Source organism: Streptomyces sp. NPDC048436 (assembly GCF_043200355.1).
Taxonomy (GTDB): Bacteria; Actinomycetota; Actinomycetes; order Streptomycetales; family Streptomycetaceae; genus Streptomyces.
The window spans coordinates 1-57,671 of the sequence record NZ_JBICXP010000003.1; the positions used below are offsets into that span (position 1 = coordinate 1).

The following is a 57,671-nucleotide window of genomic DNA, read 5'->3' on the forward strand; positions in this document are numbered from 1 at the left end:
GCGGTGTGGGCGGCGAGGGTGCCGGTGCCGCCGGTGATCAGGACGGTGCCGTTGGGGTCCCAGGGTGTGGATGTGTTTTGAGTGGGGGTGGGTTCTCTTCTGAGTCGGGGGATGTGGAGGGTGCCTTGTCGGATGGTGAGGTGGGGTTCGTTGGTGGTGAGGGTGTGGGGGAGTGTGGTGAGGGTGTCGGGGTGGGTGTCGAGGTCGATGAGGGTGATGCGGTGGGGGTGTTCTGTTTGGGCGGTGCGGATGAGGCCGGTGAGGGTGGCGTGGGTGAGGTCGGGGTTTTCGTCGGGGTGGATGGTGGTGGCGTGGTGGGTGGTGAGGATGAGGTGGGTGGTGGTGTAGCGGTCGTCGGCGAGCCAGTCCTGGAGGAAGGTCAGGGTGCGGGCGAGGGTGTCGTGGATTTCGGCGGGGGGTGCGGTGGTGGTGCTGGGGCTGGGCAGGGCGGCGATGACGGCGTCGGGCGCTGGTGTGGTGTTGTCGTCGAGGGTGTGGCTCAGTGCGGTCAGGTCGCGGTGGTGGCCCTGGGGCGGTACCAGTGCCGAGATCGACGTGTCGTTCCGGCCGAGGCCCAACGGGTCAGTGAGCAACACCGTGTTGGAAGGCAACGCGGCCGTCGTCCTCGGAGCAGGTAGAGGCTCCCAGTGCAGTGGCAGCAGCGCGGGCCCGTCCGGTTCCGTGACCCGCTCGGTCTGTGGGCGGGGGCTCAGCCAGTACGACTCGCGCTGGAAGGGGTAAGTGGGCAGGCGCAGTGGTGCGGAGGAGGAGCTGCCGTGGCTTTTCGCCGCGTTCTGGTCCTGCTCGTACCGACTGCGGGCGGCAGCGGGCCAGTCAATGGTGTGATGGTGGGTGTGCAGCTGGCCGAGCGCGGACTGGAAGGCCTGACCCGCGGGGCGGTTCCGGTGCAGGGTGCCCGTGACCAGCGGCGGCGTGGCCGTGTCGTCCTCGGCGCCGGGGTGGGTGTCCACCGTGGCCTGAAGCGCGGGCGTGAGGACCGGGTGCGGACTCACCTCGACGAACGTGCTGCACCCCGCGTCCAGGAGGCCCCGAACGGTGGCTTCGAGTTGGACGGTGTGGCGAAGATTGCGGCACCAGTACGACGCGGTCAGCTCCCGGGTGTCCAGGAGGGCCCCCGTGACAGTGGAGTGGAAGGGAATGGAGGCGGGGCGAGGAGTGAGGGGAGCGAGGGCGTCGAGCAACTCGTCCGTCAGGGCGTCGATGTGATGCGAGTGGGAGGCGTAACTCACCGCGATCTTGCGTGCGTCGACCCCGTCCGCCGCGCACCGGGCAAGGAGCTCGTCCAACGCTGATGTGTCCCCGGCGACCACCGTGGCTCCGGGCCCGTTGACCGCGGAAATGGTCAGCCGCCCCTGCCAGGCCGCGAGCAGCTCCGCGGCGGCTTCGGATCCGAGCGGCAGCGATGCCATGCCCCCGCTGCCCTCCAGGGAGGTCAGCGCCCGGCTGCGTAGTGCGACGACGCGCGCGGCGTCCTGCAGAGAGAGCGCACCGGCTATGTGCGCTGCGGCGATCTCCCCCTGGGAGTGGCCGAGCACCGCATCGGGTTCGATGCCGGCGTCCTGCCAGTGGCGGGCCAGTGCCACCAGGACGGCGAACAGGACGGGCTGCACCACGTCCACCCGGTCGAGGCCCGGCGCGCCCGCACGCTCCTCGAGTACGTCGGTCAGTGACCAGTCCACGTACGGTGACAACGCCTCTTCGCAGGCGAGGACAGATTTCCTGAACGCCGGTGAGGAGACCAGCAGTTCACGCGCCATGCCGGGATACTGGGAACCCTGGCCGGGGAAGACGAACGCGGTCCCGCCGCTCTCCGGGCCTGAATCGGCCGCCACCCCTTGGACCAGCGCGGGATGCGGCCGCTGCGCCTCCAATGCGTCCAGAGCCAGAAGGGCTTCCTCGCGGGAATCCGTGGTGAGCACCGCGCGGTGGGTGAACACGCTGCGGGTGGTTGCCAGCGCGTATGCCACATCCGGCAGCGGAAGGTCCGCCTGCTCCTTCAGGTGGCTGCGCAGCCGGGTCGCCTGAGCGCGGAGAGCGGCCGCTGACTTCGCCGAGAGCGTCAACGGCAGACCGGCCTGCCCGAACCGCCGGGCCTCCGCGGAAGGCCCGGCCTCACAAGCCTCCCCCGCGGCCACCTCCCCCGCGGCAGCCTCCTCCCCAGCGACCTTCTCCCCAGCAGCCTCCTCCCCAGCAATCTCCCCGCCCGGCGCCTCCCGGAGAATCACATGGGCGTTGGTTCCGCTCACCCCGAACGACGACACCGCGGCGTTGCGTGGCCTCTCCCTGGTGGGCCAGGGCACTGTCTCGGTGAGCAGGCTGATGTGGCCCGAAGCCCAGTCGATGCGAGGGGAGGGCTGGTCGGCGTGCAGGGTGGGGGGCAGTTCGCCGTGGTTGAGGGCCTGGACCATCTTGATGATGCCGCCGATGCCTGCGGCGGCTTGCGCGTGCCCGATATTGGACTTCAACGACCCCAGGTGCAGGGGCTGTTCGGCAGAGTGGTGCTGCCCGTACGTGTTGAGGAGAGCGTGAGCCTCGATGGGATCACCCAGCGTCGTACCCGTACCGTGTGCCTCGACGACATCCACCTGATCAGGCGTCAGGCGGGCGTTGGCCAAAGCCTGTTGGACCACCCGCTCCTGAGCCGGACCGTTCGGCGCCGTGAGGCCGTTGCTGGCACCGTCCTGGTTGACGGCCGAACCAGGGATGACGGCGAGGACGCGGCGGCCCTGTGCCTGGGCGTCGCTGAGGCGCTGCAGGACGATGACCCCCGCGCCCTCCGCCCAGCCGGTCCCGTCCGCCCCGGCGCCGAAAGCCCTGCATCGGCCGTCCGGCGAGAGGCCGCGCTGGCGGCTGAACTCGATGAAGATCTCCGGAGTCGCCATGACGGAGGCCCCGCCGGCCAGCGCCATGTCGCACTCGCCGTTCCGCAGGGCCTGGCAGGCCAGGTGCACCGCCACAAGCGACGACGAACAGGCGGTGTCCACGCTCAGCGCAGGACCGTGCAGGCCCAGCGTGAAGGCGATACGGCCCGACGCGACCGCCGGAGTCGTGCCGGTCAGCAGATAGCCTTCCAGCTCCGGTGTGTACGCCGCTCCGTAGTGGTTGGGGGACAGGCCGGTGAAGACGCCGGTCTGTGAACCGGCGAGGGTGGTGGGGTCGATGCCCGCGTCTTCCAGGGATTCCCAGGCCGTCTCCAGGAGCAGGCGTTGCTGGGGGTCGATGGCCTTGGCCTCGCGCGGCGAGATGTTGAAGAAACCGGCGTCGAACTGATCCGCGTCGTAGAGGAAACCTCCCCGGCGCACCGTGGAGGTTCCCGGCCGGTCGGTATCGGCGTCCGTGTCGAAGAGGCGTGCCAGGTCCCAGCCGCGGTCGGTGGGGAAAGGACCGATGGCGTCCCCGCCCTGGGACACCAGCGCCCAGAGTTCGGCGGGCGAGCTGACATCGCCGGGGAAACGGCAGCCCATACCGACGATGGCGACCGGCTCATGCGTCCGCTCCACCAATTCCCGCAGCTGCCCGCGGGTTTGGTGGAGCTCACCGCTGACACGCTTGAGGAAGTAGCGCAGCTTCTCCGGGTCTTCTCCCACGTTCGCCTCCTCGAAATGCCGGGTCGATCACGCTTCACGGCAGGCGGAGGCAGGAATGTGGAGTCTGCTGGCCACTACCCCCGTCGGCACCGTCAGATTGCTTGGGGCTCTGATGGATTGTCACCGCCGAGATTGCTCACTGGACGCGGTCCGTGAGCCGTCGCCGGAGCCCTATGCGGCCTGCTCAGGCGAGAGGTCGAGGGGGTCCATGTCCATCAGGGCCGACAGGATGGGGGGCATGCTCCAGTCGGAGGGGCGGAGCGCCACGTTGATGTGGATGTCCATGTTCTGGGTGACATGGATGGGGCCCACCATGCCGACAAGCCGCGTCGTCGCGTCGTACGGCGGGACAGCCGCGAGACCGGGGGCGGACGTCACGCCCTGGTCGAGCCCACGCGCGGGGGACAGCGCGTGCAGGTACCACTCGCCGTCCGGGACGCCTGAGAGATGGAACCGGCCGGGGGCGCGGACCGAGGTCGCGGTGACCGGACGGCCTTGCAGTATCGGGCTGTTGAAGAGGCCGACGAACGCGGCGGGCAGCGGGGCCCCTTCGACGGTGATCAGTCCGTGGATGGTGCTGGACTGCCGGGGCCGCGACGGCGCATGATCTTCCGCGGCTGCCCGCTCCCGCGGGGTCCGCCGGACCGGAAGGAGCGCCGTGGGGGTGCTGGTGGATCCCGAAGTCCCGGGGAGGCCGAAGGCCTTGGGGGTGCCAGCCGTGTCCGGCTGGCCGGTACACCGCTCGTACGCCAGGTGTCGGTACCTGGTCGGGGAGACCCCCACGGATTCGCTGAAGCGGCGCGAGAAGGTCCCCGTGCTGCTGTAGCCGACCTGCGCGGATATGTCCGCGACGTTGAGCGATGTGGTGCGCAGCAGCCGCTTGGCCTCGTGCAGGCGGACGGCGCTGAGGAAACGTCCGGGGGTGACGCCCGTCACGCGAGTGAACACGCGGAGGAAGTGGAACTTGCTGACCATGGCTGAGCGGGCGATGTCGTCGAGTGTCAGCGGCTCGTGGTAGCTGCGGTACATGGTGGTGATCGATCGGCGTACCAGGTGTTCCATCAAAGCCTCCGGGGTGGCGTGGCGAACCAGGGGCGGGGCGAGTCTGTGCCGCATGAGGGCGCGCAGACGTGAGGGAGCTGTACTGATGGCATGCGGGCATGGGCGCCGGGCGGGCGGCGCCGGAGTGCGGAGGATGGCGGCGGGTGGGAGCGAAGTCTCCCGTTCAGGTCACCGGGACGGCGCTCGGTGCGTCATTCGTCGTGACGGCGGGGGTCGCAACGCACCGGACGCGCCACGGGCGTTCGCGATGGGCCGAGTCCTGATTCCGTTCCCGGGCAAGCTCGCCCCTTCTGCTTCGGTACGCGGTCAAAGAGCGGGGTGCGGCCGCGAAACCCCATGCCCAACTGAGGAAAACACGTACGAAGGCATGGCGCGGCGCGCTGGCGCAGCGTCTTCGAGCGGCCGAGGTTCTGCCGTCGAGACGCTTGTCTGCTGGCTGATAATCGATCATGCAGGGCGAACGGGCCGCTGTCTTCTTCATGCTTGCTGAATCAACGAGCCGAACGAGGTGAGCAACCTCGGCGATGACGGAAGGCCACGTCCGGGGCAACGCTCGATACCGGTACGGCCTTGGGGTATGGAGGTGGACGGTGGCGAACGGGGGGCCAATGCGGCTGGAACTGCTGGGTAACGTCGGGGCGTGGCGGCACGGGCAGAAGGTGGCGGTCGGGCCGCCGAAGCAACGGGCGGTTCTCGGGTTCCTCGCGGGGCACCTCAACCGGGCCGTCAGCGTCGAGGAGACACTGGAGGCCGTCTGGGGCAGTGAGCCGCCGCGGACCGCGGACAGCGCGCTGCACACCTATGTCGCCGGGCTGCGCCGCGCCCTCGACCTTCCGCGTGAGGACCTCGGTGACGGCTGTGCGCTGATGTCGACGGGAGGCGGCTATACGCTGCGGATGAACCCCGACGATGTTGACGCGCGTAGCTTTGAGCACCGTCACGCCGAGGCGCGCAGGCTGCACGCCGACGGTGAGCGCAAGGCCGCCCTCGACCTGCTGGAGTCGGCCCTGGGCCTGTGGCACGGTTCGGCGTACACCGCCGTGCCCGGCCCCTTCGCGGGTGTGGAGCGGACCCGGCTGCAGGAGTTGCGCTTCACGGCGGTCGAGGAGTGGGCCTGCGAAATGCTGACGACGGACCGGCACGCGGAGACGGTCGCGCCGTTGCGCGACCTGGCCGCCCGGGAACCGCTGCGTGAGCGGCTGAGGGGGCTGCTCATGATGTCGCTGGAGTCCTGCGGCCGGCGCGCTGAGGCGCTCGCCGTGTACCGCGAGAGCCGCGAAACGCTCCGCCGGGAACTCGGCGTCGAGCCCGGACCCGAGCTGCGGCTCCTGCACGACCGCATCCGCGACGACCGGCCCGCGCCGAACGGTCCGAAGGCCTGCCGCATCCCGGGTCAGCGCACCCCGCGCCCCGCCCAACTGCCGCCCACCGCTCGCGGATTCATCGGTCGCTCGCCCCAACTGCGGGACCTCGCGGACTTCCTGGCCGAGGAACCGGCCGGGCCGGCCGCGGCCCCGCGGATCGCCGTGATCGACGGTGCGCCCGGGGTCGGCAAGAGCGCGCTCGCTCTCCATCTGGCCCATGAGACGGTGCACTGCTTTCCGGATGGCCAGCTCTTCGTGGACCTGTGCGGAAGCAGCCTGCGACGCGGCCCCCTGCGTGCCTTCGAGGCGCTCGGCCTCGTGCTGCGCAGCCTGGGTGTCCGGGAACCGGACCTTCCCGTCGGACTGCCCGACCGTACCCGGCTCTTCCGTGAACTGCTGTCCGGCAAACGCACCTTGCTGTTCCTGGACGACGCCCGTGACCTGTCGGAACTGGCCCCGCTGCTGGCCGCCGGGCCGTCTGCCGTCCTGGTCACCAGCCGATGGCGACAGGCCGGCCGACTGCCGCGGGGCCGAGTGCACCGGATCGAGCTGCCCGCCCTCACATCGGAAGAGGCGGCGGAACTGCTGTCCTACCTGGCGGGCGCCCAGCGCATCGCGGGGGCAGGCCACGAGGCCGCCCGGCTCGCCCGGCTGTGCGGACGCCTGCCCCTGGCGTTGCGGATCACCGCGGAGGTGCTTGCCGAGAACCCCGGCCTCACGGTCACGGAACTGGCGGACGTCGTGGAGAACGGCCGGCTCGACGAGCTCACCGTCCTCGGGGTGGCCCTGGCGAGCCTGCAGATGTTCAAGACGCCCCCTCGCGGGCTGCCCCGCCGGTCCGCGCGGCTGCATGTACGCAGCGAGCAATCAGGCAACGAGAGAGATGCGCGCCCCGCCCGGCTCGGGCAAGAGTTGGCGAGAGTACGGACGGCCCGTGCCCCCTCGGCACAGTGAAGCGGACGAACGGGGAAAGCCCATGGTGGAGTTGACCACGACGGCGAACGCGTGGGTGCGGCGGTTCCATCCGTCCCCTGCCGCCAGCCGGCGCCTCGCGTGCTTCGCGCACGCCGGGGGCGCCGCGAGCACCTTCCATCAGCTGTCGGCGCGCCTCGCCCCGGTTGTCGAAGGACTCTCCATGCAGTATCCGGGCCGTCACGACCGGCGCGCCGAGCCGTTCCTCACGGACGTCGCGTCCATGGCCGACATGGCCTACCAGGCGTTGCGGCCCTGGGCGCGGCCGGGAGGCGCGCCCGCTCCGGCCCTGTTCGGACACAGCATGGGCGCGATCGTCGCCTTCGAGGTGGCGCTGCGGATGGAGGCCGCGGGCACGGCCCCCGCGCACCTCTTCGTCTCCGGACGCAGAGCGCCTTCCACGTACCGCGACGAGCGCGTTCATCTACGGGACGACGCGGGCCTGGTGGAGGAGATCCTGGCGCTGGGAGGCACAGAGCCAGAGGCGCTCGCCGACGCGTCCTTGCTCCAGCTGATCCTGCCGCCCGTCCGCAACGACTACACGGCCATCGAGACGTACCGCTGCCCGCCCGGCGTTGCCCTGACGCGCACGCCGATCACCGCGCTGGTGGGGGACACCGATCCCAAGGTCACGCCGGAAGAGGCGCGGGCCTGGGCCGGTCACACCTCCGCCGGGTTCGAGCTCCACGTCCTCGAGGGCGCCGGGCACTTCTATCTCGCCGAGCGTCAGGACGAGGTGGTGTCCACGGTGACACGGTCCCTTGGCGTGTCGTCGGTGTTCGCCGCGGGCTGAGCGCCGGCGCGGATGACCTCGGAGCGGCGCACCCCATCCGACTTGTGCAGTTCGTCCCCTGGAGGCTTCGGTGAGTGTAGTACCCCCGATCATGGCCGGCGCACCGCGAAGAGCCGGCCCTTTGGGCCGCCGCACCCCGGAGGACAGGCCGGGGGCCGCCGTCACACTCGACGGCTTGTTCAGCAGGGCCGCCGCCCGCAGACCGGACGCCACAGCAGTGGAGGACGGCTGGTGCAGCGTCACCTATGACGGGGCGGAGAAGCGCTCGGACCAGCTCGCGTCCGCGTTGCTGCGCTACGGCGTTCAGCTCGGCGACCCCGTCATCGTGCACACATCGGATCATGTGCAGGCGCTGGTGGCCCAGTTGGCGGTCCTGAAGGCGGGCGGGGTGTGCACGCCGGTGTCCAGTGACGCCGACCCCCGCTTGATCGCACGGACCGCCGGGGTGAGCGGCGCGCAGCTGGTGCTGTGCAGCGCCGCGAACCGGGCGAGCTGGCGGCTCCCCGCACTCGTACTGGACGACAGCGGGACGATGGCGCGCCTCTCCGCACTGCGCGTCGACCGCTCGTTGCCCCGTTCGGGGCCGACCGACGCGGCGTACCTGCTCGTCGAACAGGATCAGGCCGGTCGCGTGGCCGGCCACCTCATCGACCACAAGGCTTGGCTCCTGGCGCTGGCGGACCGCACCCGCAGGGCAGGACGCGCGGAGCGGGGCGTGCTCTGTTGTCAGGGGCCGGGCGGATCTTCGACGCTCACCGCGCTGTGGTGGGCGGTATCGGGCGGCGGCACGCTCTACCGCAGGCAGCCGATCGGCGGTGGAGGTGACCCCGCCGCTCTCGCTCTGCCGCGGGACGGCGCACGGTTCGACGCCGCGGTGTTCGGCCCCACGGCGTACGCGCAGGCGCTGGCCGGGATCGAGCGGAGGCCGTCGCCGCGCCTGAGGAAGGTGGTCCTCATCGGGGAACCGTGTTCGCGTGAACTCGTCGAGCGACACTTCCGGCTGCTGCCGCACACACCGCTGCTCGCGGAGTTCTCCCCCTTGGGCAGTGCTCTTCCCTGGGCGGTGGCCGAGCACTTGGCCGACTCCGGCCTTGCGTCGCAGGAGGGCCTGGTCGTGGGTAAGGCCTCGCCGCACGTACGGATCACCATTCGTGACGCCGACGGCCAACCGGTGCCCGCGGGGGGCACCGGTGAGATCTGGGCGGCGGGCGCGGCGCTGCCGTTCGACCACGTCGGCGTGTCCGGCGCGTTCGGCGCCCCGGTCCGTCGTGCTTCGTTCGCGGTCTCCGGCCACCTGGGCCGCTGGAACGAGGACGGACTCCTGGAGGTCACGGGACGTCACGCCGCCGTGCCGTCGGAGCCCGTCGTCGCGGGAGACCTCCGTACATGACCTGCCGCGCCCCTCACATCAGGGCTGCCTCAGCCCCTCGACGGGCTGCGGACGGGTCAGGCGACCCGTCCGGTGCAGACCGTGCAGGGCCGCCGCGCTGCCGAGGCCGAGGCCGAGCAGCGCGAGCCAGGGCAGGGCGGACATCCCGGCCGCGCGAGCCGCGTCCAGACTGACGCCGGTGAGCAGGTTGCCGATGGTGATGCCGATGCCGCAGACCGTGTTGTAGAGGCCGTAGTGGGTGGCGACGAGGCGGTCGTCCGCGAGCCGGACGACGGTGTCCATCTCGAAGGGGTACGCGATCATCGTGCCCACTGCCAGCAACAGCGCGGCCAGGAGCGGCGGCAGCGCGGCGAGCGACCAGCGCCCGACGCCGCCCGCGGCGGGCACGGGCAGGGCGCTCGCCACGACGAGCGGCACGAACGCGCCGCCCATGAAGAGCAGGCCGCGCACCAACGCCTGGCCGGGTGTGAGGTGCTGCTTGCACCAGGTGGTGATCCGGGTCTGCCCGAGGATCGTGGCGAGGCCGGACGCGGCGAAGAGCAGGGCCACGGCGACGGTCCCGGCCTCTCCCGCGCCGCCGATCCGTCGCACCTCCAGGGGAAGGGCCAGATAGACCTGGAAGGACAGCACGTACGCGCCGGTCATCGCGGCGGCGAAGAGCAGGAAAGCCCGATTGGCGAGGACCGTGCGCCACTGGCCGATGACGCCCGCGGAAGAGGCCGGCTGTCCACGGCGGGTGGGCAGCGCACGGATCTGCACGATGCTCAGCAGCCCGAAGACGGCCGCTGACACCAGGCAGGTGAGCCGGAAGTCGATGCCGGTCAGGAGCATGCCGACGAGCGGGCCGAGCAGGATGCCCGCCTGGTAGAAGATGTTGAACAGGGCGAAGGCCTCCACGCGGCGTTCCCCCGCGTCGGCCGCCAGATAGGCGCGCACCGCCGGATTGAAGAGGGCGCCGGCGAAACCGGTGGCCGCCGATGCCGCGAGCAGCGCCGCCACGGAGTCCACGAGGCCGAGCGTGGCGAAGCCCGCTGTGCGCAGCAGGCACCCGGCGACGATCAGGGGCTTGTACCCGAAGCGGTCGGCGAGGGTGCCGCCGATGAGGAACATGCCCTGCTGGCTGAAGTTCCTGACGCCGAGGACCAGGCCCACGGCCCAGCCCGCGAGGCCGAGCGTCCCGGACAGGTGCTGGGCCAGGTACGGCATCAGCATGTAGAAGCCGAGGTTGATCGTGAACTGGTTGGCGAGCAGGAGTTGCACGCTGCGGTCGTAGCCGCGCACCTGCTCGAGGGTCTTCCTCATCGGGCCGCTCCTCCCTCGCGGACGTCGACCGCGGCGGACAGCGGATCGGTGATGGTCGTGCAGCGAGTCCAGCGGGTGATCTCCCTCTCGTCGGACCTGGCGACGACGTGGGGATCGGGTGCGGGCGTCACGTCCAGGAGACCGTGCGCGGCGCAGTACGCGTCGTCGTAGACCGTGTCCAGATAGCGTTGCGGTCCGTCCGGGAAGACGGCCGCCACCTTGGCCGTGGCGGGCAGAGTACGGGCCAGCCAGCCGGCAACGAGAGCGACCGCGCCGACGCTCCAGCCCCCGGTCGCGTAGTGCAGGGCGGCCAGCTGCCGGCAGGCCCAGACCGCTTCCCCGGGTGCCACCCAGTGGACCTCGGAGAACTCCTCGTACGCGACATTGCGCGGATGGATGCTGGAGCCGAGGCCGCGCATCAGACGAGGACGGGCGGGCTGGCCGAAGATGGTCGAGCCGATGGTGTCCACGCCGACCAGGCGCAGCTGCGGCCGCAGCCGGCGCAGTACGCGGGAGATGCCGGCGGAGTGGCCGCCGGTGCCGACGCTGCACACGAGCACATCGATCTGCTCCAGGCCGTCGGCGAGTTCCAGGGCGAGCGGGGCGTAGGCGGCGACGTTGTCGGGGTTGTTGTACTGGTCGGGGCACCAGGCGCCGGGGATCTCCCGCAGGAGTTCGGCGACGCGTATACGGCGTGCCTGCTGCCAGCCGCCGACGGGATGCGGCTCGGTGACGATGTCGACGCGCGCGCCGTACGCCACGAGCAGCCGGGTCATCGACGGTTCGAGTCCTGGGTCGGTGACGAGCGTGACGGGGTGGCCGTACACGGTGCCCGCCAGGGCGAGGCCGAGGCCCAGGGTGCCGCTCGTGGACTCGACGATCGGCCGGCCGGGCAGCAACTCGCCGCGGGCGCGCGCCCGGTCGACCATGTACAGGGCGGCGCGGTCCTTGATGCCGCCGGGATTGAAGCCTTCGAGTTTGGCCCAGAATCCACGGTCGGGCGGGGTGAACGGCTCGGAAACCCGCAGGACGGGGGTGTTGCCGACGAGCGCGGACAGGGCGGAGCCGCGAGCGGTGGCAGAGGACATGAGTGGCGTTCCCAATCGCTGGTGGAGCCTACGGCTGCTTCCTGGAGCCTGGCCGGAGTGCTGGCGAACGGCGGGCGGCGAGGAGGGAACGTACGACGGTCGCGGGCTTCATCACCGAAGTCGGCGAGGCGAGGAGGTGCTGCACGTCGAGCATGACGCGATGGGCGTACGTGGACACATGGCTGGCCAGCATCACGCGCCGGATGTAGGCGTTGAGCAGGTCGATGCCGGGCGGGCGCCGTCCCTGCGTCTCCGGATAGACGAAGTCGCTGCTGGTCGCCATCTGCCACGGAGTATCGATGATCTTTCCCGCGGCCCGGTAGAAGGAGCGCGCCATCCGCGCGGAGGGACTGCCGAACTGATCGAGGCGGCGCCCCAGTTCGAGCGCCTCCAGGGCGGCGACGGTCATGCCCTGGCCGTAGAGCGGATTGAAGCTGCACACCGCGTCACCCAGTGCCACATAGCCGCCGGGCAGGTGGCGCAGCCGTTCGTAGTAGCACCGCCGCGCTTCCGGGTAGGTGAACTTGCGGGCGTCCTTGTCGTCCAACGGTTCGGCGCGCGAAAGGAGTTCAGCCATCTCCGGTGCCTCCAGGGCGGCCGCGAACTCCTTGAAACCCTCCCGGTCCACCGGAGCGTGGGCGCGGTGCCAGCCGCCCAGCGTCACCATCCAGCGGTCTCCCTCCACCGCGAACGCGGCAGCGGCCCGCTTGTCGTGCGGCGGCACGGCGCTCATCAGATAGAGCAGGCCGTCGCCGTGCAGATCGCCGGGTCTGCGTTTCAGGAGCAGCGTCGTATAGCCGACGTCGATCTTCACGGTGTCGACCTCCGGCGCCGGATAGCCGTACCGCTGGAGCGACCGCGCGGCGCCACCGCCTCCGCGCCCCGTGGCATCGACGACCAGGTCTGCCCAGATCCGCTCGCCGTCCGCCAGTTCGACGCCGGTGATCCGGCCGCCGCCCGCCACGAAGGACCGCACCAGCGTCCGGTCGCGGACGGCCACATTCTTCAGGTCCCGCACTCGGTCCCGCACGTGGTACTCCAAAAAAGCACGGCTGAGGCTGACGCCGAGGCGTCCGCTGGCAAAGCGGGTCCGCAGGGCGCCCATTTGATAGAAGAGGAGATCGTGCCCTGGGTCGAAGAGAATCGCACCACCGCGCACGAGTTCATCGGTAAGCCCCGGAAATAGTTCCTCCAGTGCCAGGCGGCCACTGATGAGCAGCGCGTGAGCGTGACTGCCGTGCGGTACCGCACGGCGATTCTCGGGCCGCTCCGGAAGGGTGTCGCGGTCGATTACCGTGACCTGGCGAAATCGCGGCGCCAGAGTCTTAGCGGCGACGAGCCCTCCCATGGAGCCGCCCACCACCACCGCGTGCTCACCGATCACGCCCATGCGTCCTCCACGGATAAGTCGACAGGAAATTCCAGGGTGAAGTCGCCGACAGCGTGCAGGTCCGGCGGCCACAAGTATCTTGTGCCGCCCTCATCGGTGTCTTCTTCCTGATTGCTCAGCTGACTGTCTTCCATGGCTCTTTGAAGAAGCGCGGCGATACAGTCCCGATGGCCGAATCCCTATCTCGCGACAAGGGAGGAATTCCTCATGTCCAAGAAGCCGAGTACGTCGAAGACACTGAACTCCCGCACCACCGCGGCGACCGCCGTGAAATGGACGGAGGAGCTGATGCCGGACCAGTCGGGCCGCCTGGTCGTGGTGACGGGAGGCAACAGCGGCATCGGCTATGTCACCGCCCGTGAACTCGCCCGGCGCGGCGCCCACACGGTACTGGCCTGCCGGGACCGCACGCGCGCGGAGGCCGCGGTACTGCGCATGCGGACCGAAGTGCCGGGCGTACGGGTGGAGTCGCGGCCGCTCGATCTGGCCGACCTCAAATCGGTGCGGCGTTTCGCGGAGAACTGGGATCACGAGCGGCTCGATCTGCTCATCAACAACGCGGCGATGGTGATGCCTCCCCTCACCCGCACCGTCGACGGCTTCGAGTCGCAGTTCGGCGTCAACCACCTGGGCGCGTACGCGCTCACGGGCCGGCTCCTGCCGTATCTGCTGCGAGCGCCGGAGCCACGCGTGGTCACGGTGAGCAGCGAGGGGCAGCTCACCGCCCGCTTCAGCCTGGACAACCTCAACGGCGAACGGCGCTACAACCCCAGCCTCGCCTACGCGCAGTCGAAGCGGGCCAACGTCTACTTCTCGGCGCAGCTGCACCGTTGGGCCACCGCCGAGAGGCTGCCCCTGCGCAGCATGATCGCGATCCCCGGCCTGAGCGACACCGGCGTCATCACCAAGAACTCCGTGCACGGCCCCCTGTGGAGAGCCGTGGCGCCCCGCTTCATCCGGCTGCTCGCCAAGCCGGTCATCCAGGGCGCCAGGCCATCGCTGTACGCGGCCACCGTCCCCGGCCTGCCGGGAGGCTCGTACATCGCGCCGAAGGGGAAGCTGCAGATGCGGGGCGCGCCCACGCCGCGCCACGGCCGCCGTACCTCCTACGACGAGGAGACGGCGGTGGCCCTGTGGGAGCTGTCGGAGCGCCTGACCGGGGTGCGCTACGGACGCTGAGCACGCCCGGCGCCGCCCCCGTCCGTTCGGCGGGGGCGGCGCCGGTGAGCCGGGCGGCGGGCGCTAGCGGTGCCTCACCATCCGCTCTTGCGGCGGCGTCGCGCCCCTGCCAGGCCACGCAGTCTGCGCACCTGGGTGTCGGCGATGTCGACCAGCGTGGCGACCGAGGCGAGCGTGAGCAGCGCGGTACCGGAAACGGCCATATGCACGGGCCGGTGCTCGTCGCCCCTGACCTGGAGGAACTCCGGCTCGCTCGTGGGCGCGGGCAGGGTGATGTCGACGTGCTCGGCGCGTTGCTTCAGCGGCAGCTTCCAGATGCCCGGCACCGCCCCGTGGGCGCGCAGCCCGGCCTTGACGGCGGGCAGTTCGACCTTGTTCTCAAGGCGCCAGATGGCGCGCCGCTCCAGGCTGCGGTGCCAGCGCTCGACGGCACCCGCGACCACGTGCGGGTCGAGCCGGTGCCAGGGTGCGGACTGCGAGAGGAACAGCCGGCGGCTCAGCCCCTCGCGCAACTCGGCGTGCTCGGTCGTCTCCGCCGATGTGCGGCCACCGGTCTCGATCAGCCAGCGCGCGGAACGGAATCGGCCCAGCATGGCCGCCCCGAAGATCGTCAGGTCGAGCAGGTGGTCAAGGATGAAGAAGCGGCTGTCGGCGATGGCCGGGCTGTACTTGGAGCGGACCATCGAGCGCATGATGCGCCAGTCAGCGGTGGCCGCCCGGTTGACATGGTTGACGTAGTCCAGATCGAGCGTGTCCAGTTGGACGTCCCGCTGCGCGATGTTCGCTATGTGCCAGGAAACAGTCATGGACAGCGAGATGCCCTGGCTGTAGTACGCGTCGATGATCGACGAGGCGTCGCCCACCATGGCGTACCGGCTGGGTGAGACGAAAGTGTCGGTGCAGTGCTGCACGTCGCGGTACGCGCTGAACTCAAGGACGTTCTCCTCCTTGAGCCAGTCCAGCATCGGATAGCGGCGCAGCACCTTCCAGAACACCTCGCGCGCGTTTCCGTCCTCCGGCGGCCGTCCCCGGTCGTACGACACACCGATGCTGACCCGGTCGCCGGCCAGCCGGATCACCCAGATCCAGTAACCCTGCCCCCACAAGTGCAAGGTGTTGCGGTCGCGGTGCGCCACGTCGCCGTCGGGGAACTTGTACGCCCAGCGCTCGTCGAAGAGGTCATCGGTGCAGTGCGAGAACTGCGCCCACGCCGCGGTGGTCCTGAACTCCTCGTCCAGGGGAAGGTCGTGGTCGTACTTGCGGGCGAGCAGCCGTGCGCGGCCGGAGCAGTCGACCATCCAGCGCGCCGATATCTCACCGGTCTGCTTCTTGTTGCGCGAGACCCAGGTGATCACGTGGTCGGTGTCGTCGTCGCCCAGCTCTATGTCACGGACCAGACCGGTGTCGTCCAGGAGCGTGACGTTCTCCATCTTCCGTGCGCGCTCGCGTAGTTCGGCCTCGATCTCGGGCCGCACGATCTGTGAGTCCTGGAACATCACACGCGGGAAGAGCGCGTTGTTGAACTTGTCGTACCAGCGCTCGGGCAGTTTGCTCTGGAAGCCCCACTCGGAGACCGAGCCGTCGAACTCCTTGCGTCCCTCCAAGCCGTGAGCCATCCAGAAGCCGGCCTTCTGGAACGACTGGTTGAGCGAGTCGTCCAGTTCACCGAGTGTGCGCAGGAAAGAGTTGGAGAAGATCAGCAGTGATTCCCCGACCTTGTAGCTCTGCTGCTGCTTGTCGGTGGGCTGGTCGATGCAGACGACGGTCAGGCCCCTCTTGGCGAGCGCCATGGTGTTGATGAGTCCGACGATTCCGGACCCGATGACACACACGTCGGCGCGGACGTTTCCCGGGGCATCGGCCGCGGCTGCGTCCCGGCTGCTTGCGGGCACAACATCTCCTCTGCTGGGCAGGGCACGCCGAGGCGTGCGGCGAATGGGGCGAATCTGGTGACCCTCGTCCTGCTAGGAAGCGTAGGAACCGGTCCGCGGCATCGCGACTTCCAGGTTGCTCAACTCGCCCGCGGGCTTCAGTTGATGAAGTCGAGGCAGGGGTCGGTGTCGGCCACGGCCTGCGGCCAGGTCGCGTACCGGCGCAATCCGTACAACAACGGGAGTTCCGCCTGGAGTTGGCTGATCCGCTGCACCCGGCCCATGATCACGACATGGTCGCCGACCTCGCTCGTCTCGCTGACGCGGCAGTCGGCGATGGTGTGTGCCGAGTGCACGAGATGGGGGCCGCACGCACCCGCGCCCGCCTGCCAGCCGACCCGGTCGAAACGGTCCGCCGTCCCGGAGGCGAACAGCTCCGCCGAAGACTGGGCTTCGTCGTGCAGCAGGTTGATGGCGAAGCCGCGGCTGGCCAGGACGGCGGCGAGGGTCGGACTGCCGCGGCGCAGGCAGACGAGGAGCGTGGGCGGATCCAGGGCGACGCTGCACAGGGAGGTGCAGGTCATGCCCCAGGGGACGCCGTCGTGCAGGGAGGTCACGATGCACACGCCGGTGGGGAATCCGGACATGAGCCTGCGCATGTCCACCTGCTGGTCGGTGTCGGTGGCTTTCGGGATCATGCCGGGCGCCTCCTGTGGCTGTCGGCGGTCATGGGGTCGGACAGAGACAGGCCGGAAAGGGACAGAGCAGTGTGGGCCTCACGCACCAGGGCCCGTCCGAGCCGGCTGAAGCCGTCGTCCAGGAAGTGGAAGTGGCCGCCCTCGAAGGTGTGCTGACGGAACACTCCGGTGGTCTCGGCCGCCCATTCGTGCAGCATGGCCACGGGCGCCAGATCGTCACCCGTGGCGCCGAACGCGGTGAGCGGAGCGTCGAGCCTGCGGCGTTCCGGGGCCGGCCGGAAGGCGCCGAGCGCGTGCAGATCGCCACGGACGAGGCGCAGGAACCGCTGCCGGAACTCGGGTACTTCGTCGAACCGCCGGGGGATTCCGCCCATGTCGCTCAGCGCGGCAAGCAGCGCATCGTCCGACAGTCTCGGATCGAGCGGGTCGGCGCGCTCGGCGGACTCCGGTGCGATCCGCCCGGAGACGCCAACCCAGGCGGGCCGCACCCCCCGGTCCGTGAGCCGGCGCGCGCTCTCCAGGGCGACGACGGCCCCCATGCTGTGCCCGAACAGGGCCAGGGGCGGTCCTGCCCACGGCAGCACCGCCGCCGTCACATGGGCGGCCATCTCCTCCACGTCCCGCAGCGGCGTGGCCCGGTGCAGCGTGCCACGCCCCGGCAGATCGACCAGCAGTACGTCCCAGTCGCTCGGCAGCTGACGGCTCAAGGGAAAGTAGACGCTGCCGGAACCCCCCGCGTGGTGACAGACCACGAGCCGCACGGCCGGGTCGTTGTGGCGCAGTGGCCGGATGATCGCACTCACGCACAACGCTCCTGTACATCGGCTCCGCGCGTGTCCGCGGAGGGGGTGGCGCGACCGGCGATGTCCGCCGTGAGCCGGCCGAGCAGGGTCTCCAACGGCAGGTCGAGCGGCAGGTCTTCGGGGGTGAGCCCGACCTCGAACCGTTCCTCGATCTTGGTGATGAACAGCGTGGAGATGAAGGAGTCCCCGCCCGCGTCGAGGAACGAGCGCTCCATGTCGAGCTCGCCGGGTGCGTCGAGCGCGTCCTTGAGTACCGCGTCCAGGAACGCCCGGACGCCGTCCGGGCCCAGAGCCGCGGACCCCGTGTCGGTGCCGTAGCCGCCCACCCCGGCGGAGTCGCCTTCCTTGCCGACGTGTGGTTCGGCCACCCAGTAGCGGTTACGCCGGAAGGGGTAGGTCGGCAGGTCTCCGAGCCGCCGGGTGCCCGGCGGGCACAGGGCGTCCAGGCGCAGTTCTGCCCCGGCCTCGAAGAGCCGGCCGAGCAGGCCGAGAAGCGCGTCGACGGGCGCCGCCCCGGCCTCCTCGCCGTCCAGGGAGTGGACCGGCTCGTCGCCGGTCACGTCGTGGCGCACGCGCACCTGGATCCCGAATGCCCCGACAAGGGCCGCCAACCGGCCCGGGGCGTCGAGCTGGGCGGAGCCACCGGGTGCCGGGGCGGCCAGCCATGGATAGGCGTCGGCGAGCGCGTCGGCCAGCGCTGCCAGGTCCTTCGCGTCGGCGGGCGGACGCACGGTGACGCGGCGCAGCGGAGCCAGGGGCCGGGCCGCGCCGCCGTGGGCCGCCCGCGTCAGCGCGTCGGCGAGTTCGGCCGCCGACGTCCCGGTGACCGCGATGCGGTAGGGCATCGGAGCCCGGCCGCTGCGCAGGGTGTGGCACAGCGCGGGCACCAGGCCCGCATCGGTCTTGCGCAGCCGGTCGGCGACCGCCGCCGCGAGGTCGGCGAGCGCGGCCGGGTCCTTGGCGGAGAGGGTGAGCAGTTCCGGGCGCGGTACGCGGGGCGAGGGCGCGGGCGAGTCGTCCGGCGTCGCGTACGCCTCAAGCACGACGTGTACGTTCGTGCCGCTCATGCCGAAGGAGTTGACGCCGGCGACCCGGCGTCGCAGCGCCTTGGGCCAGGGCTGGTTCTCGCGCGGCACCGTGAAGGCGATGCGGTCCCACGGGATGTGCGGGTTGAGCTCCCCGTCGTCGGGGGCGGCCGCCGCGGGGATCTCACCGTGCTGAAGCATGAGGACCGTCTTGATGAGCGCGGCCATGCCGGAGGCGGCCTCCAGGTGGCCGAGCCGGGACTTGACGCTTCCGATGGCCAGCGGAACGCCGCGTTCGCGTACCGCCTCGCCGACCACCCCGTCCAGGGCGCCCACCTCGATGGGGTCGCCGAGGACGGTTCCTGTGCCGTGCGCCTCGATCCAGCCCAGGTCGCCCGCCGCCACCCGCGCGTCGGCCAGCGCGGCGCGGATGACCTCCTCCTGCGCGGGCCCGCTCGGCGCGGTCAGTCCTGAGGCGGCGCCGTCGTGGTTGACGGCGGAGCCACGGATCACGGCGAGGATCGGGTGGCCCTCGCGTTCGGCGTCGGCCAGGCGCATCAAGGCGATCGCCCCGACGCCTTCGCCGCGTCCGTATCCGTCAGCGGAGGCCAGGAAGGACTTGGAGCGGCCATCGGGCGAGAGCGCCCTGGTCTGGCAGAGCGAGACCATGAGGTTCGCGGAGAGCAGCAGGTTGGAGCCGCAGGCGAGGGCGTACCGGCACTCTCCGCCACGCAGTGCCCTGAGCGCGAGATGGAGCGCCGTCAGGGAGGACGAGCACGCCGTGTCCACGCTCGCCACGGGCCCGCAGAAGCCCATCGCGTAGCTGATCCGTCCGGCCCCGAAGCAGAGACCGCCCCCGGTGGTGTAGTAGGGGTCGATGCGCGTCATGTCGGCACGGTCCTCGAGCCGTTCGCTGTACTCGGAGGCCATCATCCCGAGGTAGACGCCGACAGGGAGCCGGTCCGCGCGGCGCACGGCGATGCCACCGCGCTCCAGGGCCTCCCACGCCGTCTCCAGAAGCATCCGCTGCTGCGGGTCGAGGAGTTTCGCCTCGCGCTGCGATATGCCGAAGAAGTCGGCGTCGAAGTGCGCGATGTCGCTGAGGAACCCGGCCCGTCCGACGTAGGACCGCCCTGGCTTCGGCGGTCCCGGCTCGTGCACCGCGCGCAAACCGGGCCGGTCCTCGGGGATGGGGGAGCAGGCCGTCGTGTCGCCGCGCAGAAAGTCCCAGTACGCCTCCGGTGAGGTGAGCCCGCCGGGCAGTCTGAGGCCCATGCCGATGACGGCGACCGGGCCGTGCCGCTCGTCCTCCAGCTGCCGGATCCGTTCCTGCTGGCGGCGGGAGAGCCGCAGCTGATCCTCCATCAACTTCCGTACGTCCGCGGGCTCCATGGTGGGGTTCCTCACTTCTCTTCTGCCAGCTCTGCGACGTCCGCCTGGACGGCTCGTACGAGTTCGTCGAAGGACAGCGCTGTGGGGTCGGTGTCGGTCCACGGGGCGGGCGTGGGGGCGGCTTCCGTGGTGGGCTGCCGCATTCCGCGCAGGTCCGCGATGTACCCGGCGAGTTGGGTGACCGTGGGGTGGTCGAGGGCCGCCGTCGCCGGCAGCTCAAGGGCGAGCGCGTGCGAGAGGCGGGTGCGCAGGTCGATGACCATGATGGAGTCGAGCCCGAGTTCGCCGAAGCCGAGATCGTCGTCGACCGGGCCGCGTTCGCCCAGCACCACGGCAAGGAACTCCCGTACCGCTACCAGGAGTTGGTCCTGCGCCCCCTCGTCGTCCATGCTGTCGAGCAGCTCGCTCAGCTGACCCCGCTGTGGACGGCCGGCGGGCGCGAGGCCCTGCCGCGGTGTCGCTCCGCCCAGCAGCGCGGCCCGGGGATGCCCGGCGGTGCGGGTCGCGTAGCGTTCCGCGTCCACGGCGACGGCGACAAGACGCGCGTCCCTCGCGGTGAGCTCCGGTTCCGCGATGCACAGCTGGAGCAGATCCTTGGCCTGTTCGTCGTCGAGCGGTGTGATGCCGAGCCTGCCGATGGCCTCCCCGGTCGCCGCGGACCCGGCGAGCCCCGCCTTCGCCCGCGGGATCCAGGGGCCCCAGGCCACGCTCGTGGCGGGGACGCCCGTGGCCCGCAGCGCACGCGCCAGGCCGTCCAGGAAGCCGTTGGCCGCCGCGTAGTTGACCTGTCCGGCACTGCCGAGCACTCCTGCCACGGAGGAGAAGAAGACCAGCGCGGCCAGGTCGTCGCCGCTGTCCTTCAGGGCCGCCGTCAGGTGGGCGGCGCCGGTCGCCTTCGCGGCGAAGACGCTTGCGAAGGCCTCGTCGTCGAGGTGCTCGAAGGCGCGGTCGTCGGACGTTCCGGCCAGGTGGAGCACGATCCTCAGGGGCGCGTCCCGGCCTGCTTCGGCGACGGCGCGGCGGCAGTCCGCCGCGTCGGTGACGTCGCCCTCGACGATGCGCACGCGGGTGCCGCCCGCGGTGAGGGCGGCGATGATCCGCCGGCTCTCCGCGTCCGGTGCGGAGCGTCCCATGAGCGTGATGGCGGGCACCCCCCAGGCTGCCAGCGCGGTGGCGCTGCTCAGTCCTAGGGCGCCGAGGCCTCCGGTGATCAGCGCCGACCCGTCGTGGACGGAGCCGGGCGGGCCCTGAGGCCGGGGCTCGTCGCACGGGACAAGGCGCACCGCGCGGACTCCGGCGGCGTCGACCTCCAGGCGGGTCTCGGGAATCTCCGTGTCGAGCGCGCCGGTGAGCGCGCGGGCCACGCGATCGCCGGCGTCCGTCCCGCCCGCCGCCGTGCCGACGACGGTCACCCGGAGGAGCCTGCGCTCGGTCTGCTCGGCTTCGAGCGCGGTGAGCATGGACCACAGGGCCTCGCGGCGCGGGGCCCCGGGATCGGGCAGGCCTGGCTCAGGGGCCGCGCACAGCACGGCGTAAGGGAGGTGGCGCGGGATCGCGCGCAGATCGTCCGCGAGTGTCCGTACGGAGGCGAGGACCTCCGTCGGCGGGCAGGTTGGCGTGACGTCGCCCTGGTCTGTGGAATCCGGGCCGACCGCGAGGAAGCGGGCGTCGACGACCAAGTCCGGTGTCAGCGAGGCGAGTTGGTCCGGTGCCGCCTCGGTCACGCGGTGCCCCACCCCTTCGAGGGCGCTCCTCAGGTCCTTGGCGTGGGGCTGCTCCGGCGTGTCCAGTACGGCCACGTGGTAGGGGCGGGCGCCTGCTCCCGCGGTGTCTGCCGCGAGGTACTCGCCGCGCAGTACGTACGCGTGCCGGATCCGCTCACGCAGCGACCGTTCCAGAAGCGAGCGTGGCGCGCTGCGGAACCGGAAGCGGTCGACGTCGAGCACCGTCGCGCCCGTACCGTCGAAGAGGTGCAGGTCGGCCGATTCGATGGCAAGGAAGTCTCCGGCAGCGCCCTCGTGCTGACGGGACCTCACCACCCTTACGCAGGCCCACAGTTCGGCCCGGCGGGCAGGACGTCCGCGGAGTGAGACGCGAGCCGCGGCGAACGGGATGGCGAGGGCCGTCTCCTCCGTGACGGAGCCGGGCTCCGCGGCGGCGACCGCGAACGCCACCGTGCTCTGCAGACAGGAGTCCAGCAGGCCGGGGTGGATCTCGTAACCGTCCGGATCCTCGTTCATCTCATCCGGCTCGGCGAAGCGGACCAGAGCCTCGTCGCCGTTGATCCACACATCACGGAGCCAGCGGAAGGACGGGCCCAAGTGGTAGCCGACGGTGCGCAGATGGGCGTAGAAGGAGTCGCCGTCCAGATGCTTCTCGGCGCCCTCGATGAAGGACTCCCGCGGGAAGACGGGCCCGGCGGGGTCCGCGTGCGGCGGCGCGACACGTGCCGCGAGGTGCTCCTGCCACTTGCCTTGCTCGGGGTCCACGAGGCTCTGCACGCTCACCGTGCGGGTGCCGTGCTCCTGCACCTCCTCGATGATCTGGAGGTCGTAGAGCTCGCCGTCCCGGAGCACAAGGGCGCGGGGGAAGTGCAGGTCCTCCAGGGTGACGGGGGCCCCTCCGCTCCCGAGCGCGGAAAGGACCGTGGCGGTCTGGGAGGCACCCGGCACCGAGACGACGCCGAAGAGCCGGTGGTCGGTCAGGTGCGGGGGGTGGACCGTGCTGCGCTGCGTGGCGAACACCCGGCCGCCGCGCAGCGCGGGGGAGCGCAGCTCGATGCCCCAGGCCGGCCCGTCGGGCCGGGCCGCCCGCGTGACCTGGTCCACGGCCCGCGGCGCGCGCCCGTCCCGGTCGGCGGTCCTTGCCCAGTGCCGGGTGGGCGCGAAGGGATACCGCGGGGTGTCGATGTGACCCCCGTGGCCGCCGTGCTCCGCGCCGTTGACCCGCTGCCAGTCGAAGTCCTGGCCGAGTTCGTAGAGCTTGCCCGCGGCGGTGCGCAGGGTGTCACGGCCCGCGGCTCCCCGGCGAAGGGAGTAGGCGACACCGCCCTGAGGGGCGGCGCCCGCGCCTTGCACCAGGCTGACCAGCGTGCGGCCGGGACCGATCTCCAGGCACACATCCACGTCCAGCTCGCCCAGCCGGCGTACGCCGTCGAGGAACCGGACGGGGCGGCGAGCGTGTTCGCGCCAGTAGTCCGCGTCGTACTCGTCATGCGACACGAGCCGACCGGTCACATTGGAGACGACAGGCACGGTGGCGGGCCGGAACTCCAACGGGGCCACGGCGGCGGCGAATTCGTCCAGGGCGGGGTCCAGGAGACGGGAGTGGAAGGCGTGCGAGACGCTGAGCCTGCGGTGCCGCACACCGAGCCCGGTGAGTCGCTCCTCCAGATCGGTGACGGCCTTCGGTGAGCCCGAAAGGACCGTCGCGCCCGGGCCGTTGACGGCCGCGAGATCCAGTCCCGTCTCCTTCGCCCAGGCGACCGCGTCTTCCTCGGGGGCCGACACGGCGAGCATGGCGCCGCGTTCCGTGGCCTGCATCAGCCGGGCGCGGTCGGCTATCAGACCGAGTCCGGTGCGCAGGTCCATCACACCGGCGCAGAGCGCCGCGGAGATCTCGCCGACGCTGTGGCCCATGACCACGGCGGGGGTCACTCCCCAGGACTTCCACAGCTCGGCGAGGGCGAACTCCAGTGATACCAGGGCCGGTTGGGTGATCCGGGTCTCATTGAGCGCGTCCGGGTCCGCCGGATAGAGCACCAGGTCGGTCAGGGAGGCGCCGAGCACCGGCGCGAGATGTCGGTCGCAGGCGTCGTACGCGGCGCGGAACACCGGCTCGGTCTCGTAGAGGTCCCGGCCCATCCCGGCGTACTGGCTGCCCTGCCCGGAGAACAGGAAGGCGATCCTGGGAGCGGCCGGGGCGGGGCGCGTCGCCCCGCGCGAACCGGCGTCGTCCAGGGCGGCGAGGAGCTGCTCGCGGTCCCGGCCGATGAGCGCGTGCCGGCAGGGGAAGTGGGCCCGGCCCGCGCCCGCGGTGGCCGCGAGGGCGGCCAGCTCTCCCGTTCCGGCGCCCGCGATGCGCTGCCGCCAGGCCGCGGAGAGCCGCGTGAGGCCCTCCGGGTCGGGGGCGGAGAGCGGGAAGAGGTGCAGGGCGTCGTCCGGATCCGGGTCCTGGCGGTCCGCGCCGGGCACCGAAGCGGCGGCGGCGTCCGGCTCGGGCGCCTCCGCGAGAACGATGTGGGCGTTGGTGCCCGTGAAGCCGAAGCCGGAGATTCCCGCCACGCGGGGGCCGCCCATGGACCGCCATGGCGTCGTGGACTCCACCACCTGGACGTTCATCGACTCCCAGTCGATGTGCGGATTGGGCCGGGAGAAGTGCAGATTGCCGGGCAGCAGCCCGTGCCGCAGGGCGAGCACCGTCTTGATGACGGAAGCCATGCCCGCCGCGGACTCGCAGTGGCCGATGTTGCTCTTGACCGAGCCGACCCGCAGGGGCGCCCCGGCCTTGCGGCCCGGGCCCAGCGCCCGCCAGGCCGCGCCCAGTTCGATGGGATCACCGAGCGTGGTGCCGGTGCCGTGTGCCTCCAGGTACGACACTTCGTGGCCCTCGGTGGCGGCGTCGGCGAGCGCGGCCTCGAACATGGCCTCTTGGGACGTGCCGCTGGGCGCGGTGAGCCCGGACGAGGCGCCGTCCTGGGTGACGGCGCTGCCGCGGATCACCGCGAGGACCGGATCGCCCGCCCGCCGCGCGTCGCTCAGCCGCTTCAGTACGAGGACTCCGCAGCCCTCGCCTCGTACGAAGCCGCTCGCGTCGGCGGAGAAGGTACGGCAGCGGCCGTCCGGCGAGAGCATATGGGCGCGGCTGACGGCCACGGACGCCGACGGATCCAGGATGACGTTCACGCCGCCGGCGAGCACCGCGTCCGTCTCGCCGGAGCGCAGGGAGCGAAGGCCCAGGTGAAGGGCGACGAGCGAGGACGAGCATGCGGTGTCGACTGCGATCGCGGGCCCGTTGAGGCCGAGCGTGTAGGCGATGCGGCCGGCGGCGGCGTTCAGGGCGGTGCCGGTGCTGTAGTACGCGTCCAGCCCGGCGGGGCCGTCCTGTGCGAGCAGCCGCGCGTAGTCGCTGTAGCTGATGCCGACGTACACGCCGGTGCGGCTGCCCTTCAGGCTCCTCGGATCGATGCGGCCGTCCTCTAGCGCGTGCCAGGCGGACTCCAGGAGGAGCCGCTGCTGCGGGTCGAGGTTCTCCGCCTCGCGGGCCGGGATGCCGAAGAAGTCGGCGTCGAACCGGTCGATGTCGCGCAGGAACCCGCCCTGGTCGCTGACGATGCTGCCGGGCTCGTCCGTGCCCTGGTCCGATGCCGCGTAGGCGGCGGCGTCCCAGCGGTCCGCGGGCACCGTCCCGACACCGTCCCGGCCCGAGCGCAGCAGGTCCCAGAACGCGTCGATGTCGTCGGCGCCGGGGAAGCGCCCCGCCATCCCGACGATGGCGACGGGCTCGTGGTCGACGGGGCCGGGGGAGGGGGCGGATGAGACGGGTTCCGGCGCGGGCGCCGCACTGCTCGGCGCGAGTGCCCGCGAGGGGCGGGCCGACGGACCGGACGCGTCCGCACGGGGTGTTCCGGGGGCTGCGGACAGCAGATGCGAGGCCAGTTCACGGACAGTGGGGTGGTCGAACGCGTCGGCCACCGTCAGGGGCGCGTCGAACGCCGCGGCGAGCCTGGTCACCAGGTCGACGGCGGCTATCGAGTCCAGACCCAGGTCGAAGAAGCCGGTGTCCCGGCGCACGGCGCTCGGGTCGTCGTGGCCGAGGACGTCCGCGAGGATGCGGGCGACATGGTCGCGGGCGGCCTGCGGACGGGCGCTCTCGTGGAGCGCGGCGAGTCCTTCGACGACGCGGGGCTCAGGGGCGGGACTCGCGGTGCCCGCCGGGCCGAGGGCGGCGCGCTCTTCCGCGCCCTCGTCCGCCCCGGTGCCCAGCGCGGCCAACAGGCCGCGTGGCCGCAGGCCCGACATCACGTGCCCGAAGCGGTGCGGGTCGAGGGGGCACGCCACGATGTGCCCCGCGTGGCCGGGCGCGCGGGCGGTGAGTTTGGCGCAGCCCGTCGCGGAGTCCAGAGGCCAGACACCGAGGCGCGCGTACCGCTCCTGGGAGGTGGCGTCCGCCATGCCCTGGCCGTCCAGAGCCCAGGGCCCGTACGCGACGCTCACCGCGGGAAGTCCCTGGGACACCCGCTGTGCGACCAGGCCGTCGAGCGCGCCGTTGGCGGCCGAGTACGCCGCGCACTGCTCGGTCCCCCATACCGCGGACACCGACGAGATCAGCAGGAAGAAGTCCAACTCCCAGTCCACGGAGGCCCGGTGGAGCCACCACGCGCCGGCGGCCTTGTCGCGAAGCGCGGCGGTGAACTCGGGGACCCCGGTGGCGATCGCCGGGGTCCGCTCGACGCTCCCCGCCGCGTGGATCACGCCGCGTACCGGCGGCATGCCGGCGAGTGGCGCGCACGCGGCGGCCAGGGCCTCGGCGGTGTCACATCCTCCGCCCTGGTAGACGACCTGCTCGGCCTCCTCCCGCAGCCGCGCCAGCAGTTCCGTCGCCTCCGCGTCCAGCCGGGTCTCGGCCCGGCGCCCGATGAGCAGCAGATGCCGGGCGCCCCGGCGTACCAGATCGCCGGTCAACTGCCGCCCCACAGCGCCGAGTCCGCCGGTGACGACGTACGTTCCGTCGGCGCGTACCGGCAGGGGGGCGGGCTGGGCCTCCGTGGGCCTCAGCCGTGCGACGAGCACACGCCCCTCGCGTATGGCGGCGAGGTCCTCGACGGGCCGGCCGTCCCCGGCGGTCACGAAGTCGATCAGGGTGTCCAGGTCGGGCTCGGTCGGGTCGCCCGGCAGGTCCACGATGCCGCCCCAGGCGGCGGACAGTTCGAGCCCAAGGACGGGGGCGAGCCCGTGCAGGGCGGAGTGGTCGGTGGCCGCCGCCGTGTCGTCGGGGCCGGTGCGGCGGGCGGCTCGGGTGACGGCAAGGGCCTGGCCCTCGGAGCCTGCCGTTCCGGCGAGCGCCGCGACGGCCGCTGTGACGGCGGCGCACAGTTCGGCGGCGGACCGGGTGTCGCCGTCGGACGCGGTGGCCCGCCAGGCCAGGACAAGGCGCGCCGGGGTGTCGCCGGGTCGGCCGCCGAAGAATTCCCGCCACGTTCCCGCGCTGTCGGGCAGCGCCCCTGTCTGCCAGCCCTCGGCCGCGGTCACGGCGGCGTCCGGTGGCACGAGCAGCGTGCCGCCCCACCCGCGTGCGGTGGCCGCCCGGGCGAGGCCCATGAGGAGCTCGGTGTCGTCGCCGGCCAGCACGAGCGCGGGGTGATCGTTCCCCGCGGAGGCGGCGACCGCGGGCGCCTCGTGCCAGGTGACCTCGTAGTCGCTCGGCCGGGGGGCCGCGAGCGCCGCGTCGGCCGGCGCGCCAGTGTCTCCGGCGTCGGCCGTCGCCTGCGGTGCGTACCGTCGCCGCTGCCACGGATAGCCCGGCAAGTCGATGACACGGCGCGGGAGTTCATCACCCGGCCGTACACCGCCCGCGCCGTCCGCCGCATCGGTCGCCGCCGAGTCGGGGGCTTCTTCCCCGGCGGCGACGGCCCGCAGCGAGGTGACCGCGGCGGCGGGGGTCGAGGCGGTGATCCGGGCCCGTTCCGGCATGCGGGCGCGGCCCGCGGTGGCCGTGTGCGCGAAGGCCGGGTAGTCGGCGGCAGGCAGCGTACCGAGCCGTTCGGCGTAGGCGGCGGCGAGCGCCCGAAGGGCCTCGGGCGTCCTGGCCGATATCTCGAACCCGGTGACGGGCAGCTCCGCCGGGGCGTCCGCGGGGGCGCCGAGCGCCAACTCGTCCCGTGTCGGCAGGCCAAGGATCACCTGGGCGTTGGTGCCGCTCATGCCGAAGGAGCTGACCGCCGCGTGGTCGCCGCTGCCGGGCGCCCAGTCCGTCAGGGAGGTCGGTACGGTCATCCCGGTGCCGGACAGGTCGATGCGCGGATTGAGGGTCTTGAAGTGCACGACGGGCGGTATCTGCCGGTGCTGCAGACACAGCATGGCCTTGACGAGCCCGGCTGCTCCGGCCGCCGACTCCAGGTGCCCGAAGTTCGTCTTGACCGCGCCGACCGGCAGCGGCGCGCCACCGTTGCGGCGGCCGAGCGCGGAGGCGAGGGCCTCCATCTCGATCGGGTCGCCCAGCGAGGTACCGGTGCCGTGCGCCTCGACGTAGCCGATGTCGGCCGGCTCCAGGCGCGCGGAGGCCAGCGCCGATTCGATGAGGGAGATCTGCGAGAGCACATTGGGCGCGGTGAACCCGCCGGAGCGGCCGTCCTGATTGACGGCCGAGCCGCGGATCACGGCATGCACCCTGTCTCCGTCGCGCACCGCGTGGTCCAGGCGCTTGAGGACGACGGCGCCGCACCCCTCACCGCGGGTGAAGCCCGCGGCCCGGGCGTCGAACGTGCGGCACAGACCGTCCGGCGACAGTGAACGTGTCTCCCGCACCAGGCGCATGGACCGTGGCGACATGATCAGGTTGGCGCCGGCCGCGAAGGCCGTCTCGCACTCACCGCGCCGCAGCGCCTGCACCGCGAGGTGCACGGCGACGAGCGACGAGGAGCACGCCGTGTCGACGGAGAGCGTGGGCCCGGTCAGGCCGAGCGCGTACGCGATGCGTCCTGCCGCGAAGTTGTGCCCGTTGCCCGTGGTCCAGTACGCGTCGGGCTCCCCGGCCAGCCACTCCCGGTAGTCCTGCCACATGATGCCGAGGTAGAGCCCCGTGCTGGTGCCCGCGAGCCGGTCGGCGGGCAGCGCGGCGTTCTCCAGGGCCTCCCACGTCACCTCGAGGAGCATCCGGTGCTGAGGGTCCAGATGGCGGGCCTCGCGGGGGCTTATCCCGAAGAAGTCGGCGTCGAAATCGAGGACTTCGTCCAGGAACCCGCCGCGCTGCGGCAGCCCCTCCCACTCCTTGGCGAAGGGCCCCTTGCGGGCGGCGGGCATGGGCCGCACCAGGTCACGGCCCTCGGCCAGAGCCGTCCAGTAGCCGTCGAGGTCGTCGATGCCGCCGGGCAGCCGCAGTCCGGCACCGATCACGGCGATGGGCTGGTCACCCTGCTGCTCGTCCAGGCGTTGCTGCAGTCTGCGGACGGTGGCCAGCGCGCGGGAGAGCGGGGTCTGCTTCGTCGCCCCGGACCGTGCGGCCTGGGCCGGCACGGGCTCCGCCGCGGTGTTCTCGTCCGTGTTCGGGTCATCCATGTCCGTGCTCTTCATGTACGGAGTTCCTCGCGGTGGGGTGATGGCGGCCGGCGACGGGTTCGGTGGGGGACGTCAGTCCGCTCCGTCCGCCTCGGACAGTTGGCCGGCGAGCGCTGTGGCCAGTGCCGACGGGCTGCCGTAGGACCACAGGAGGGTGGGCGACAGCTTGATGCCGAGTGCGGCTTCGAGGCGGTTGCGCAGTTCGAGACTCATCAGGGAGTCGAGGCCGAGCGCCTTGAAGGGGGTGTCACCTTCCATGGCGGCGGGGTCGATCCGCAGGACACGACCGGCCAGTTCCCGCACGGTGCCCTCCACGAGCCCGGCCCGTTCGTCCGGTCGCGCTGCCGCGACGCGTGCCCGCAGCTCCGCTCCGGACGCACCGCCACCGCTGCCGTCCTTGGCCGCGGCACGCAGCCATTCCCAGCTCTTGAGGGCCGCGGTGTCGGGGTAGGCGTCGAACCACTGGCGCAGTTCGATGGGGACGTAGCCGACGACGGGTTCGTCCTGGGTCAGCAACCGCATCAGCGCCGGCCAGGCCTCCTCCACGTCGATGCCGCCCATCCCGCGCTCGGCGAGCCGCGCGCCGCGCCTGCTGTCGTCAGCGGCGAGCCCTACGTCGGTGAAGGGACCCCACTGGACGCTGAGCGCCGGTCGGCCACGGCGCCTGCGTGCCTCGGCGAGAGCGTCGAGGTAGGCGTTGCCCGCGGCGTAGACCGCCTGACCCGGGTTGCCTACGAGGGCCGCCGCAGAGGAGAACAGGACGAAGAGGTCCAGCGGGTCGTGCTCCGTGGCCGCGTCCAGGTTCCGCGCTCCGTCGGTCTTGGGGGTGAGCACGGAGGCCAGCTGTTCGGAGGTGACGTTGACGACGGTGGCATCGTCGAGCAGACCGGCCGCGTGCACCACGCCACGCAGCGGCGGCAGTTGGGCGCGCACCTCGTCCAGGGCCGCGTCGAGTGCGGCCCGGTCACCGACGTCGCACCGCACGGTGTGCACCCGGATGCCGTCGGCCCGCAGCGCGGCGATCCGCCGCTCCGCCTCGGGGCCCGCCGCGGACCGGCCGATGAGGGCCAGGTGCCCCGCGCCGTTGCGGGCGAGGAACTCGGCGAGCGAAAGCCCCAGGGCGCCGAGGCCGCCCGTGATCAGATACGTGCCGTCGGCGCGCAGCCGTCCCGCGGGCAGCGGCACCGCCGCCACCCCGTCGACGTCCCGCAGCCCGGTGACGACGACGCGCTCGGGGCCCGTCAACTCCAGCAGCGCCGGGTTGACTTCGGCGTAGTCGACGCGGCGTACGGGCAGGGGTTCGAGCTTTCCGGCTGCGACCAGATCCCAGACTGTTTCGAGCGCTCGGGTGAACCGCTCGGGGCGCGCCGCGAGGAGCCCTGCCGGATCGATGGTGGCCAGGCTGATGCCGCCGTGCAGCGCGTCGAGGTCGACCGAGCGGCTTGTGCCGCCCGATGTGATGCTTCCGGTGTCGAGGAACCGTCCGCCGGGGGCGAGCAGTTCGAGTCCGGAGCGTACGGCGGTTCCCGTGAACGGGCCGAACACGATGTCCACGCCGCGCCCCGATGTGGCGGCCTTGACCCGCTCGTACCAGAACGGGTCGTCGGTGTCGAAGACGTCGTCGGCGCCGAGGTCGGCCAGGAGTCGTCGCCCCTCCTGGTCGCGGTCGGCGCCGAGCACCCGGGCGCCGAGCAGGCGGGCCGCCTGGACGGCGGCGAGACCGAGACCGCCGGCGGCCGAGTGGACGAGGACGGTGTCGTCGGGCGCGAGCCGGCCGATGTCGGCAAGCGCGTGCCCGGCGACGGCCATGGCCATCGGCAACGCGGCCGCCTCGGCGTCGGGCAGCCCGTCGGGAGCCGTGAGCACGTGATCGGCGTGCACCGTCACATGACTGGCGAGCGCTCCGGCGGCGCACGCCACCACGCGGTCGCCGGCCGCGAAGCCCTCGACGTCCATGCCGACGTCGATGACGACCCCGGCGCAGGAGGCGCCGAGCACGCCCTCCAACGCTGTCGCGGTCACTTCGATCTCGACCTCGCCGGGGCCGGGAGGGCGCCGGTCGAGGGGGACGAGGTCGATGGTGTCGCGGCGTGCGGCCCCGACGGCGGCACGGAACGGCTGACGGGGAGTGCGGGCCGGGGGGAGTGCGACGGCGGGCTCGTCCGCCGCCGGACCGCGGACGATGCGGGGGGCGAGACGGCGCGGGCCGCGCAGCGCGACCTGGTCCTCCGCCGCGCCGCCGACGAGCTCCGCCGCACAGGCGGCTGCCCAGTCCTCGTCGGAGGGGAGCACATCGATGAGCCGCGCCTCGAATTCGCCGTGCTCGCGCCGCAGCGCGCGCGTGAAGCCCCAGTACTGGGCAGCTCCAGGGTCGGGGGTGTGGTCGCCGCCCGCCGCCTGGGCGCCTGCCGTGACGACAGCGAGCCGGGGCGGGACGGGCAGGGCCGTGCCCGCACGGACGAGCTCTACGAGGTCGCGTAGGCCTGTGCGCTGCGCGATGTCCCCGGCCGTGGCGGGCGGGGCGACGAAGACCACGCCGTCCGCCGCGGCCATCTCCGGTGTGTCGGTACGGGTCACCAGAGCCCCCGACTTCACGAGGGCGTCGGCGAGTTGACCGGCGTGGTGGCTCGCGTCGGCGGACACCACGGTCCAGCGTGCCCCCTCGTGCCGTGCCTCCTCGGCGGGCGCGTCCGTGACGTCGGTCCATTGCACCCGGTGGCACCGCTCCGTGTCCGACGGAGCCTCACCGTTGCCCGGCAGCGGTTCGAGGGTGAGGGCCTCCATGACGAGCAAGGGCTTGCGCCCGGAGTCGAAGACGGTGACGTCCACGGTGCCGTCACCGCGTCGCCTGACGTGCGACCAGGCGTGGGTGACGGGCTCTTCGTGGTCGCCGACGAGGTGCACGGACCGGACCGACGTGGGTACCAGCGCGCCGTCCGTGTGGCTCTGCAGCGCGAGGGATACCTGCAAGGCGCCGTCCCAGAGCGCCGGGTGGAGCACACCCGCGCGGTTCGTGGCCCGCATCCGCTCGCCGACGACCACTTCGCCCACGGCCTCGTCACCGGTGGCGGCCACCCGCACGGACCGCACGCCCTGGAAGGCAGGGCCGTACTCCAGGCCGCGCTCGGCGCAGGCGAGGTAGAAGTCCTCACCGGTGATCTCGGCAGGCGCGGCCGGGGTCTGCCCGACCGCCTCCTGCGCGGACGTCTCGTACCAGGAGGGGAAGTCCGGCGCGGGGAAGTCCGGCGCGGCCGAGTCCGGTGCGGCCGAGTCCGGCGTGGAGCGGCTGATCCGGGCGGTCGCGTTCACCGTCCACCGCGTGTCGCCGGGAGCCAGGGAGAGGAGCCGGAAGGCGCCGTGTGCCGTGTCGTCCTCATGCCATTCGGCCGTGATGCCCACCGGGTCGGCGCCGAGCGCGATCTCCTTGCGGAAGGTGACGTCGTCGATCCGCACCGGGCCCCGACCGAGGCCCGCCCGCGCGGTGTGCACGGCCAGGGTCAGCATTCCGGCCCCCGGCAGCACGGCGGCGCCGTACACCCGGTGGTCCCCCAGCCACGGCAGGTCCGGCAGCGCCAGCTCCAGCTCCGCCAGGCGCACCCCCGGACGCCCGGGCGCGGGCCCGAAGCGTGGATCGAAGCCCCGCGACGCGCCGGAGCCCTGCTGCCGTACGGGAGTCCAGTGGCGCTCGCCGCTGAACGGATAACCCGGCAGCGGCACGAGGGCACGCCGGGGGAGGGCGCCGAAGGGTTCGAGGCCGGCCACATATCCGGCCGCCAGGGACTGGGCGAAGTCGTCGACGTCGCCGTGGTGACGGCGCAGCGTGGTGAGCACGGCAGGCGGCTGCGCCCGGTCGGCGGCCAGTTGTTCGACGGCAGGGGCGAGCACGGGGTGCGGGCTGATCTCCACGACGTGTGTGACGCCGTCGTCGAGCAACGCCTGCATGGAGTCGGCGAACTGCACGGGGCTGCGCAGGTTCTCCACCCAGTACGCTGCGTCCATCTCGGTGCCGTCGAGCACCCGGCGGCGCACGGTGGACATCAGCGCGACGGACCCCGCGCGTGGGCGGGCCGGAGCGAGGGCCGTCAGCAGGTCCGCTTCGAGGGGGTCCATCTGCGGGCTGTGCGACGCGTAGTCGACGTTGACCAGCCTGCAGTACGTGCCTTCGGCTTCCAGGAGCTCCTTCAGCACCAGGACGGAGTCCTTCTCACCCGACAGGACACAGGAGTTGGGCCCGTTGTGCACGGCCAGGGACACACTGTCCTCGAAGCCTTCGAGGGCGGCGGCCGCAGACTCCCGGTCCAGGTCGACGGCGAGCATCCTGCCGTGCCCGGAGGTGCGCCGGGCGATCGCGCTGCGGCGCGCCATCACCAGGGCGGCGTCCTCGTAACTGAGGACGCCCGCGAGGGTGGCCGCGGTGATCTCGCCCTGGCTGTGACCGAGTACGACGTCGGGGCGCACGCCCGAGGCCTGCCAGAGCTCGGCGAGGCCGAGGGACATGGCCCACAACGTGGGCTGGAGCATGTCGATGCGCGACATCCACTCCTCACCCGCCGTTCCGGCGAAGATGTCGAGGAGGTCCCAGTCGACGTGCGGGGCGAGCGCCGCGCGACATCGGCGCACGACATCGGCGAACAGCGGGCTGTCCCGGTAGAGGGCGCAGCCCATGTCGCTCCACTGGGAGCCCTGGCCGGGGAAGACGAAGGCGGTGCGGCCACGCGGTACGGCACGTCCGTCCACGACGCCGGGCAGCGCTGCGTCCGGGGTCGCGACGAACGCGGCCAGGCGGCTGCGCAGTTCTTCGGAGCCGGACGCCACGAAGGCGGCACGGGCCGGGAAATGGTCGCGGCGCAGTGCGAGGGTGGCGGCGACGTCGGTGAGCGCGGCGGTGGTGTCCGTCAGCGCGGCGTCGAGCTCTCGCGCGCGCTCCTGGAGCAGCTGCGGCTGCCGTGCCGAGAGCGGCACGACGGCGGGAAGCCCGGTCTCCGGCGTCTGCCCCCGGGGCTCGGCGGCCGGCTCGGGCGGGCTCATCGCGACGACGTGGGCGTTGGTGCCGCCCCAGCCGAAGGAGTTGACGCCCATGTAGAGCGGTTCGTCGCCGGGCAGCGCGAGGGGCTCGCGCACGACGTGCAGGTTGAGCTCGTCGAAGGGGATGTCGGGGTTGAGCTCGGCCGAGTGGAGGCTCGGCGGGATGGTGCGGTGGCGAAGGCAGAGCAGGACCTTGAACAGGCCCGCCATGCCGGCGGCCGCCTCCAGGTGTCCGATGTTGGTCTTCACCGAGCCGACGGCGAGCGGCCCCCGCGTGCGGTGCCGGGCCACGGCCCGGCCGATCTCGGTGACCTCGATGGGGTCGCCACGCCCGGTGCCGGTCCCGTGCGCCTCGATGTAGGCCACCGCGCCGGGCGGTACGAGGCCGTCCGCGTACACACGGGTCAGCAGGTCACGCTGGCCGTCCGGACTCGGCGTCACCAGGCTCGCGCCGCCACCGTCGTTGTTGACGACGGTGCGGGGGATGACGGCGTGGATGCGGTCACCATCCGCCAGAGCGCGCTCCAGGGTCTTCACATAGAGCGCGGCGACGCCCTCGCCCCGTACGAATCCATTGGCGTGCGCGGAGAACGTCGCGCACCTTCCGTCGGGTGACAACGCCCCGAAGTGCGTGAGCCCTACGGTCACATGGGGATCGAGCATGAGGTTGACGCCGCCGACGATCGCCGACTCGATCTCGCCCTGGCGCAGTGCCTGGGCTGCCAGGTGCAGAGCCACCAGCGAGGACGAACAGCCCGTCTCCACGGTGAGGCTGGGGCCGCGCAGGCCGAAGACGTAGGAGAGCCGGGCGGCTATCACGTCCAGGGCATTGCCCACCAGACTGTGCGGAGTGTGTGCAGCGCCCCGCTCCTTGCGCAGGAGTTCGTAGTCGTGCCACGACGCGCCCACGTACACGCCGGTGCGGGTGCCGGACAGACCCGACACGTGCTGCCCGGCGTCCTCCATGGCCCGCCACGCCTCCTCCAGCAGGAGGCGTTGCTGCGGGTCGATGGCAGCGGCTTCACGCGGGGAGATCCCGAAGAAGGCGGCGTCGAAGCGGTCGACGCCGTCGAGGAAACCTCCGACGGCCTGGACTTCCCGTTCGGGGTCCAGCTGCGCCGACGCGTCCCAACGGTCCGCCGGTACGGGCCCAATGGCGTGGCCCCGGTCCATCAGGAGCCGCCACAGTCCCTCGACGTCCGGGGCCCCCGGGAATCGCCCCGACATGCCGACGACGGCTATGGAGCCTTGATCCTCGCTGTGCTGGGTGTCTTTCGCGGACCCGTACGTGACGTCCTGCGCGGTGCTCGCGTCCATTTGGCTGCCCTTCACGCTGCGCTTCGGCGTGGCGGTTTCCGAATTCGGCGTATGCCGCATCCGCCCATACGCCATGTCCGCAGCATATGGTGCGCGCTTCAACGCCCAACACCCCTTTTTTTGCGGGCCTCTCAGCGGCAAACCCCTATCGAATGGATAGGGGTTTGCCGTGGCACCGGCCCGCTTCAGCCGCGTAACCGCATCCTGACCAGTCCCTTGCTCGCGTTGATCATCCGGGGACCGATCTCAGGGGGTGCTTCCTTACGGCACCACACGGCATTTGTCGCCATCTTTGCCGGCGACATGTTGAAGCACCGCGTGTCGCGCTCGCCGAACTTGAACGAGGGTGCGATGAAGTCCGCCCCTCGAATATGCTCAAGAATGCGTGCCGCAGCGGCCTTCGGCGAAGTCTGCCCCTCCTCTACGGATTCGCACAATTCGCGCGTGAGGATGCCCATCCTGTTGAACCCCTCGCTCACCGGGAGCGGTGAACCGGGGCGTGCGCTGTCCTCCAGCTCGCGGAGAATCTTTTCGTCGCCGGTGCGCGTGTAGCGATAGTAGGCGTCCTCCAGCATCACGTTTCCGAGCATGGTGCCGAGCATCCACGTCCGGTTGACCGCGTTCCACAGCTCGTAGTCGCGGAATCCCACGAACGAGCTGTAGACGAGGTCGTCATGGAAGTCGAAGAGACCCTGCTGGAGCGTTTCGAGGTGATCGAAGCGCTCCTGCGACCAGTCGCCGTCGCGGGAGGCGGCGATCAGCCGCCACCCCAGTGCGTTGACGAGCTCCAGGGTGTTGGTCAGGCCTCGCGAGTACAGCGCGTCGATGAAGCCTGCCGCGTGCGAGGTCAGGCAGAAGCGCTCGCCGACGACCTGCTTGGCGGAGTACTGGAGGCGGCCGGTGGACACCCATGGGCGTACCGCCTTGGCGTTCTTGAACTGCCAGGCGATCTCCGGGAAGCGGGCGAGGAAGGTGTCGAACTCCTGCTGACCAGGCGTCTCGTCCTTGGGATGGACCCGGGGGTCGAGGGTGAGGCCGACACTGCACAGGGGGTTGATGGACTCAGGGTGGTTGTCGAAGGGGATCACCCACAGCCAGCCGCCGTCGAAGACGTGGTGCAGCGTGCCGTTGTGCCAGGGGTTGGGCTGCTTGTGCTTCCGGCCGGCCGGCGCCTTGTCGAACGGCTCCACGCCGATCATGTGCGTGAACAGGGTGCGCGAGTGGGTGCGTGCCCGGGTCGGTGTCTCGCGCAGTGCGAACTTCTCCGCGAGCGGCGAACGGAATCCGCTCCCGTCGACGACATAGCTGGCGCGGAATTCCTCACCGCGGTCCGTGCGCAGGACCGCACCCGTGGCGGGGTCGACCTCGATATCGGATATGCGGGTGGCGAGGCGTGGCGTCGCACCGTACTTGACCGCGACGTTGAAGAGATACGAGTCGATGTCCTGACGGAAGAGATGAGTCTCCGTCCTGATCGCGGACGGCACCACCAGCTGATTGATCTTCCCGGGGTCCTGAAGCTTTCCCTCTTCGTGGTACACGAACCCGAAGTTCTGTTTCTGCCCGCAGTACTTGGAGACCTGCTTGCTGATTCCCTTGTGGCTGGACAGCGGCATGATTTCCGGCACGTTGTAGCGGTCCGCGATGAGCCGGGTCATTCCGGAGGTGTAAGGAATCGTCGACTCGCCGACAGCGAACCGTGGGTGGGTTCCGGCGTCGAGGAGAAGCACCTTCACGCCGTTTCGTGCCAGGATCGCTCCCAGCATTCCACCGGCCATTCCGCTTCCGAGTATCGCAACATCGTATTCATTCGTGCTCGGGATGGTAGCGGTCATACGGGGGTCTCTCCTTCACTCGGCGGCTTGAAGCCTGGATTCCACGGGCAGTTCCCTGCGTGCCCTGACATCGAGTTTCCGGAAAACACGGGTGAGATGCTGTTCCACCGTGCTCACGGTGATGAACAGCCTTTCCGAGATCTCCTTGTTGGTGTGGCCACGGGCCGCGAGCGCGGCCACCCGCCGTTCGGCGCCGCTGAGCAGATCGAGCGCGGCCACCCGGTCGGCCCGGACGGCGTCCTCCGGTGCGCACCGCGGACGGGCCCGAGCCAGGTCCTCGGCGACAGCGGCGGCCAGCGGCCCGGCCTTGCTCTCCCCGGCGAGGCGTGCCGCCGTCTCCAGGACCGGATGAGCCAGCTCGCGCCGCTCCGCCCGCAGATGGGCGCGGCCCAGGTCGGCCAGGGCCCCGGCGGTCTGCAGCCGGTCCCCGGCGGCCTGCAGTGTCTCGGCGGCCTCGGTGAGCAGGGCCACACGTGCCGGGTCGTCGCCGGTCGCGGCGAGGGCGCGCAGGGTGAGCCCTCGCGCGCGGAACCGGCCGCTGCCGATCAGCGAAAGCTCTTCGAGGGCCAGGGTGTGCGCCTTGTCCCGGTCGCCGAGGGCGAGATGGGCGCGGGCCGCCTCGGAGCGCCAGGGCACCAGCGACGGCTGGTCGAATCCCCAGTCACGCATGCGGCTCGCGCAGGCCATGAAGTCGTCGAGTGCCGCGTAGGGCCGGCCGGTCTCCAAGTGGTGGCGGCCACGGGCGTGCAGGAAGTAGAGCCCGAAGCGGGTCGAGAACATGCCCTCAAGGACAGGGACACCGAGGTACTCCTCGGCCGCCTCGTAGTCGCCCATCTCGGTGGCGGCCTGGACCAGATTGGCCAACGGCCCGCCCAGACACACCCCCCAGCTCTTGGCCGGCACCCGTGCCAGCGCCCCCTCGGCGAGGTTCCGGGCACCGGCCGGGTCGCCCTGCCGCAGCAGGATGGAGGCCCGCAGCGAGGCGAACTCCGCCTCCCACAGGGGGACACGACGCTCGCGCGCCTCGGCGAGCCAGTGGTCGCACCAGCTGCCCGCGGCCTCCAGACGCTCCCCGAAGAGCAGCGCCGCGACGGCGCACATGATCCATTCCTGGGTGTTCTTGCCGAGGCGCATGACCCGCATCGCCGCCTCCGCGTCGTCGGCGGCCGTCGTCCCGGGACCCTGGGAGAGCACCCGCGTGAGCGCGGCGGCGCCGTGGATACGGGAGGACTCGTCGCCTGTGGGGCGGGGCCTGGGCACGGGCCCGCCCTGGACGGAGAGCACCGCGGAGCGCAGCAGCGGCGGATACGTCGCCGACAACAGCTCACGGGTGGCACTGAGGTCCGAGGCACCCGCCGGGTCGAGCCCGGTCCCCGTCCCGCGCCGGCCCATGCGCTCGATGGCCTCCACGGCCTCCTCGAACCTGCCGTGCCACAACAGGTGCTTGGCCAGCGGCAGGGCATGCTGGTCGGGCAGCCGGCCGTCCCGAAGGGCGGAGGCCAGCTCGCCGAGGTGCCGGGCGCTGATCGACGGGTTGAGCAGCCACGCGGTGCCGGCCAGCTGGGCTCTCAGGGCGACCCGTTCACCGTCGTCCCGGCACATGGCGAGCGCCGCGTCCAGACAGGCGTGCGCGTCGTCCGCGCGGTTGCCCGAGAGGTAACGGTCCGCGGCCTCCCGCAGCACCGGCAACCCCCAGGCCGGGCAGCCGGGTTCGGCCGCCAGCAGGTGCGGGGCGATCCGCACGGCGCTCGCCCCGTCCTCGTACAGCAGCTCCGCCGCACGGCGGTGCAGGTCACGGCGTGCGTGCGAGGAGAGGTTCTGCAGCACCGCGTCCCGTGCGACGGGGTGCCGGAAGCGGCCGGCCGAGATGAGGCCGGCCGCTTCCAGGCCGCTGCGGCACTGCTCGACCGTGGCCGCCTCCTCGTCCAGGAGCCGGACCGGGCGGCCGGTTCCGGTGTCGGCCTCGTCGAGGACCGCGAGGGCTTGCGCCAGCCGCAGCGCGGTGGTGCGGCCTCGGTGCAGACAGCTGAGCACGGTGTCGGCATAGGCGTCGCCGACCACGAGTCCGGGGCTTGTGTCCGGCAGCACCACCGTGTGTCGCTGGTCCTCCACCAGGGCGCGTACGAGAAGGGGGTTGCCGCCGCTGACGCGATGGCAGTCCGCCGCCAGCACGGCCGCCCGGTCCGGATCCATGTGCGCGGCGAGCACCGCACCGACTCCGGCCTGGGACAGGGCGTGCAGATCCAGCCGCCGGTAGTTGGGCTGGCGCAGCAGTTCCGTGTGCAGATGCGGATGGGCGGACTTCGAGAGGGTGCACTCGGCGACCACCAGGGCGATGCGTGAGGAACGCAGGGCACGCACCAGCTGCAGGATCCAGTGCAGGGACAGCGAGTCGGTGAACTGGATGTCATCGACGCACAGCAGCACCGGCGCCTGCACGGAGATCCGCACGACCTCCGCGGACAGCTGATGCAGGGCGGCCGCGGTGGCGGCGTCCAGCGGCCACCGCTCAAGGGTGCGGCCGTCCGCGTCCGCACGGATGGCCCCCAGGCGGGCGAGCACCTTTGAGACGGCACCGCTGTGATCCGGCGCCGTATCGGCGTACCTGGGCAGTTGTTCGAGGACACTGCCTGGTGAGAGCCGCTCCGCCCAGGAGGCGGTGGCCTGCAAGGCGACGAACCCGGCGTCGGTGGCAAGACCGCGCACCATGTCGAGGAGCTCGGTCTTTCCGCTGCCCGTGCCGCCACTGACCACGGCGATGCCGCCGTGGCCCTGCTCGGTCTGGCGGAGCAGGTCGGTGAGCGCGCCGACCTCACGATCCCGCTCAACCAACCGCATGGTTGCCTCTCCCTCCCGCGCCCGCCCGGTCCGCTGCCGCGACCTTGTCGGCCGGGTCCTCCGCCGTGTCCTCGTGGCCGCGGCGGCCGCCCCCGGTCCGGCGCTCGATCAGGCTGAGCAGCGGTCCGGTCATCGCTGTGGTGACGAGCGCCATGACGACCATGAGCGAGTACAACCGCCCGTCGAGCAGCCCCAGTTGCAGTCCGACGCCGAGGATGACCAGCTCGGTGAGGCCGCGGGTGTTCATGAGGGCCGCGAGCGTCGCGGAGCCCTGGGCGGGCAGCCCCTGAGTGCGGGCGCCCACGTAGGTGCCGGTCATCTTGCCGCCGATGGCGACGAGCAGGATGACCCCGAGTTCGACGACTCCGCCGAGGCCCACTCCGCGCAGGTCCACCTTGAGTCCGGCGACCACGAAGTAGACCGGCAGCAGCAGGGTGGTGATCTGCCCGGTGCGTTCGCACAGTTCGTCGCGTACGGCTCCGATGCCCTCACGCGGCATCAGCGCGCCGAACAGGAAGGCACCGAAGATGTAGTGCATTCCCATGGCCTCGGTGGCCGCCGCGGACAGCAGGGCACCGACGAGCGCGACGGCGATCCCGGAGGAGGAGACCGGCTGACCGTTGCCCTTGGGCTCGAACACCCGGCGCAACAGCGGCCGGAGGAGGAGCAGCACCGCCGTGAACGGGATCAGGAGTGACACCCGCCAGTAGTCATCGGCGCCCCCGACGACCGCCTGCACCGCGGCGAGCGCCGACCAGGCCACGACGTCGACGAGCGCGGCCGTGGCCAGGGCGAGACCGCCGATGTGGGTGCGGGAGAGGCCACGGTCGGCGAGGATCCTGGCGAGCACCGGAAACGCGGTGACCGACACCGACAGGCCGATGAACACCAGGAACGCGGCCCGCTGGCTGGTCTCGTGCTCCCGCAGCAGGAAGAGGGCGAGGCCGATTCCGAGGACGAAGGGGACCAGGGTCGACCCGAGGGCCGCGCCGGCCGTGATCCTTGTCCGCCCGCGCAGCGCCCGGTGTTCCAGCTCCAGTCCCACGACGAACATGAACAGCGCCACGCCGATCTGGGCCAGGGCGCTCAGGAACGGGCGTACGTCATCCGGAAAGAGCCGGTCGGTGAGCGCCCCGTCGAACAGCGTCGGGCCGAGCATGATGCCGGCGAGGATCTCGCCCACGACGGGAGGCTGCCCGATGCGTGCGGCCAGCGCTCCGAGTCCCCGGGCGAGCATCAGGATGAGTGCGAGATCCAGGAAGAGCAACTGCACTTGGTGGCTGGTCATGGGCAGCTAAGACCTCAATCAGCACGCGGGGAACGGTGGGGGAGAAGTGCGGCGGTGCGTTCACGCGGCAGACTCGTCCTCTTCGCTGTCCTCGTCCCCGCTGTCCGGGACGAGGTCGTCGAGCGTGATGTTGAACATCGGGTGGCGACCGCTGAGACCGGAGATCAGCTTCACGAAGTCCGCGGACGGCTCGTTCTTCTTCTCCGGGTCGATCATTTCCTGGGCGAGGCTGAAGTAGAACTCCTTGTACTTGGTGCGGTCGTAGAAGCGCTCGACGAACTCGCGGATCTCGTCGAAGAACCCCGAGTAGGCGGTGGCGTACCGGTCGAGGGCCTTCTCCTCGATCTCCGGGTGCTTGATCACCTGGTCGACGATCTTGGCGAGCACGCTGCCGGCCAGCGTGGCCAGCGCCACTCCGGTGGAGAACAGCGGGTCGACGAAGGCCGCCGTGTCACCCACGAGCACCCAACCGTCCCCGTAGAAGCGGTTGCTGTGGTACGACCAGTCGCGGGCGGTGCGGAAGCCGGCGGACCGGCGGCCGGGCGCCACCATCTTCTTCAGCTTGGTGGTCTTCTCCAGCTCGGCCTCGAAGTGCTCCTGGAGCGACTGGTCGGATTCACCCACCGTGGCGGAGCGCGTCACGTAACCGACGCTGATGGTTCCCTTGTCGATCGGAATCGCCCAGAACCAGCCGTCGTCGAGCCCCTCGATGAGGATGTTGCTGTACTCGTCGCCGGGCAGCCGTTGACAGTTGTCGAAGTACGTCCACACGGCGACGTTGCGCAGCTCGTCGTGCCAGCGCAGGTCGGTGAAGCGGCGGCTGAGCACGCGGGCCTGCCCCGAGGCGTCGATGACCAGGCCGGCCGTCGCCTCCTTGATGTCCTCCTCGCCGCGGACGGCGAAGCGCACCCCGGTGACCCGGCCGTCCTCGTTCTGCAGCGGCTCCTTCACCGTGGCGTCCTCGATGATGTACGCGCCCAGCTCCCTGGCCCGGTCGAGGATCAGGGAGTCCAGGTCGGCGCGCCGGGTGTGGTACGCGTAGGCGTGGGCGCCGCCCTTGACGAAGGAGAAGTTCCAGGGCACCTGCTCGTTGCCCCACACCAGCGAGCCGCCGTACTTCCGCTCGAAGCCGCGGGCGTCCATCCTCTCGGGCAGCCCGAGCTCCTCCATCGGGCGCATGAACGCGGGTATGAGCGACTCACCCACGTGGTAGCGGGGGAACCGCTCGCGGTCCAGGACGAGCACGCGGTGGCCACGCTTCGCCAGGAGGCCGGCGGTGGTCGCCCCGGCGGGGCCGCCGCCGATCACGATGGCGTCGAAGTGCTCGGGGATGCCGTAGAGAGTGGATGACATGCGAAGACCTTCCCTTTGCCGACCTTGGGACGGCCCGCAGAACGCGGGCATCGTTCTGTTGCGTACGGTGCGCGTTCAGTCTGCGTCGCTGTGTCTGCAGAGGCTCTGGACACCCTCTGGATGCTGCGGGGGAACGGGTCAAGTGGCTGGTCAGCAGTCGCTGGAGGCCAAGTGGCGCCCGCTGAGGAGGCATTCGTCGCGCCTCGGTGCGTCGTCGTGGCGGACACGCAGACGCAGTGCGCGGGCGACAGCCTCGGTCCGGCCCGGCACCGGTTCCTGTTCCACGCGCTCGTTGGCGTAGGCCCCGATGAGTTCCTGGAAGCGATAGGTGCCCTCGCCGGTCTCCATCAGCAGATGCGCCTCGGCGAGAGACTGCAGCAGGCGGCGGGAGTGCCCGACGTCCGTGCCCGCGAGAGTGGCCGCGGCCTCGGCGGTGATGGTGAGTCCCTCGCACAGACCCAGCAACCGGAACATGCGCGCCACATCGGGCGGCAGCGTGCGGTAGGACCTGAAGAAGGCGCTGCGCAGACTGGCCGCCGCGTCGCGCACCACGTCGAGCCGGTCCATCCGGCGGTCCGCCACCGCCTTCACGAACTCGTGCGCCGACACGTGGGGCATCGTGGCGAGCATCTCCGCGATGATGCGCAGGGCCAGCGGGAGGTGGCCGCAGAGCCGGGTGAGGGCCGCTATGTCGTCGGCCTCCGCCTCCAGCCGCTCCAGGGGGGTCAGGCAGGTCAGGAGACTCATCGACTCCTCGGGGCTGAGCGGGCTGAGCTCCACGCGGTAGGCGCCGTCCCGCGCCACGAGGCCGCTGTGCCGCCAGCGACTGGTGATCAGGACGTAGGCGGGCCCTTGCGGGATGAGCGGCCGCAACTGGTCGGCGGCGTACGCGTCGTCAAGGACGAGCAGCGTCCGTCTTCCGTAGAGCAGGCTGCGGTACAGGGCGGTTCGCCCGGCCAGGTCCTCGGGGATGAGCGATTCGTCGATGCCCAGACTGCGCAACACCTGCGCGAGCGCCTCCGTCGCGGTGAGCGGCTCGCGGTGTGCGTTGGTGCCACAGAGGTCGACGTACAGCTGACCGTCCGGGAACTGATCGGCCAGTTCGTAGGCCACGCGCAGCGCGAGCGCACTCTTGCCCACCCCGGGCGGACCGGTCACCACCGCCATGGTGGTGCGGCCCGACGGGGCACCCTCGGACTCGGCGGCGAGCCGGGCCAGTTGCGCCATCTCCACCGCGCGCCCGGTGAACCCCCGTGCGAGCGGCGGGAGTTGGGCGGGGCGCACGGCGCTCCAGACGGGTACGCCGTCGTCGGCCGGCGCGGCGGTGACCGTCGTGGCGCCGCCGCGTCCGTCCTGCTGCGTGTCGGCGCCCAGGTCGGGATGGTCGGACAGCATCTGCTGGTGCAGGAGGCTCAGGTCCCGCCCCGGTTCTATGCCCAGTTCGTCGCGCAGCAGGATGCGGGTCTCGTGGTAGAGCTTGAGTGCTTCGGCGCGCCGGCCGCAGCGGTAGAGGCTCAGCATGAGCAGCCAGCGCAGCTTCTCGCGCAACGGCTCCCTCGCCACCAACGCGCTGAGCGCCGACCACACTTCGGAGTGCCGCCCAAGCCCGAGCAGGGCGTAGGCCCACTCCTCGGTGGCGGAGAGGCGCAGCTCCTGCAGGCGCACCCGCTCCATCGCGGCGAAGGGGCCGGGCACGCTCGCGAACGCGTCACCGTGCCACATAGGAAGTGCCTTCTCCAGCAGGCCGATCGCGCCCGCCAGATCTCCCTCGGCCCGCAACTGGCGCGCCTGGGCGTGGCGGTGTGCGAAGACATGGGCGTCCACCTCCTCCGGCGCGAGGCGCAGGAAGTAGCCACCGCTGGACGAGGCGAGCAGGCCGCTGGCTTCCCGGCTGTCCCGCTCCGGCTCCAGGGCGCGGCGCAGCCCGCCCACGTAGGTGTGCACTCCGTTGACGGCTGTGCGCGGGACATCGCTGCCCCATACGGCGTCGATGATCTCTTCGATGTGCACGACCTCGTTCGCGCGGCTGGCCAGCAGTCCCACGACTGCCAACTGTTTGGGAGGGCCGAGCATCAGTTCGACATCCGCGCGCCACGCCCTCACTGGGCCCAGCAGTTGCAGCCGCATGAAGTTCCCCCGTTTCTAGGACATGCCAAGGGTTTCAGCCACCCGTGTCTCGGCATTCCGTCGGCTTATTTAAGCTTGCGGTTTCCGCCAACTCACTGTCATCGCTTAGATTGCTCGCGGACCGATCGCGCCCGTACCCGCCTTGCCGCGTCGAGTCACTCGCGCTTTTCGGTCAGACACACTCAGATTTCAGCCATACTGCGCTGCCGCGTCCTGTGCTCTCCCCTGCGTCCATAGGCGTGCTTCGGCCACGGAGCCGTCGAGGGCCGTCGAGCGGGTCGGCCGGTGATCATCCGTGCTGATCGTGCAGTTCACCGTTGCCGCAATCCTTCGCACAAGAAGCGGCGGCCGTACTGATCAAGAATGCCGCTACGGCGACAGTCCGTGACGGTTGAGCGGCAGCTTAGACTACCCTTGACAATGTTTGCATACGCTTGGTTCACTACCGCGATTGCTTCGTTTTTACTTGTTTGTCGGCTACGGTGTCAAAGCTTTACACCGAAAAACGGGGGTGCCGGATGAGGGTGGAAATAGAGCGAGTTGTCCAAGAAATAAGAGAAAGGTATGAGGAGCCGCTTTCCCTGAGTGATCTCGGGGAGATAGCGAGGCTCACTCCCTTTCATATGGCCCGCCTGTTCAGGGCGGAAACAGGTTTACCGCCAGCGCAATTCCTTACCGCCGTGCGCCTGGAAGAAGCAAAGCGGAAACTCCTCAATACAGACAAGAGTGTCGCCGATATTTCGAACCAGGTCGGCTACACCAGTCAGGGCTCATTCACCACGCGCTTCAGCAGGACTTTCGGTGTATCGCCCGGGCAGTACCGCAAGATGACGTGCCTCGGCCCCGACGCGGTCGAGGTCGCGGGTGGGAACGACGACGCGTCCTTCGCCTATGGCACGGTCAAGGGCCGCCTGTACAGGTCCGACGGCCTGGACGACGCGGCCGCCTTCGTCGCCGCCTTCCGCGCGGGGCCGGCCGGCCGCGTGCCCGCCCGGTGCTACCGCATGCAGCGTTCGGCGGACACCTGGAGCATTTCTCACGTGCCCGCGGGCGTATGGACGATCGAGGCGGTTTCGCTTACCTCCGCGACCGGACGCAATGCCGTCGTCGCGGGAAGTGTCGGACCGGTCAAGGTGACCCCGGGAGCGGTGCTCGAAGTGGATGTCACACTCCAGTCGGCGCGCAGTGCCGACGTGGAAGGCGACCGCTGTTCGTTCGCCTTTGCACTGCCGGAACTCTACGGCTCCTGATGGAGGCTCCCCACCCCTCTTCCTGGCGTTTCGCGAGGAAAAGGGGTGGGCTCGGAGCGTCCCGAAGCGGTGCCTATTCCGTTCCGCTTACAGGTCCGCTTACGGGAACGCCACGACCGGAGGTAGAGGATCCGTATCTCCTGAGGGAGACGGGGAATTCCGGATTCCGCCGACCAGGGTTGTCCGCGAGGGAAAAAGCGGAACTCCTGCGGCCGTATAGGGGAACTCCACCTCGTTCTTCCGTTACGGATCGTCGATTCAGCCCGCGTTGAGGAAACTGCCGCCGGGGACGTGGGCGTGCACGGCCCGGCCGATTGCCTCGAAGAACGCCTCGGGCCGGTCCCTGGCGAAGAAGTGACCACCGGGAAGCACCTCGGCCCGGAAGGATTCCGAGGTGTGCTCCTGCCACGCGAGGACCTTGTCGACATCGACGAGGAGGTCGTCGTGGCCGGCGAGCACGTGCAGCGGGACGGGCAGCCGGCGCGGCGGGGCCGGGCGGTGATCGGCGCAGACCGCGAGGTCGTCGCGGATCACCGGGAGCAGCGCCGCCAGCCACTCGGGCCGGCCGGCCAGTTCGGCGGGGAGTCCGCCCAAGCCGATGAGCAGCTCGGCGAGTTCGGCGTCGGACATGCCCGGGGACAGCTTCAGGACGTGCCCCACGTGCGGGGCGGGGAAGCCACCGACGATGAGTGTCTCGGGCAGCCGCGCTCCGGGGGCCGCCCGCTCGACCAGCGCGTGCGCGAGCAGGGCACCCATGCTGTGCCCGTAGAACGCGTACGGCTGGTCCAAGTGGCCCGACAGGGCCGCCTCGACCTCGGTGACGAGCGGCAGGAGCCGGGTGAAGCGCGGTTCGCGGATCCGGCTCTCGCGGCCGGGCAGCTGCACCGGCACGACGTCCACGCGCGGCCCCAGGCTGTCGCTCCAGCCGCGGAACGCGGCGGCGCTGCCACCGGCATGGTGGAAGCAGAACAGCCGCAGATCCGCGCCGCCCGCCGGAGGATACGGCAGGTAGCCGGTCATCGAGGGCCGTTCCCGCCCTGCAGCGCACCGACGGTGGGCTCCCCGTCGTGGCCACCGCCGCGTGCACCGGTCATGCGCGCGACGGCCTTGGCCATCCACGCGCGGGTCTCGTCGACGTGGGACGGCGAGCCGTGCACGTCGTCGAAGGAGATCAGGTCGAGATCGGGGACGTGCCGCTTCAGCAGGTCCGCGTCGGAGCCCGGGATGATCTCGTCACGCAGGCTGCGCGCGTACGCGACCGGGATGTTCAGTGAGGCCAGTTCGGAGTCCGTCAGACCCCAGTCCTGGAGATGGGCACGCAGGTGTTCGTGCGGGACTCCGCTGTGATGGGCGATCGTGTGCGTGGTGAGCGCCGGTACGCGCGGCCACCACTGCCCGTCGGTGAAGAACCCCCGCACCGGCGCGCCGACCGTGATGACGCCGCTGATCCGGCTGTCGTCGACGGCCTGCCGCAGTGCGAGATGGCCGCTGAAGCTGAGGGCGACGAGGACGGTACGGGTGGTGTCGGCGCGGCCCGCGAGCGCGTCCAGGACCGCCCCGTACATGCGGTGGCTTCCGCGCCGGTAGGGCAGGGTGTTCTCGCCGACGCCCGGCATCTCGGTGACGACCGCCGCGACACCCAACTGCTGGGCCAGGAGCAGGAACGGCGCCCACTGCTCCTTCACGCTCACGATGCCTCCGGTGACGATGACGACCGGCTTCAGGACCGGACCGTCGAGCCCGGTGGCCCAGCAACGCACGGTCGCGTCGCCCATGGCGACGTCGAGGCGGCGGACATCGGGAAGCGTGCGTCGCCAGCGGTCGAAGACGCTCAGGGCACGGTCGCGGGCGGCGCGCCGCGCCGCGCCGTCGGGGTAGGGGAAGCTCGCCAGGATGGCGCGGCAGACGGCCCCCGGCAGATCGCCCGCGGCCTCGGACATGTCGATGCGGGAGCTCCACTCTCCCGTCCAGGAGCCGGGGCCGTCCCGGCCGTCGTCGCTCCGGATGCGGTCGAGCACGGTGGCGGCATCGCTCGGGTCGAGCCCTAGGGCCCTGGCGTGGAGCATGACGAAGTTCTTGAGTTCGGCGAGATCGTGCACGGGTCTCAGCCTCTCTGCCGCTGGGGTGGAAGTGGCGTGGTCCGGCCCGGTTCGGCACTCATCAGCCAGGAACTCAGACCAGCGTTGAAGAGGGTGTCCGCCGCGAGGTCGGCAGGCGTGCGGGGCCCGGTGTCCTGGACGACGGCGCCGACGCGGTAGCCCTCCGCGAGGACGAAGGCGCGCGAGGTCCACGGGCTGTCGGCGTCGGCCCGGCCGTCGGGGCGCAGCACACCCCCTTCCTCCCGGCCGACGGCGAATCCGACCCCGGCGAACCGGAGGGCAAGGCCCTGCCCGATGGCCTTGCTGTACGCCTCCTTCAGCGTCCACAGCCGCACGAGCTCCGCGTTGCGGCACTCCACGGGAAGCTGCTCCAGGAGCCCGAGTTCGTGCGGGGTGCAGATCTTGTGGGCGAGCCCGGTCCCGTACATCGCCCGCTCGGTGTGTTCCACGTCCACGCCGACGAGACCGCGGATGGTGACGCCGACGAGCAGCACGTCGTCCGTGTGGCTCAGGCTGATGTCGATCCGGTCGAAGCCGCGCAGATACGGGCGTCCGCCGGGCTCGTACGCCAGCTCGACGCTCTCGGCGGGCACCCCCAGGACGACGGAGGCCGTCGCCTTCAACAGGGCGCGGGACGCGGCGAACCGGCGGCGTATCCCTGGGTGGCCCAAGGACTCGTAACGGTTGAAGTCCTCGCCGAGGAGGCGCCGCAGGCTCGCTGGGTCGGACGGCACGGCGGGGCCGTCGTCAAGAGTGGTGTACAGCAGGGCGGTGCCTTGGTCGCGGACCGCCTGCCGCACGTCATTCCAGGACCTGGGGGAGACGATCCGCACCGGCTCGGGAAGGGCCGACCGGGGCGCCTGGCGCTGATTCGTCAGCATGGAAGCCCTCCAGGGCAGTCTTGATGTCACCAAGGACGTCGGCGGCGCTCGCGCCGTCGATGACCCGGTGGTCGAAGGTGAGGTTGACCCGCATGACGGGGGCCACGGTCACCTCGCCGCCTCGCACCCAGGCGCGGTCCCGCATCTGGCCCACGTTGAGGGTCACGGCGGTGCCGCCCGCACCGGAGAAGGCGTCGACGGGACGGTGCCCGAGGGAGCTGACGGAGAAGGTGCCCAGAACGGCGGCGCGTGCGGCGGGCCTGCCCATGAGGCGCCGGAACAGCAACGAGCCCACCGGCACGGGGAGTTGATTGATCTTCCGGACCCCGGCGAACTCGGGGGCATGTTCCGGATCCGCGTTCCGGTAGCGGTCGATGACGCCCTGGACCTCGTCGAGCGAGGCCCGTTCCGCCTCCGGGACGAGGGCCGAGAGCACCACGCGCCGCCCCTGGTAGACGCGGTCGAGGGCGACCTTCGCGGTGGCCGTGGGGTGCCGCACGAGCCGGGGGGAGAGCCGGCCGGTCAGCGAGGAGTTGGCTTCCGGGTGGGCCGCGACGGCGCGGGCCCCCGCCCACACGACATAGCTGACGAGCCCGTATCTGCGGTCCTTCGCGCGGGCCGCCCGGCGGTGCGCGACGACAGCCGTCATGTCGACCTCGGTGTCGATGGAGACGGTGCGTTGCCGCGCGAAGGCGTGCTCAAGGAAGTACAGGGTGTGGCGGCGCTGGCGCTCGGGGACGATGTCCGGCCGTGGCCCGGAGCTCATCCGGTCACCGCCATGCCGAAGACCTCGTTCAGTGACCTGGCTTCGAGGACACGGGTGACCGGCAGGCGGACCTGGGTCTCCCGCTCGATGACAGTGACCAGTTTGAGGAGGTGTACGGAGTCCCAGCCGTTCAACTGGTCGAAGGGGGTGCCCAGTTCCTCGGGTGTGACAGGGAATCCGACGAGGTCGCGCAGGATGCCGAGATAGTCGTCGGGCGTTGCGAGTGCGGCCATGGTGGTGTCCTCAACAGTGATGATCAGTGGTGGGCGCGGGCGACTGCCTCGGCGAGCGCCGTCAGATCGGCGTCGAGGGCCACATGAGGCGGCGGCGGGGTGATGGCGTCCAGCGCGTGGGTGAAGCGCGGCTCCCGCTCGTCGCCGCCGCTCCTGGCGAAGGCGTTGTCGGTGTAGAACTCGCGCATGCGGTGGTTCTTCTCGGTCGGCCGGTACCTCCCGTGCACCGCGGGGAGACCCTCATCGCGCGCGGTGGTCAGGAGCCGGGCCAGGCAGGCCTGTTCGATGCCGCGTGCGAAGACCCGGCAGCTGAGCAGGAAGTTGTCGAGGTGCAGACCGTCGTCCGCGAGGTGCGCGAAGACCGCTCCGACCAGGCCGTTGTCGCCGAACCGGTCCGCGCAGCGGATGGCGAGGACGAGCTGCGCGGGGTCCTTGAGAGCCGTGCGCACATCGTCGGCCTGAAGACGCCGCGTGGTCAGGTTGAACTGGTTCGTACGCTGGGAGAGCTGGGCCACGCGGGCCACTTCAAGCGGGCCCGGTGGCGAGAAGCGCACGGTGACGCCGAGACCCGCCAGATAGTCGTCCATGGACCCGGCGTCCGCGTGGAACTCCTGACGCGCTGCCTCTGTGCGGTAGCGGGCACCGCGTACCCGGTCCTCGTCGGTGACCTCCCGCACGTCGAACCAGCCGTCGGCGAGCAACTTGTCGATGTGCAGGGCGGGTTCGTCGTCGAGCCGGATGACGGCGGTGCCCGGTACGCCCGCCTCGACGAGGCCGCACTCGAAGGCACTGTCGTCGGCGAAGACGAAACTGTCCGTGCCCAGGTTGACGCGTTCGGCCAGAGCCAGCAGATTGCCGTCCTTGGGCCGCCAGTTGGCGGTGACGTCCACGAAGTCGCCCTCGCGCAGCACCATGTCGGGGTGGTCCCGCAGCACCGTCAGGAGGGGTTCGCGGTCGTTCTTGCTGCATACGGCGAGGAGTACGCCCTGCGCGCCGAGTTGCTTGATCACCCGCTGGAATGCGCCGAACGCCTCGCCGCGGAAGCTGCCGCCGACGGCGATGTTCTCGGGACCGTCGTCGCCCAGGACGCCGTCCCACAGGGTGCCGTCGGCGTCCAGAGCCAGGCACTTCTTGGTACGTCCCGTCAGGGCGCCGACCAGATGGCCGATCTCGGCGGCGTACGCGGTGAGGGTCTCGTCGCTGAACCGGGCCTTGGCGTAGGTGCTCAGGCGTGGGTCCGCCAGCGGGCCGCCGGCGGCGACCAGCGGATCGAGGTCGAGGACCACGGTGTTGGCGTGCAGTTCGGTCAGCCGCAGCAGCCCGGCGTTGAACGTCCGCCAGGCGGCGCCGAGCCGGGCCCGCGACGCCCAGTCGACAAGCTGACGGGTGAACCGGGGAAGGAGCGGCAGGGTGTTGAGGACCAGGGTGCCGGTGCCTTCTGCCGCGTACGTCCCGGCGAGTGCGGACAGCTGCGCGAGCCGGGCGGTCAGCGCGGCCTCGGCGTCCTCCACTCGCCAGGGCAGGGGCAGTTCATCGAACACGGACTCGGCGTCCAGGACGCACAGCACCAGGTCGGCGTCGGCGCGGTATACGTCGCTGCCCGGATCGGCCAAGTCGCGCAGGTAGCCGTCGTAGTCGCAGAGCCGTGTCCGCAACAGCATGCCGTGGCGGGCCAGTTCACCGGTCAGTGGCGCGATCAGGCCCATCAGGGTGGAGTGCCCTGTGACCGCCACCGTGAAAACCGGCAGGTCCGGGTGGTGACGCAGCACGGACTCCGTGTCGAGCCGGGCGAGCAGCTGACCGACGGAGGCGCGCGCCGGCAGGTCGAGCCCGGACAGCAGTGCGAGCGTCTGCGGATAGTGCTCGGCGAGCGCCTCCTCGGCGTTCCAGGCACGGATCCGGGCCAGCGGCTCGGGAGTCGGCGGCGATTGCGCGGGCGCTCCGGCGGTCACGTCGTCGTATGTCGTCATGGGCGTCGTCTTCCTCGTCTTCTTGTTGCCCGCAGTTCCGCTTCTTGTTCGCCCGCAGTTCCGCGACGGCTCAGACCTTCTCCAACGCGAAGCCCGCCTTGATCCATTTGCTGGACTCCACGGCGATGCCGATGGCCTTCTGGCCCGGTTCGATGCGGTCGACGAGGCGGGACATCTGCATGAACGGCAGGGCGTTGCTGGTGTTGCCGGTGTCGGCGACGCAGGAGATCTCGGTCGCCGACGGCATGTTCAGCTCCGCCACGATGCGTTCGGTCATCCGGGCCGACAGCTGCGGCGGCAGCAGGAAGTGCAAGTCGCCCTCGCTCCAGCCCTGTTCGTCCAGGAGCTCCCAGAGGATCTCGGAGGACATCACCGGCACGGTGGACTCGATGGCTTTGTAGTCCTCCTTGAGGGCCTGCCGCCCGGAATCCCGGTCGGCGACCCCGAACCACTCGACGGTCTGGCCGGGTTCGCGGCCAAGGCCGATGAGCCGGTTGAGCACCCGAAGAAGGGAGAGCCGGGCGCCGATGGGCTCGTCGGTCAGTACGGCGGCGCCCGCGCCGTCGCCGAAGAGAACGAAGTTGACCAGTTCGGAAGGGGCCAGGCCGGCGAAATCCTGTCCGAGCGGCAGGTGCTTGGTGCAGACGTCACCGCCGATGACGAGACCGGCCTTGTGCGTGCCGGATGTGATCAGGGTGCGTCCCAGGTCGAGGGCCTGGAGCGCCCCGGCACAGCCCGACTGGAGCTGATAGGTGGGCAGGTGATCGAGTCCGAGCTGGTCGGCGACGAGGTTGACGGTGGCCGGCATCAGCGCGTCCGGGGTCGCGGTGCCCATCACGATGAAGCCGATGTCGTCCGGAGAGACGCCGGACGAGGCAAGGGCACGGCCGGCGGCCCGTGCGGCGAGGTCGGCGAGGGTGTGCAGGACCTCTCCGTCGTCGAGGTTCACGGCGAAGTGCCGGGTGCGGTTGCCGATGAACACCTCGATCCAGTCGGCGTCGATGCCGAAGCGTTTGGCCAGTTCCTCGTTGCCGATGGGGTCGCCGGGCAGGGCGGTGCCCACGGACGCGATGTACGCCGGGTGATCTGTCATGACGCGCGGCCTTCCTTGGCTGAGATGTCCCGTGCGGTTCCGCCGTCCTGGGCGGGGCGGTCGCGCAGGAAGTCGATCAGCGCGCCCACCGATGCGAGATGCGGGAGGAGCTGCTGGACGGAGAGTTCGCCGAGCTCCGGAAGCGCGGCCTCGACCTTGGTCTTCAGCTGCATGATCGTGACCGAGTCGAAGCCCAGGTCCTCGTAGAAGCGGGCGCGCAGCGCGATCTCGTCCGGCGCGTATCCACCCGTCGCCGCGATGGCACCGAGGACGGCGTCGGTGACGGGGTCGTCGGACACGGGCAGGGCGGCGAAGGCGGGGGGAGCCGCGGAGTCAGCGGAGTCAGCGGAGACAGCGGGGGTGGCGGGGGTGGCGGAGGCTGCCACGGCGGTCCCCAGGCCCCCGTGCCAGAACCGGTGCCGGGTGCTGAACTCATAGGGCCGCAGCCGCCGGAGCCTGCGGTCGTCGGCGTCGTACAGCGCCTCCCACCGCGGGGCGACCCCGGCCCTGAACAGTGCCGCGACCGTCTCGGCGAGCTCCTGCCCGCCGGCTGCCTCACCCGTGCCGGGGGCCAGCAGCACGAGGTCGTCGGCGGCCCGGAGTCTGCGCACGAGGGGGGTGAGAACGCGCCGCGGGCCGATCTCCACGAGCAGCCGGGGACCGTCCTTGATCAGATCGGTGACACTGTCGGCGAAGTGCACGGGGTGGTCGACATGATCGGTCCAGTAACCGCCGTCGAGCGGCTCACCGTCCAGGGCGCGCCCGCGTACGGTCGAGTAGAACGGAACCTGGGGCGGCCGGGGACGGCAGGCCGAGGCGACCCGGCCGAACTCGGCGAGCATGGGCCGCATCAGCGTCGAATGGAAGGCGTGCGAGACACGGAGCTTCGTGGCCTCGACGCCGCGCTCGGACAGCGTACGGGCGATGCGTCCGAGGGCCTCGATGTCCCCGGACAGGACGGTGGCCCCCGGCCCGTTGTACACGGCGACGTCCACGAGGGGCTCCGCTGCGACGAGTTCGGTCAGTTCGTCGGGTGCTGCCCGGACGGACATCATGCCGCCGCCGTCCGGCAGCTGTCGCATGAGACTGCCGCGTGCGGCGATCAGCCGGGCGGCGTCCTCCAGGGGGAGCGCGTCGGCGATGACGGCCGCCGCGAACTCGCCGACACTGTGGCCGAGTACGGCGGCGGGTCCGGCACCGAGGTCGATGAGGGTGCGCGCCATGGCGTAGCCGACGGCGAACAGGGCGGGCTGCGCGTTGTCGGTCCGGTGGATGTGCTCGTCACCGGAGAGGATCAGGTCGCGTACCGAACGGCCGAGGTGCGGCCCGAGCGCGTCGTCGGCTTCGCCGAGGTGACGGCGGTAGGCCGCGCAGTCCTCGTACAGCGGCTTGGTCATGCCGGGGAACTGGGCACCCTGCCCGGTGAAGAGGAAGGCCACCTGGGGGGCGCCCGCGGGGTGGCCGGTCAGGGCGGCGAACTCCTCGGCGTCGGCGACCGCCCCGTTCAGGCGGCGCACCAGTTCGGAGGTGGTGCGGGCGGCGACGGCGAAACGGTGCGGCAGGGCCGTCTTGACCTGGTTGCTGGTCCAGGCGAGCGGGGCGAGCGGTTCGTGGCCGCGCCGGGACAGTGCGGTCGCCTGGGACTCGAGGTTGCGGCGCAGGCCCTCGGCGTTGTTGGCGCTGAGCGTGAACACGGTCGCCGGGGAGGTGTCGCTGCCGGGGGCGGGCCCGTTCTCGCGCACCGGGGACGTCTCCAGGACGGCGTGGGCGTTGGTACCGCCCATGCCGAAACTCGACAGGCCGGCCAGCTGTGGGCCCGAGGGCAGTCGCAGCGGCGACTTGATGAGCTTCAACCCGTGGTCGGCGAGGCCGAGTCCGCGGTCCTCGCGGGTCGCGAAGGGGCTCACGGGCACCAGCCTGTGGTGCAGCGAGAGAGCCACCTTGATGAGCCCGGCGATCCCGGCGGCGGCCTCGGTGTGGCCGATGTTCCCCTTGACCGAGCCGATGGCGCAGGGTCTGTCACGTCCGGCGCCGTAGACGTGTCCGAGGGCACGGCTCTCGATCCTGTCGCCGAGTGCGGTGCCGGTGCCGTGCGCCTCCACGAAGGCGACCTGCGCCGGGTCGACGTCGGCCCGGCGCAGCGCGGCGGCGAGCACCTCCTGCTGGGCCCAGCGGCTCGGCGCCGTCAGGCCGTTGCTGCGGCCGTCCTGGTTGACGGCGGTACCTCGGATGACGGCGTAGATCTGCTGCCCGTCGGCGAGCGCGTCGTCCAGGCGGCGCAGCACCACCACGCCCACGCCGTCACCGCGGCCGATGCCGTCGGCCTCCGCGCTGAAGGGCTTGCAGCGGCCGTCGGGCGCGGACAGGCCCGACGCGGTGTAGAAGATGCCGAGCGCGGGCGTCAGCTGGAGGTTGACGCCACCCGCCACGGCATGGTCGACCTCATGGGACAGCAGTGCGTTCACGGCGAGGTGGACGGCGACCAGGGACGAGGAGCAGGCGGTGTCCACCGCGAGGCTCGGGCCCTTGAGGTTGAGGTGGTACGAGATGCGGTTGGGCACCATGCAGTAACCGCTGCCAGGGGCGGTGTGCGCCGTGACCTCCTCGTACCGGGAGAGCTGTAGCTGGCCCCACTCCGAGGCCATGATCCCGGCGTAGACACCGGTGGTCGAGTCGGTCAGCCGCTGCGGCGGGATACCCGCGTCCTCCAGGGCGCGCCACACGGTCTGCAGGAACAGGCGCTGCTGGGGGTCCATGGCGCCGGCCTCGCGCGGTGACAGCGCGAAGAACTCGCTGTCGAAGGCGTCCGGATCGTCGATGAACCCGCCCCGCGTGGTGTTGATGCGCCCCGGCCCGCCGTCCGGTTCGTGGAAGGTGCCGGCGTCCCAGCGCTGGGCCGGCACTTCGCCCCCGCCGTCCGCGGCCCGCATGAGCAGGTCCCAGTAGGCGGTGGGGTCAGGCGCCCCGGGGAAGCGACAGTCCAGGCCGACGATGGCGACGGCGTTCATGAGCGGGTGCTTTCCGGGAGGATGCCGGCGAGGTGGCGGGCGAGTTCGACGATCGTCGGGTAGTCGTAGACGACGGTGGGGTCGAGCTCGACGCCGTACTCGTCCTCCGTGTCGCCGCACAGGCTCAGCGCGATCACCGAGTCGAGCCCGTAGGCGGCGAGCGGCACTTCGAGGCCTATCGCGTCCGGCGACTGGCCCAGGTAGAGCGCCAGGCGCTGGGCGAGCCACTGACACAGCTCGGCGACGACGCGGTCGTGGGCCGCAGTGGTCATGACGGTGACTCCTCGGGGGGTCGGGGGAACGTCGCGGGGCCATCTCGGAGGAGGCGGTTCGGAGGGGGCGGTTCGGAGGGGGCGGTTCGGAGGGGGCTCTCGGGCAGGGCGGGTCGTAGCGGCCGCGGGGTCAGACGGGGGAGAGCCCGCTCACCTCGCGGTCGATCAGTCCGGCGACCTCGGGAGTGAGCAGCTCCCGCAGGGCCTTGAGCTCACCGGCCAGGAACAGCTCGCGCATCAGGGCACGCTGGATCTTCCCGCTGGTGGTCTTGCGTACGGTGCCCGGCCGGGCCAGCAGTACTCCGCCGACGGGGATGTCGAACTCGCGGGAAACGCCCCACTGCACCGTCTGGGCGAGCGCCTCCAGGTCGACGGCGCCCATGCCGTGCGGACGCACCTCCTGCACCACGACGGCGACGTCGCGGCCGGTCGTCTCGACCGTGAAGACGGCGCCGGGGTTCCGGGCGACCTCGGGCAGGAACGACTGGACGCTCTGCTCGATGTCCTGCGGATAGAGGTTGCGGCCCTGGAAGATGAGCAACTCCTTGCGCCGCCCCGTGACATACAGCTCGCCGTCGGAGAGGACGCCGAGGTCGCCGGTGCGCAGATACGGCCCACGGCCATCGGCGGTGCGGCCGCTGAAGACCTCCTGGTTGTCCTCGTCGCGCTTCCAGTAGCCGCGCGCCACGCTCTGCCCGGCGAGCCAGATCTCGCCGACCGAGCCCTCGGGGAGCACCACGCGGCTCTCCGGCTCGACGATGAGCATGTCGAAGCCGTGGGGACGGCCACAGCTGACGACCTCGCGGACCGGCTCGCCGGGCTCGGCGTCCCTGAGCAGGTCCCGCTCCAACTGCCGTGCCGACGAGGCCCGGACGACCGGTTCCACGCCCACGTCGCTGCCGGTGACGCCGAGGGTGGCCTCGGCCATGCCGTAGCCGGGGTGGGAGGCGCCGGGCCGGAAGCCGACGCCGGCGAAGCGCCGCGCGAAGTCGCGCATCGATGAGGCGCGGATCGGTTCCGAGCCGTTGACGGCCGACTTCCAGCTCGACAAGTCCAGGGTGGCGAGCTGCTCGTCGGTGACGCGGCGGGTGCACAGGTCGTACG

The 57,671-nt window shown here is 71.2% G+C and carries 31 protein-coding genes (1 of these 31 running past the window's edge); 5 read left to right on the forward strand and 26 right to left on the reverse strand.

Annotation, left to right across the window (positions count from 1 at the left end):
• On the reverse strand, positions 1-3,608 hold a 3,608-nt coding region (locus ACGFX9_RS11095; protein ID WP_393468393.1), incomplete at its 3' end, for a type I polyketide synthase.
• 171 nt (positions 3,609-3,779) lie between these two features.
• Complete coding sequence (locus ACGFX9_RS11100; protein ID WP_393468396.1) at positions 3,780-4,670, reverse strand: helix-turn-helix transcriptional regulator; 891 nt, start codon at positions 4,668-4,670, stop codon at positions 3,780-3,782.
• A gap of 608 nt (positions 4,671-5,278) precedes the next feature.
• Here ACGFX9_RS11100 and ACGFX9_RS11105 point away from each other — a divergent pair.
• The 3 genes from ACGFX9_RS11105 (at position 5,279) to ACGFX9_RS11115 (ending at position 9,189) form a co-directional block, all read left to right on the forward strand.
• Positions 5,279-6,988, forward strand: a complete 1,710-nt coding sequence (locus tag ACGFX9_RS11105; protein ID WP_393468399.1) for a BTAD domain-containing putative transcriptional regulator — start codon at positions 5,279-5,281, stop codon at positions 6,986-6,988.
• A gap of 22 nt (positions 6,989-7,010) precedes the next feature.
• Positions 7,011-7,799 carry a thioesterase II family protein gene (locus ACGFX9_RS11110; RefSeq protein WP_393468402.1) on the forward strand — a complete coding sequence of 263 codons (789 nt, stop codon included), beginning with the start codon at positions 7,011-7,013 and terminating at the stop codon, positions 7,797-7,799.
• Between the two features lie 175 nt (positions 7,800-7,974).
• Positions 7,975-9,189 carry an AMP-binding protein gene (locus ACGFX9_RS11115; protein WP_393468404.1) on the forward strand — a complete coding sequence of 405 codons (1,215 nt, stop codon included), beginning with the start codon at positions 7,975-7,977 and terminating at the stop codon, positions 9,187-9,189.
• A gap of 18 nt (positions 9,190-9,207) precedes the next feature.
• Here ACGFX9_RS11115 and ACGFX9_RS11120 read toward each other — a convergent pair whose 3' ends face one another.
• The 3 genes from ACGFX9_RS11120 to ACGFX9_RS11130 are packed head-to-tail and all read right to left on the reverse strand — an operon-like array spanning position 9,208 to position 12,969.
• Entirely contained in the window at positions 9,208-10,491 is a 1,284-nt protein-coding gene (locus tag ACGFX9_RS11120) for an MDR family MFS transporter (protein WP_393468407.1), read from the reverse strand.
• On the reverse strand, positions 10,488-11,579 hold the full coding sequence (locus ACGFX9_RS11125; protein ID WP_393468411.1) for a PLP-dependent cysteine synthase family protein: 1,092 nt from the start codon (positions 11,577-11,579) through the stop codon (positions 10,488-10,490). The genes ACGFX9_RS11120 and ACGFX9_RS11125 overlap by 4 nt, the downstream gene beginning before the upstream one ends.
• Positions 11,580-11,607: 28 nt before the next feature.
• Entirely contained in the window at positions 11,608-12,969 is a 1,362-nt protein-coding gene (locus ACGFX9_RS11130) for an FAD-dependent oxidoreductase (protein ID WP_393468414.1), read from the reverse strand.
• A gap of 207 nt (positions 12,970-13,176) precedes the next feature.
• Here ACGFX9_RS11130 and ACGFX9_RS11135 point away from each other — a divergent pair, with 207 nt between their 5' ends.
• Positions 13,177-14,148, forward strand: a complete 972-nt coding sequence (locus ACGFX9_RS11135) for an oxidoreductase (RefSeq protein WP_393468417.1) — start codon at positions 13,177-13,179, stop codon at positions 14,146-14,148.
• Positions 14,149-14,222: 74 nt separating this feature from the next.
• Here the strand turns inward: ACGFX9_RS11135 and ACGFX9_RS11140 are convergent, their stop codons facing one another.
• The 11 genes from ACGFX9_RS11140 to ACGFX9_RS11190 all read right to left on the reverse strand — a co-directional run bounded on the left by ACGFX9_RS11140 (position 14,223) and on the right by ACGFX9_RS11190 (position 44,995).
• Entirely contained in the window at positions 14,223-16,040 is a 1,818-nt protein-coding gene (locus ACGFX9_RS11140) for an FAD-dependent monooxygenase (protein ID WP_393468420.1), read from the reverse strand.
• Between the two features lie 137 nt (positions 16,041-16,177).
• Positions 16,178-16,717, reverse strand: coding sequence for a flavin reductase family protein (locus ACGFX9_RS11145; RefSeq protein ID WP_393468423.1), 540 nt, complete (start codon positions 16,715-16,717; stop codon positions 16,178-16,180).
• On the reverse strand, positions 16,714-17,520 hold the full coding sequence (locus ACGFX9_RS11150) for a thioesterase II family protein (RefSeq protein WP_393468425.1): 807 nt from the start codon (positions 17,518-17,520) through the stop codon (positions 16,714-16,716). The genes ACGFX9_RS11145 and ACGFX9_RS11150 overlap by 4 nt, the downstream gene beginning before the upstream one ends.
• Entirely contained in the window at positions 17,517-19,937 is a 2,421-nt protein-coding gene (locus ACGFX9_RS11155) for a beta-ketoacyl synthase N-terminal-like domain-containing protein (protein ID WP_393468428.1), read from the reverse strand. The genes ACGFX9_RS11150 and ACGFX9_RS11155 overlap by 4 nt, the downstream gene beginning before the upstream one ends.
• 11 nt (positions 19,938-19,948) lie before the next feature.
• Complete coding sequence (locus ACGFX9_RS11160; RefSeq protein WP_393468431.1) at positions 19,949-29,227, reverse strand: SDR family NAD(P)-dependent oxidoreductase; 9,279 nt, start codon at positions 29,225-29,227, stop codon at positions 19,949-19,951.
• 57 nt (positions 29,228-29,284) lie between these two features.
• Positions 29,285-35,554 carry an SDR family NAD(P)-dependent oxidoreductase gene (locus tag ACGFX9_RS11165; protein ID WP_393468435.1) on the reverse strand — a complete coding sequence of 2,090 codons (6,270 nt, stop codon included), beginning with the start codon at positions 35,552-35,554 and terminating at the stop codon, positions 29,285-29,287.
• Positions 35,555-35,739: 185 nt separating this feature from the next.
• The gene (locus ACGFX9_RS11170) at positions 35,740-37,389 is read right to left on the reverse strand and encodes an NAD(P)/FAD-dependent oxidoreductase (RefSeq protein WP_393468438.1); all 1,650 of its coding nucleotides are present in this window, start codon (positions 37,387-37,389) and stop codon (positions 35,740-35,742) included.
• Positions 37,390-37,404: 15 nt separating this feature from the next.
• Positions 37,405-40,227, reverse strand: a complete 2,823-nt coding sequence (locus tag ACGFX9_RS11175; protein ID WP_393468441.1) for a BREX system ATP-binding domain-containing protein — start codon at positions 40,225-40,227, stop codon at positions 37,405-37,407.
• Positions 40,214-41,515 carry a cation:proton antiporter gene (locus ACGFX9_RS11180; protein ID WP_393468443.1) on the reverse strand — a complete coding sequence of 434 codons (1,302 nt, stop codon included), beginning with the start codon at positions 41,513-41,515 and terminating at the stop codon, positions 40,214-40,216. The genes ACGFX9_RS11175 and ACGFX9_RS11180 overlap by 14 nt, the downstream gene beginning before the upstream one ends.
• A 60-nt stretch (positions 41,516-41,575) precedes the next feature.
• Entirely contained in the window at positions 41,576-42,868 is a 1,293-nt protein-coding gene (locus ACGFX9_RS11185; protein WP_393468446.1) for an NAD(P)/FAD-dependent oxidoreductase, read from the reverse strand.
• Positions 42,869-43,018: 150 nt separating this feature from the next.
• Complete coding sequence (locus tag ACGFX9_RS11190; protein ID WP_393468449.1) at positions 43,019-44,995, reverse strand: BTAD domain-containing putative transcriptional regulator; 1,977 nt, start codon at positions 44,993-44,995, stop codon at positions 43,019-43,021.
• 518 nt (positions 44,996-45,513) lie between these two features.
• On the opposite strand from ACGFX9_RS11190, the gene ACGFX9_RS11195 reads away from it, so the two are divergent.
• The gene (locus ACGFX9_RS11195; RefSeq protein ID WP_393468451.1) at positions 45,514-46,245 is read left to right on the forward strand and encodes a helix-turn-helix domain-containing protein; all 732 of its coding nucleotides are present in this window, start codon (positions 45,514-45,516) and stop codon (positions 46,243-46,245) included.
• A gap of 258 nt (positions 46,246-46,503) precedes the next feature.
• On the opposite strand, the gene ACGFX9_RS11200 is transcribed toward ACGFX9_RS11195, so the two are convergent.
• The 10 genes from ACGFX9_RS11200 to ACGFX9_RS11245 form a co-directional block, all read right to left on the reverse strand.
• The gene (locus ACGFX9_RS11200) at positions 46,504-47,265 is read right to left on the reverse strand and encodes a thioesterase II family protein (protein ID WP_393468454.1); all 762 of its coding nucleotides are present in this window, start codon (positions 47,263-47,265) and stop codon (positions 46,504-46,506) included.
• On the reverse strand, positions 47,262-48,344 hold the full coding sequence (locus ACGFX9_RS11205; protein WP_393468456.1) for an alpha/beta fold hydrolase: 1,083 nt from the start codon (positions 48,342-48,344) through the stop codon (positions 47,262-47,264). Before ACGFX9_RS11205 ends, ACGFX9_RS11200 begins: the two co-directional genes overlap by 4 nt.
• Positions 48,345-48,349: 5 nt before the next feature.
• Entirely contained in the window at positions 48,350-49,225 is an 876-nt protein-coding gene (locus tag ACGFX9_RS11210) for a 4'-phosphopantetheinyl transferase family protein (protein ID WP_393468458.1), read from the reverse strand.
• Complete coding sequence (locus ACGFX9_RS11215) at positions 49,146-49,991, reverse strand: 2-oxo acid dehydrogenase subunit E2 (protein ID WP_393468460.1); 846 nt, start codon at positions 49,989-49,991, stop codon at positions 49,146-49,148. Before ACGFX9_RS11215 ends, ACGFX9_RS11210 begins: the two co-directional genes overlap by 80 nt.
• Positions 49,988-50,224, reverse strand: a complete 237-nt coding sequence (locus tag ACGFX9_RS11220; protein WP_393468463.1) for an acyl carrier protein — start codon at positions 50,222-50,224, stop codon at positions 49,988-49,990. Before ACGFX9_RS11220 ends, ACGFX9_RS11215 begins: the two co-directional genes overlap by 4 nt.
• Positions 50,225-50,247: 23 nt before the next feature.
• Positions 50,248-52,194 carry an HAD-IIIC family phosphatase gene (locus ACGFX9_RS11225; protein ID WP_393468466.1) on the reverse strand — a complete coding sequence of 649 codons (1,947 nt, stop codon included), beginning with the start codon at positions 52,192-52,194 and terminating at the stop codon, positions 50,248-50,250.
• Positions 52,195-52,264: 70 nt separating this feature from the next.
• Positions 52,265-53,287 carry a 3-oxoacyl-ACP synthase III family protein gene (locus tag ACGFX9_RS11230; RefSeq protein ID WP_393468469.1) on the reverse strand — a complete coding sequence of 341 codons (1,023 nt, stop codon included), beginning with the start codon at positions 53,285-53,287 and terminating at the stop codon, positions 52,265-52,267.
• On the reverse strand, positions 53,284-56,295 hold the full coding sequence (locus tag ACGFX9_RS11235) for a type I polyketide synthase (protein ID WP_393468471.1): 3,012 nt from the start codon (positions 56,293-56,295) through the stop codon (positions 53,284-53,286). The genes ACGFX9_RS11230 and ACGFX9_RS11235 overlap by 4 nt, the downstream gene beginning before the upstream one ends.
• Positions 56,292-56,567 carry an acyl carrier protein gene (locus ACGFX9_RS11240; protein ID WP_393468474.1) on the reverse strand — a complete coding sequence of 92 codons (276 nt, stop codon included), beginning with the start codon at positions 56,565-56,567 and terminating at the stop codon, positions 56,292-56,294. Before ACGFX9_RS11240 ends, ACGFX9_RS11235 begins: the two co-directional genes overlap by 4 nt.
• Positions 56,568-56,697: 130 nt before the next feature.
• Positions 56,698-57,671, reverse strand: the 3' portion of a protein-coding gene (locus ACGFX9_RS11245; RefSeq protein WP_393468477.1) for a fatty acyl-AMP ligase. Its footprint extends 796 nt past the window's final position; the window shows 974 of its 1,770 coding nt (coding positions 797-1,770); its start codon lies beyond the right edge, outside the window; it ends in the stop codon at positions 56,698-56,700.

Bases quoted from the DNA above. Each gene is read 5' to 3' on its own strand.
- ACGFX9_RS11135 (WP_393468417.1), top strand. From the start codon at position 13,177: ATGTCCAAGAAGCCGAGTACGTCGAAGACACTGAACTCCCGCACCACC.
- ACGFX9_RS11110 (WP_393468402.1), top strand. From the start codon at position 7,011: ATGGTGGAGTTGACCACGACGGCGAACGCGTGGGTGCGGCGGTTCCAT.
- ACGFX9_RS11100 (WP_393468396.1), bottom strand. From the start codon at position 4,670: ATGGAACACCTGGTACGCCGATCGATCACCACCATGTACCGCAGCTAC.
- ACGFX9_RS11125 (WP_393468411.1), bottom strand. From the start codon at position 11,579: ATGTCCTCTGCCACCGCTCGCGGCTCCGCCCTGTCCGCGCTCGTCGGC.
- ACGFX9_RS11225 (WP_393468466.1), bottom strand. From the start codon at position 52,194: ATGACGACATACGACGACGTGACCGCCGGAGCGCCCGCGCAATCGCCG.
- ACGFX9_RS11190 (WP_393468449.1), bottom strand. From the start codon at position 44,995: ATGCGGCTGCAACTGCTGGGCCCAGTGAGGGCGTGGCGCGCGGATGTC.
- ACGFX9_RS11160 (WP_393468431.1), bottom strand. From the start codon at position 29,227: ATGAAGAGCACGGACATGGATGACCCGAACACGGACGAGAACACCGCG.
- ACGFX9_RS11130 (WP_393468414.1), bottom strand. From the start codon at position 12,969: ATGGGCGTGATCGGTGAGCACGCGGTGGTGGTGGGCGGCTCCATGGGA.
- ACGFX9_RS11185 (WP_393468446.1), bottom strand. From the start codon at position 42,868: ATGTCATCCACTCTCTACGGCATCCCCGAGCACTTCGACGCCATCGTG.
- ACGFX9_RS11105 (WP_393468399.1), top strand. From the start codon at position 5,279: ATGCGGCTGGAACTGCTGGGTAACGTCGGGGCGTGGCGGCACGGGCAG.
- ACGFX9_RS11235 (WP_393468471.1), bottom strand. From the start codon at position 56,295: ATGAACGCCGTCGCCATCGTCGGCCTGGACTGTCGCTTCCCCGGGGCG.
- ACGFX9_RS11220 (WP_393468463.1), bottom strand. From the start codon at position 50,224: ATGGCCGCACTCGCAACGCCCGACGACTATCTCGGCATCCTGCGCGAC.
- ACGFX9_RS11175 (WP_393468441.1), bottom strand. From the start codon at position 40,227: ATGCGGTTGGTTGAGCGGGATCGTGAGGTCGGCGCGCTCACCGACCTG.
- ACGFX9_RS11210 (WP_393468458.1), bottom strand. From the start codon at position 49,225: ATGCTGACGAATCAGCGCCAGGCGCCCCGGTCGGCCCTTCCCGAGCCG.
- ACGFX9_RS11195 (WP_393468451.1), top strand. From the start codon at position 45,514: ATGAGGGTGGAAATAGAGCGAGTTGTCCAAGAAATAAGAGAAAGGTAT.
- ACGFX9_RS11120 (WP_393468407.1), bottom strand. From the start codon at position 10,491: ATGAGGAAGACCCTCGAGCAGGTGCGCGGCTACGACCGCAGCGTGCAA.
- ACGFX9_RS11155 (WP_393468428.1), bottom strand. From the start codon at position 19,937: ATGGAGCCCGCGGACGTACGGAAGTTGATGGAGGATCAGCTGCGGCTC.
- ACGFX9_RS11180 (WP_393468443.1), bottom strand. From the start codon at position 41,515: ATGACCAGCCACCAAGTGCAGTTGCTCTTCCTGGATCTCGCACTCATC.
- ACGFX9_RS11145 (WP_393468423.1), bottom strand. From the start codon at position 16,717: ATGATCCCGAAAGCCACCGACACCGACCAGCAGGTGGACATGCGCAGG.
- ACGFX9_RS11165 (WP_393468435.1), bottom strand. From the start codon at position 35,554: ATGGACGCGAGCACCGCGCAGGACGTCACGTACGGGTCCGCGAAAGAC.
- ACGFX9_RS11240 (WP_393468474.1), bottom strand. From the start codon at position 56,567: ATGACCACTGCGGCCCACGACCGCGTCGTCGCCGAGCTGTGTCAGTGG.
- ACGFX9_RS11200 (WP_393468454.1), bottom strand. From the start codon at position 47,265: ATGACCGGCTACCTGCCGTATCCTCCGGCGGGCGGCGCGGATCTGCGG.
- ACGFX9_RS11230 (WP_393468469.1), bottom strand. From the start codon at position 53,287: ATGACAGATCACCCGGCGTACATCGCGTCCGTGGGCACCGCCCTGCCC.
- ACGFX9_RS11215 (WP_393468460.1), bottom strand. From the start codon at position 49,991: ATGAGCTCCGGGCCACGGCCGGACATCGTCCCCGAGCGCCAGCGCCGC.
- ACGFX9_RS11170 (WP_393468438.1), bottom strand. From the start codon at position 37,389: ATGACCGCTACCATCCCGAGCACGAATGAATACGATGTTGCGATACTC.